The sequence below is a fragment of the Rhizobium sp. CNPSo 3670 genome, from assembly GCF_057784555.1.
In genome coordinates, this window is sequence record NZ_JBXSOL010000018.1 from 1 (window position 1) to 55669 (window position 55669).

General features: G+C 60.4%; 57 protein-coding genes, 3 tRNA genes and 1 pseudogene (1 of these 61 cut by a window edge). 17 read left to right on the plus strand and 44 right to left on the minus strand.

All coding sequences use genetic code 11. The features are described from left to right. Window positions 1–45 precede the first annotated feature (45 nt). The 5 genes from AC13QO_RS19085 to AC13QO_RS19105 form a co-directional block, all read right to left on the minus strand. Window positions 46–201: a hypothetical protein gene (locus AC13QO_RS19085; RefSeq protein ID WP_488541528.1), complete on the minus strand. Its 156-nt coding sequence runs from the start codon at window positions 199–201 to the stop codon at window positions 46–48. 99 nt (window positions 202–300) lie between these two features. Next, window positions 301–543, minus strand: a complete 243-nt coding sequence (locus AC13QO_RS19090; RefSeq protein WP_488541529.1) for a hypothetical protein — start codon at window positions 541–543, stop codon at window positions 301–303. Between the two features lie 20 nt (window positions 544–563). After that, the gene (gene gatA / locus AC13QO_RS19095; RefSeq protein ID WP_488541530.1) at window positions 564–2045 is read right to left on the minus strand and encodes an Asp-tRNA(Asn)/Glu-tRNA(Gln) amidotransferase subunit GatA; all 1482 of its coding nucleotides are present in this window, start codon (window positions 2043–2045) and stop codon (window positions 564–566) included. Between the two features lie 59 nt (window positions 2046–2104). Then, window positions 2105–2392: an Asp-tRNA(Asn)/Glu-tRNA(Gln) amidotransferase subunit GatC gene (gene gatC, locus AC13QO_RS19100; protein WP_011425142.1), complete on the minus strand. Its 288-nt coding sequence runs from the start codon at window positions 2390–2392 to the stop codon at window positions 2105–2107. 69 nt (window positions 2393–2461) lie between these two features. Continuing rightward, window positions 2462–3166, minus strand: coding sequence for a metal-dependent hydrolase (locus AC13QO_RS19105; RefSeq protein WP_488541531.1), 705 nt, complete (start codon window positions 3164–3166; stop codon window positions 2462–2464). 113 nt (window positions 3167–3279) lie between these two features. Between AC13QO_RS19105 and ruvX the strand changes: the two genes are divergently transcribed. Further along, window positions 3280–3774 carry a Holliday junction resolvase RuvX gene (gene ruvX, locus AC13QO_RS19110; protein ID WP_085777998.1) on the plus strand — a complete coding sequence of 165 codons (495 nt, stop codon included), beginning with the start codon at window positions 3280–3282 and terminating at the stop codon, window positions 3772–3774. On the opposite strand, the gene AC13QO_RS19115 is transcribed toward ruvX, so the two are convergent. The 3 genes from AC13QO_RS19115 to AC13QO_RS19125 form a co-directional block, all read right to left on the minus strand. After that, the gene (locus AC13QO_RS19115) at window positions 3711–4043 is read right to left on the minus strand and encodes a DUF6105 family protein (RefSeq protein WP_085777997.1); all 333 of its coding nucleotides are present in this window, start codon (window positions 4041–4043) and stop codon (window positions 3711–3713) included. The two genes, ruvX and AC13QO_RS19115, sit on opposite strands and share 64 nt — an antisense overlap. Further along, window positions 4040–4213, minus strand: a complete 174-nt coding sequence (locus AC13QO_RS19120; protein WP_176536264.1) for a hypothetical protein — start codon at window positions 4211–4213, stop codon at window positions 4040–4042. The genes AC13QO_RS19115 and AC13QO_RS19120 overlap by 4 nt, the downstream gene beginning before the upstream one ends. A 131-nt stretch (window positions 4214–4344) precedes the next feature. Then, entirely contained in the window at window positions 4345–5004 is a 660-nt protein-coding gene (locus tag AC13QO_RS19125; RefSeq protein ID WP_488541532.1) for a TetR/AcrR family transcriptional regulator, read from the minus strand. 237 nt (window positions 5005–5241) lie between these two features. Here AC13QO_RS19125 and map point away from each other — a divergent pair, with 237 nt between their 5' ends. The 7 genes and pseudogenes from map to AC13QO_RS19160 all read left to right on the plus strand — a co-directional run bounded on the left by map (window position 5242) and on the right by AC13QO_RS19160 (window position 12844). Then, on the plus strand, window positions 5242–6078 hold the full coding sequence (gene map, locus AC13QO_RS19130; protein ID WP_085777995.1) for a type I methionyl aminopeptidase: 837 nt from the start codon (window positions 5242–5244) through the stop codon (window positions 6076–6078). A gap of 7 nt (window positions 6079–6085) precedes the next feature. Further along, window positions 6086–6910: a RadC family protein gene (gene radC / locus AC13QO_RS19135; protein ID WP_430960537.1), complete on the plus strand. Its 825-nt coding sequence runs from the start codon at window positions 6086–6088 to the stop codon at window positions 6908–6910. 302 nt (window positions 6911–7212) lie between these two features. Then, window positions 7213–8400, plus strand: coding sequence for an alpha-hydroxy acid oxidase (locus tag AC13QO_RS19140; RefSeq protein ID WP_488541533.1), 1188 nt, complete (start codon window positions 7213–7215; stop codon window positions 8398–8400). 4 nt (window positions 8401–8404) lie between these two features. Next, window positions 8405–8536: pseudogene (locus tag AC13QO_RS19145) on the plus strand (JAB domain-containing protein); the annotation flags it as partial. A 117-nt stretch (window positions 8537–8653) separates the two neighbouring features. Further along, window positions 8654–10060: a Si-specific NAD(P)(+) transhydrogenase gene (sthA, locus tag AC13QO_RS19150; RefSeq protein ID WP_488541534.1), complete on the plus strand. Its 1407-nt coding sequence runs from the start codon at window positions 8654–8656 to the stop codon at window positions 10058–10060. Between the two features lie 53 nt (window positions 10061–10113). Next, on the plus strand, window positions 10114–10917 hold the full coding sequence (locus tag AC13QO_RS19155) for an endonuclease/exonuclease/phosphatase family protein (protein WP_488541535.1): 804 nt from the start codon (window positions 10114–10116) through the stop codon (window positions 10915–10917). 157 nt (window positions 10918–11074) lie between these two features. Next, the gene (locus tag AC13QO_RS19160; RefSeq protein ID WP_488541536.1) at window positions 11075–12844 is read left to right on the plus strand and encodes a B12-binding domain-containing radical SAM protein; all 1770 of its coding nucleotides are present in this window, start codon (window positions 11075–11077) and stop codon (window positions 12842–12844) included. A gap of 130 nt (window positions 12845–12974) precedes the next feature. Here AC13QO_RS19160 and AC13QO_RS19165 read toward each other — a convergent pair whose 3' ends face one another. The 5 genes from AC13QO_RS19165 to AC13QO_RS19185 form a co-directional block, all read right to left on the minus strand. After that, window positions 12975–13397: a nuclear transport factor 2 family protein gene (locus AC13QO_RS19165; protein WP_488541580.1), complete on the minus strand. Its 423-nt coding sequence runs from the start codon at window positions 13395–13397 to the stop codon at window positions 12975–12977. 225 nt (window positions 13398–13622) lie between these two features. After that, on the minus strand, window positions 13623–15107 hold the full coding sequence (tig, locus tag AC13QO_RS19170; RefSeq protein WP_285193558.1) for a trigger factor: 1485 nt from the start codon (window positions 15105–15107) through the stop codon (window positions 13623–13625). A 181-nt stretch (window positions 15108–15288) separates the two neighbouring features. Beyond that, a tRNA-Leu gene (locus AC13QO_RS19175) sits at window positions 15289–15373 on the minus strand. A gap of 153 nt (window positions 15374–15526) precedes the next feature. Next, window positions 15527–16117: a GDYXXLXY domain-containing protein gene (locus AC13QO_RS19180; RefSeq protein WP_285193560.1), complete on the minus strand. Its 591-nt coding sequence runs from the start codon at window positions 16115–16117 to the stop codon at window positions 15527–15529. After that, window positions 16114–17208: a DUF2157 domain-containing protein gene (locus tag AC13QO_RS19185; protein WP_488541537.1), complete on the minus strand. Its 1095-nt coding sequence runs from the start codon at window positions 17206–17208 to the stop codon at window positions 16114–16116. Before AC13QO_RS19185 ends, AC13QO_RS19180 begins: the two co-directional genes overlap by 4 nt. 887 nt (window positions 17209–18095) lie before the next feature. Between AC13QO_RS19185 and AC13QO_RS19190 the strand changes: the two genes are divergently transcribed. From AC13QO_RS19190 to trmFO, 3 genes are all read left to right on the plus strand, one after another. Then, window positions 18096–18242, plus strand: coding sequence for a DUF1127 domain-containing protein (locus AC13QO_RS19190; RefSeq protein WP_004678838.1), 147 nt, complete (start codon window positions 18096–18098; stop codon window positions 18240–18242). Between the two features lie 298 nt (window positions 18243–18540). Beyond that, window positions 18541–18684 carry a DUF1127 domain-containing protein gene (locus tag AC13QO_RS19195; protein WP_085777942.1) on the plus strand — a complete coding sequence of 48 codons (144 nt, stop codon included), beginning with the start codon at window positions 18541–18543 and terminating at the stop codon, window positions 18682–18684. Window positions 18685–18789: 105 nt separating this feature from the next. Continuing rightward, a complete protein-coding gene (gene trmFO / locus AC13QO_RS19200) occupies window positions 18790–20223 on the plus strand; it encodes a methylenetetrahydrofolate--tRNA-(uracil(54)-C(5))-methyltransferase (FADH(2)-oxidizing) TrmFO (RefSeq protein ID WP_285193565.1) in 1434 nt (477 codons plus the stop codon). 9 nt (window positions 20224–20232) lie between these two features. Here the strand turns inward: trmFO and AC13QO_RS19205 are convergent, their stop codons facing one another. The 5 genes from AC13QO_RS19205 to yajC form a co-directional block, all read right to left on the minus strand. Next, on the minus strand, window positions 20233–20700 hold the full coding sequence (locus AC13QO_RS19205) for a hypothetical protein (RefSeq protein WP_285193566.1): 468 nt from the start codon (window positions 20698–20700) through the stop codon (window positions 20233–20235). Window positions 20701–20771: 71 nt separating this feature from the next. Beyond that, complete coding sequence (locus tag AC13QO_RS19210) at window positions 20772–21629, minus strand: phytoene/squalene synthase family protein (protein WP_097598647.1); 858 nt, start codon at window positions 21627–21629, stop codon at window positions 20772–20774. A gap of 2 nt (window positions 21630–21631) precedes the next feature. After that, window positions 21632–22018, minus strand: a complete 387-nt coding sequence (locus tag AC13QO_RS19215) for an Mth938-like domain-containing protein (protein WP_285193568.1) — start codon at window positions 22016–22018, stop codon at window positions 21632–21634. A 4-nt stretch (window positions 22019–22022) separates the two neighbouring features. Then, a complete protein-coding gene (gene secDF / locus AC13QO_RS19220) occupies window positions 22023–24563 on the minus strand; it encodes a protein translocase subunit SecDF (RefSeq protein WP_488541538.1) in 2541 nt (846 codons plus the stop codon). 45 nt (window positions 24564–24608) lie between these two features. After that, on the minus strand, window positions 24609–24956 hold the full coding sequence (gene yajC / locus AC13QO_RS19225; RefSeq protein WP_064696006.1) for a preprotein translocase subunit YajC: 348 nt from the start codon (window positions 24954–24956) through the stop codon (window positions 24609–24611). Window positions 24957–25161: 205 nt separating this feature from the next. On the opposite strand from yajC, the gene AC13QO_RS19230 reads away from it, so the two are divergent. Next, the gene (locus tag AC13QO_RS19230; protein ID WP_488541539.1) at window positions 25162–26034 is read left to right on the plus strand and encodes an ATP-binding protein; all 873 of its coding nucleotides are present in this window, start codon (window positions 25162–25164) and stop codon (window positions 26032–26034) included. A 94-nt stretch (window positions 26035–26128) separates the two neighbouring features. Here the strand turns inward: AC13QO_RS19230 and AC13QO_RS19235 are convergent, their stop codons facing one another. The 13 genes from AC13QO_RS19235 to AC13QO_RS19295 form a co-directional block, all read right to left on the minus strand. Next, window positions 26129–27718, minus strand: a complete 1590-nt coding sequence (locus AC13QO_RS19235; RefSeq protein WP_488541540.1) for a peptidoglycan DD-metalloendopeptidase family protein — start codon at window positions 27716–27718, stop codon at window positions 26129–26131. A 184-nt stretch (window positions 27719–27902) separates the two neighbouring features. After that, window positions 27903–28556, minus strand: coding sequence for a protein-L-isoaspartate(D-aspartate) O-methyltransferase (locus tag AC13QO_RS19240; RefSeq protein ID WP_488541541.1), 654 nt, complete (start codon window positions 28554–28556; stop codon window positions 27903–27905). After that, window positions 28553–29326, minus strand: coding sequence for a 5'/3'-nucleotidase SurE (gene surE / locus AC13QO_RS19245; RefSeq protein WP_085777934.1), 774 nt, complete (start codon window positions 29324–29326; stop codon window positions 28553–28555). Before surE ends, AC13QO_RS19240 begins: the two co-directional genes overlap by 4 nt. Window positions 29327–29330: 4 nt before the next feature. Further along, complete coding sequence (serS, locus tag AC13QO_RS19250; protein WP_488541542.1) at window positions 29331–30614, minus strand: serine--tRNA ligase; 1284 nt, start codon at window positions 30612–30614, stop codon at window positions 29331–29333. A gap of 90 nt (window positions 30615–30704) precedes the next feature. Further along, a complete protein-coding gene (gene tatC, locus AC13QO_RS19255) occupies window positions 30705–31532 on the minus strand; it encodes a twin-arginine translocase subunit TatC (RefSeq protein ID WP_085777932.1) in 828 nt (275 codons plus the stop codon). Then, window positions 31529–32143 (minus strand): Sec-independent protein translocase protein TatB, encoded by a 615-nt coding sequence (tatB, locus tag AC13QO_RS19260; RefSeq protein WP_488541543.1) that lies wholly within the window; start codon window positions 32141–32143, stop codon window positions 31529–31531. Before tatB ends, tatC begins: the two co-directional genes overlap by 4 nt. 51 nt (window positions 32144–32194) lie before the next feature. Further along, the gene (locus AC13QO_RS19265; RefSeq protein WP_003558879.1) at window positions 32195–32386 is read right to left on the minus strand and encodes a twin-arginine translocase TatA/TatE family subunit; all 192 of its coding nucleotides are present in this window, start codon (window positions 32384–32386) and stop codon (window positions 32195–32197) included. A 181-nt stretch (window positions 32387–32567) separates the two neighbouring features. Continuing rightward, entirely contained in the window at window positions 32568–33272 is a 705-nt protein-coding gene (gene scpB / locus AC13QO_RS19270) for an SMC-Scp complex subunit ScpB (RefSeq protein WP_488541544.1), read from the minus strand. Continuing rightward, window positions 33269–34126: a segregation and condensation protein A gene (locus tag AC13QO_RS19275; RefSeq protein ID WP_488541581.1), complete on the minus strand. Its 858-nt coding sequence runs from the start codon at window positions 34124–34126 to the stop codon at window positions 33269–33271. The genes scpB and AC13QO_RS19275 overlap by 4 nt, the downstream gene beginning before the upstream one ends. Window positions 34127–34138: 12 nt before the next feature. Then, the gene (nagZ, locus tag AC13QO_RS19280; RefSeq protein WP_488541545.1) at window positions 34139–35152 is read right to left on the minus strand and encodes a beta-N-acetylhexosaminidase; all 1014 of its coding nucleotides are present in this window, start codon (window positions 35150–35152) and stop codon (window positions 34139–34141) included. Window positions 35153–35266: 114 nt separating this feature from the next. Continuing rightward, on the minus strand, window positions 35267–38452 hold the full coding sequence (locus AC13QO_RS19285) for an SPOR domain-containing protein (protein WP_488541546.1): 3186 nt from the start codon (window positions 38450–38452) through the stop codon (window positions 35267–35269). A 61-nt stretch (window positions 38453–38513) separates the two neighbouring features. Next, window positions 38514–40271: an arginine--tRNA ligase gene (argS, locus tag AC13QO_RS19290; protein ID WP_488541547.1), complete on the minus strand. Its 1758-nt coding sequence runs from the start codon at window positions 40269–40271 to the stop codon at window positions 38514–38516. A 63-nt stretch (window positions 40272–40334) separates the two neighbouring features. Continuing rightward, window positions 40335–41552 (minus strand): deoxyguanosinetriphosphate triphosphohydrolase, encoded by a 1218-nt coding sequence (locus tag AC13QO_RS19295; protein WP_488541548.1) that lies wholly within the window; start codon window positions 41550–41552, stop codon window positions 40335–40337. A 221-nt stretch (window positions 41553–41773) separates the two neighbouring features. Here AC13QO_RS19295 and erpA point away from each other — a divergent pair, with 221 nt between their 5' ends. Together erpA and xth are read left to right on the plus strand one after the other, a co-directional pair. After that, a complete protein-coding gene (erpA, locus tag AC13QO_RS19300) occupies window positions 41774–42106 on the plus strand; it encodes an iron-sulfur cluster insertion protein ErpA (protein WP_064709130.1) in 333 nt (110 codons plus the stop codon). 229 nt (window positions 42107–42335) lie between these two features. Then, on the plus strand, window positions 42336–43127 hold the full coding sequence (gene xth / locus AC13QO_RS19305; protein ID WP_488541549.1) for an exodeoxyribonuclease III: 792 nt from the start codon (window positions 42336–42338) through the stop codon (window positions 43125–43127). An 87-nt stretch (window positions 43128–43214) separates the two neighbouring features. Here the strand turns inward: xth and exoR are convergent, their stop codons facing one another. The 7 genes from exoR to AC13QO_RS19340 all read right to left on the minus strand — a co-directional run bounded on the left by exoR (window position 43215) and on the right by AC13QO_RS19340 (window position 51673). Then, window positions 43215–44009 (minus strand): exopolysaccharide production regulator ExoR, encoded by a 795-nt coding sequence (gene exoR, locus AC13QO_RS19310; RefSeq protein ID WP_085777015.1) that lies wholly within the window; start codon window positions 44007–44009, stop codon window positions 43215–43217. A gap of 19 nt (window positions 44010–44028) precedes the next feature. Continuing rightward, the gene (locus tag AC13QO_RS19315; RefSeq protein WP_488541550.1) at window positions 44029–44634 is read right to left on the minus strand and encodes a hypothetical protein; all 606 of its coding nucleotides are present in this window, start codon (window positions 44632–44634) and stop codon (window positions 44029–44031) included. An 89-nt stretch (window positions 44635–44723) separates the two neighbouring features. Then, window positions 44724–45971 carry an OmpP1/FadL family transporter gene (locus tag AC13QO_RS19320; protein WP_488541582.1) on the minus strand — a complete coding sequence of 416 codons (1248 nt, stop codon included), beginning with the start codon at window positions 45969–45971 and terminating at the stop codon, window positions 44724–44726. 397 nt (window positions 45972–46368) lie between these two features. Beyond that, window positions 46369–49212, minus strand: coding sequence for a valine--tRNA ligase (locus tag AC13QO_RS19325; RefSeq protein ID WP_183700903.1), 2844 nt, complete (start codon window positions 49210–49212; stop codon window positions 46369–46371). Between the two features lie 117 nt (window positions 49213–49329). Next, window positions 49330–50202: a DUF2497 domain-containing protein gene (locus AC13QO_RS19330; protein ID WP_285193580.1), complete on the minus strand. Its 873-nt coding sequence runs from the start codon at window positions 50200–50202 to the stop codon at window positions 49330–49332. Between the two features lie 265 nt (window positions 50203–50467). Beyond that, complete coding sequence (locus AC13QO_RS19335) at window positions 50468–51133, minus strand: protein-L-isoaspartate O-methyltransferase family protein (protein WP_488541551.1); 666 nt, start codon at window positions 51131–51133, stop codon at window positions 50468–50470. A 466-nt stretch (window positions 51134–51599) separates the two neighbouring features. Beyond that, a tRNA-Cys gene (locus AC13QO_RS19340) sits at window positions 51600–51673 on the minus strand. 269 nt (window positions 51674–51942) lie between these two features. On the opposite strand from AC13QO_RS19340, the gene AC13QO_RS19345 reads away from it, so the two are divergent. Continuing rightward, complete coding sequence (locus tag AC13QO_RS19345; RefSeq protein ID WP_285193582.1) at window positions 51943–52206, plus strand: hypothetical protein; 264 nt, start codon at window positions 51943–51945, stop codon at window positions 52204–52206. Window positions 52207–52318: 112 nt separating this feature from the next. Further along, complete coding sequence (locus AC13QO_RS19350; protein WP_285193583.1) at window positions 52319–52657, plus strand: KTSC domain-containing protein; 339 nt, start codon at window positions 52319–52321, stop codon at window positions 52655–52657. A gap of 53 nt (window positions 52658–52710) precedes the next feature. On the opposite strand, the gene AC13QO_RS19355 is transcribed toward AC13QO_RS19350, so the two are convergent. Both AC13QO_RS19355 and AC13QO_RS19360 read right to left on the minus strand, forming a co-directional pair. Next, window positions 52711–52998: a hypothetical protein gene (locus AC13QO_RS19355; protein ID WP_488541552.1), complete on the minus strand. Its 288-nt coding sequence runs from the start codon at window positions 52996–52998 to the stop codon at window positions 52711–52713. A 94-nt stretch (window positions 52999–53092) separates the two neighbouring features. Beyond that, window positions 53093–53410, minus strand: a complete 318-nt coding sequence (locus AC13QO_RS19360; RefSeq protein WP_285193585.1) for a hypothetical protein — start codon at window positions 53408–53410, stop codon at window positions 53093–53095. Window positions 53411–53527: 117 nt separating this feature from the next. Here AC13QO_RS19360 and AC13QO_RS19365 point away from each other — a divergent pair. Then, window positions 53528–53602 (plus strand) — tRNA-Asn (locus AC13QO_RS19365). Window positions 53603–54096: 494 nt separating this feature from the next. On the opposite strand, the gene AC13QO_RS19370 is transcribed toward AC13QO_RS19365, so the two are convergent. The 4 genes from AC13QO_RS19370 to AC13QO_RS19385 all read right to left on the minus strand — a co-directional run. Further along, complete coding sequence (locus tag AC13QO_RS19370; protein WP_285193586.1) at window positions 54097–54429, minus strand: hypothetical protein; 333 nt, start codon at window positions 54427–54429, stop codon at window positions 54097–54099. A gap of 297 nt (window positions 54430–54726) precedes the next feature. After that, window positions 54727–54930, minus strand: a complete 204-nt coding sequence (locus tag AC13QO_RS19375) for a CsbD family protein (protein ID WP_009986102.1) — start codon at window positions 54928–54930, stop codon at window positions 54727–54729. Window positions 54931–55164: 234 nt separating this feature from the next. Continuing rightward, window positions 55165–55344: a hypothetical protein gene (locus tag AC13QO_RS19380; RefSeq protein ID WP_085777915.1), complete on the minus strand. Its 180-nt coding sequence runs from the start codon at window positions 55342–55344 to the stop codon at window positions 55165–55167. 291 nt (window positions 55345–55635) lie between these two features. Next, window positions 55636–55669: the 3' end of an oxidoreductase gene (locus AC13QO_RS19385; RefSeq protein ID WP_221157469.1), read on the minus strand. Its footprint extends 308 nt past the window's final position; 34 of the gene's 342 nt are visible here — the last part of the coding sequence; its start codon lies beyond the right edge, outside the window; it ends in the stop codon at window positions 55636–55638.

The window sequence follows — 55669 nt, forward strand, 5'->3', positions numbered from 1 at the left end:
AGAACCGATTCCGATAAGCAAGGAATTGCTCTAGGCGCGCTCCCATCACTTCACAATCGCGTCGAGCAGTATCTTGCTCTCAGATAAGAGAGAACGAAGAACGGCGTTTGGCGCATGCCGATTTTCGAAGCGCCACCAAATTGCATTACAGAAATATTTTTCCCAACCTTGGCTGCGATCAAGCTTCACCGTATCAGACATTGATGTTTTCACCTCGAAACCGACAATCTTTCCGAACTAGTCGCCCCAAGGATGAAAGCTCTATGTCACGCCGAATCTGTTTCCGGTGTCCAACCAGATTCAATTCGCTCGACCAACAACGTATCGTTCCACACCCCACGAATCGGCAGCGCCCCACCCGACGATCTCACCACCTATTTCAGCAACGAAGATCTCGCCTTTCGTGTCTTTGGGAAAGACGGCGAACTCATGCTGCACTTTGGCAATCACATCAGGGTCGCGATAATTCTCGTCGAAGGCGTCGGCTGCGGCCCATGCGGCAAAGCCGACGGCGCCGACCGTTTCGTGGTCGGCGGACGTCATCTTTCGGATCGTGAGACCCGTTACCACCACTTGGCCGGCGTAAATTTGCCGGCGGCCTGTTCGATGACGTAGGCGGTCTTGAAGAGGGTCTCCTCGTCGAAGGCCTTGCTGATGAGCTGCAGGCCGAGCGGCAGGCCCTTATGGTCGAGGCCGGCGGGCACGGCGATGCCGGGCAGGCCCGCCATGTTGACCGTCACCGTGAAGATGTCGTTCAGGTACATCTTCACCGGATCGGCCGCGAGGTTTTCGTCAGCAACGCCGAAGGCGGAGGACGGCGTTGCCGGCGTGAGGATGGCGTCGACGCCGGCATCGAAGGCCAGTTCGAAATCGCGCTTAATCAGCGTGCGGACCTTCTGAGCGCGGATGTAATAGGCGTCGTAGTAGCCGGCCGACAGCACGTAGGTGCCGATCATGATGCGGCGCTTGACTTCCTGGCCGAAGCCGGCGGCGCGCGTCTTTTCGTACATATCGACAATATCCTTGCCGTCGACGCGCAGGCCGTAGCGCACGCCGTCGTATCGCGCGAGGTTCGAGGAGGCCTCGGCCGGGGCAACGATGTAATAGGCCGGAAGCGCGTATTTGGTGTGCGGCAGGGAGATATCGACGATCTCGGCGCCGGCATCCTTCAGCCAGGCGATGCCCTGGCGCCAGAGGGTCTCAATCTCCTCAGGCATGCCGTCGACGCGGTATTCATTCGGAATGCCGATCTTCATGCCCTTCAGCGACTGGCCGAGGACGGCCTCATAATCGGGCACCGGCAGATCAACAGACGTGGTGTCCTTGGCGTCGACGCTTGCCATCGACTTCAGCAGGATAGCGGCATCGCGCACATCACGGGCAATCGGGCCTGCCTGGTCGAGCGAGGAGGCAAAGGCGACGGTGCCCCAGCGCGAGCAGCGGCCATAGGTCGGCTTGATGCCGACGGTGCCGGTGAAGGCGGCCGGCTGGCGGATTGAGCCGCCGGTATCGGTCGCTGTGGCGCCGGCGCAAAGATGGGCGGCAACAGCAGCGGCCGAGCCGCCGGAGGAGCCGCCGGGAACGAGTTGCTGGTTGGAGCCCGACGCACGCCAGGGATTGATCACCGGGCCGTAATAGGACGTCTCGTTGGACGAGCCCATGGCGAACTCGTCCATGTTCAGCTTGCCGAGCATGACGGCGCCATCGTCCCAGAGGTTCTGAGTGACGGTCGATTCATAACGCGGCTCGAAACGATCGAGGATATGGCTACAGGCCTGGGTGTGGACGCCGACGGTTGCAAACAGATCCTTGATGCCGAGCGGAATGCCTTCGAGCTCGCCCGCCGTGCCGGCCGCAATCCGCTCGTCGGACTTCCTGGCCATGACGCGGGCGAGATCCGGCGTCACCTTGACATAGGCGTTCAGCCGGTCGTTGGCCGCGTCGATTGCCGCGATATAGGCTTCGGTCAGTTCGAGCGCGGTGATTTCCTTGGCGCGCAGCTTCTCGCGGGCTTCGGCAATGGTCAGGCTGGTGAGTTCGCTCATCGTGTTTTCGCTTCAGGTCTTGAAAATGGCAACAGGGTCGGAAAGAGGCTTTCGACGCCTTATTCGACGACTTTCGGCACCAGGAAAAAATTATGGTCGGTGACCGGCGCATTGGCGACGATATCGGCGGCCTTGTTGCCGTCGGTCACCTCGTCGGCCCGCTTTTTCATCGCCATCGGGGTCACCGACGTCATCGCCTCGACGCCATCGACATTGACTTCGGAGAGCTGCTCGACGAAGCCGAGGATGCCGTTCAACTCGCCAACCATGCGATTTGCCTCATCTTCGGAGACGGCAATACGGGCAAGTTTGGCGACGCGCTTCACGGTGGCAAGATCGACGGACATGGCATTCTCCGGATAGGATTTTTCCCACCCGCTATAAAGGCCATGTCCGCCCGGTGCAACGGGGTTTCGTCAGATCGACAGGCTCTCGGCAGGCTTCAGCGCTCTCGCCTCGGTCTTCGATCCCTCCATGCCGGCAACGAATTTATCGGCCGTCTGGTCGATGATCGGGAAGGTGCCGTAATGGCAGGGGATCGCGGTCTTGAAGCTGAAATAGCGCTGGCAGGCGAGTGCCGCCACCGCGCCGCCCATGGTGAAGCGGTCGCCGATCGGCACGAAGCCGATATCGGGCTGGTGCAGTTCGTTGATCAGCGCCATGTCGGAGAAGATGTCGGTGTCGCCCATGGCGAGGATCGAGGCTTCGTCGTCGAAGTGCAGCATCAGACCATTGGCGTTGCCGAGCGCATGCGAGACGCCGTCCTCGGTGATCTGGGCCGAGGAATGCAGCGCATTGGTGAAGGTCGCGGAGAATCCGCCGAATGTGACCGTGCCGCCGGTATTGCCCATCTCGATCCTGTCGACGCCCTTGGAGCCGAGCCAGGCGGCAAGATCGGCATTGGCGAGCACGACGGCACCCGTTTCGTTGGCAAGCGCCACGGTGTCGCCGACATGGTCGCCATGGCCATGGGTCAGCAGGATATGGGTGATGCCTGCGGACACATCCTTGATGTCCTGGCCGGAAAAGGAGGCGTTGTGGCTGAGGAAGGGATCGAGCAGGATCTTCGCCTTTGAGGTCTCGATGCGGAAGGCGGAATGGCCGAGCCAGGTGATCTTCATGAAATCTCTCCCTACGTGATGCAAAATCTGATTTCGATGGTAAGGACATATCTCATGCGCCGGCAAAGGAAAGCGGCGGCGGCTTCAATTTGTTTTGACGGGAAGAAACGGCAATGACGGTGCTGACGATCGAGGAAATGGCCGAAATCCTTGCTCCCGGGCAGGCGATCGCCGGTCTCGACCTCGGCACCAAAACGATCGGCCTTTCGATGTCCGATCTCGGCCGGCGTTTCGCCACGCCACGTCCGGTGATCCGCCGCGTCAAGTTCACGGTTGACGCGCAGGTGCTGCTGGACTTCGCGGCGGCGGAAAAGGTTGCCGGCTTTATCATCGGCCTGCCGATGAATATGGACGGATCGGCGGGGCCGCGCGTGCAGGCGACGCGCGCCTTCGTGCGTAATATGGAGCAGAAAACGGTGCTGCCCTTCGTCTATTGGGACGAACGGCTTTCGACCGTTGCGGCCGAACGGACGCTCATCGAAATGGACGTCTCACGCGCCAAGCGGGCCGAACGGATCGATTCGGCCGCGGCAAGCTTCATCCTTCAGGGGGCCCTCGACAGGCTGTCCTCGCTCGCAAGGTCTGCGGGAGACGAATCCAGCGCCTGACGCGCCTTCCACCAGGCGGCGATCAACTTCCGCTTTCTGAAGCCGAGGATGGCGAAGACGATGAGACTGTCCACCGCAATGGCGCGAGCAACGAGCGGCGGAATGGTTTCCGGCGGAATGCCGAGGGCTTCGCCATAAATCGCGAAAGTCAGGTCATGGACCTGCCGTGTCAGCATGAAGATGCCGAAATTCATGTCGTAATAGGAGAGCCAGTACCATGCGCCCAGAAAGACGATAGGACCGGCCCAGAAGACTAGAAACCACTTCATGCGGCTTCTCCTCCCTGCTTGCGGGCGATGGGCAGATCGAGGGAAACCAGCCAGGTCGACAACGCCATGATGCAAAGCACCAGCGTGGGAATTGCGATATCGAGCGCCAGGATTGCGAAGAACATCATTGCCGTCACCAGAATTGCGGCTTTCGCGATCTTGCTTCCCATGGGCGTCAACTCGCAGGTTCTCACTCGTATCATCTCTGCTCCCCGCCACACTGTCCGGTTAACCAGCCCCACGCAACGTAAACCATTCGTTAAGGTTAACGCCGCGCCGCCTCCCTGTGGATGAATGGGTGTCAACCATAGACGCCGCGCACGAGACGCTTCAGTGCCGTCGCGGCCTTCTCCCAGTCCTTCGACGTCTTCAGCGACAGGCCTGCACACTGGCCGCCGGCTGCGCCGGAAAGCACGAGGTACTGAATCGCCGCGATCACGACGGCATTGACGGCTGCCGCATCCACGCCCTTCGGCGGCGCCAGTGAACCGCGCATGCGATCCAGCCAAAGGGCGAGAGCCTTCGAACGGCCCTCGGACAGCCGCCTCACCTGCTCGGTATTTTCCGATACTTCCCAGGCGAGGATGCGGCGCATCAGCGGATCATTTCTCAAGGCGTCGAGCAGGAGAAGCGCCAGCCGCTCCATCAGATCGCCATAGGTGAGCATGAACATGCCGCCGGCATCTTCCGGAATGCGATCCCTCACCCACGTGCCGAGATCCGCGCCAATCGCCTCGACCAGACCGTCAAGTCCGCCATAGTAGCGGTAGATCAGCTGCTTGTCGCAGCCGGCGCGGCGGGCGACCGCATTGATGCCGAAATTCTGGAAGCCCTCCTCCGCCAGCAGGCCCTTGGCGGCGGCAAGGATGGCGCGCTCGGTGGCGCCGCGATCGCGCACGCGCCGTTCCGGCTCCGCGCCGACCCCGGGCGAATTAGTAAGATTTTCAGCTTCATTCAGCACGACCGACCCTTCCCCACTGTCACCAATCGGTGAGTAGCGGGGAGACCCTATTCGATCAATCCTATCCCCTTGGGAAGATTGTGGATATTTCCTGCGGCACTCAGAATTCGGCGCCGAATGGCTGCTGAAGGCGGATCGAAACCTTCCAGAAATCTCGTCCCGACGGTTGATCGCGATGGACGAACCCGGCATAGCTGCATTATGAACAAATCTAACAATCTCCGCTAAGGCCCTGCAATGGTGAATTATATCGAAGCCTCCTCCGCGCCGCCGAAGAATACGGGCGCCATCCGGCTTTACGATGCGCAGGCATTCGAAGGCATGCGCAGGGCGTGCCAGCTGACCGCGCGCTGCCTCGATGCACTCGCCGATATCGTCAGGCCCGGCCTGCTTACCGACGAGATCGACCGATTCGTATTCGATTTCGGCATGGATCACGGCGCCTTTCCTGCGACGCTGAATTATCGCGGCTACACCAAATCCACCTGCACCTCGATCAACCACGTCGTCTGCCACGGCATTCCTAACGACAAGCCGCTGCGCGAAGGCGATATCGTCAATATCGACGTTACCTTCGTGCTCGACGGCTGGCATGGCGATTCGAGCCGCATGTATCCGGTCGGCACGATCAAGCGGGCAGCCGAGCGGCTGCTCGAGGTCACCTATGAATCCCTGATGCGCGGCATATCGGCCGTCAGGCCCGGCGCCCGCACCGGCGCGATCGGCGAGGCGATCCAGACCTATGCAGAGGCCGAGCGCTGTTCGGTGGTGCGTGATTTCTGCGGCCACGGCGTCGGCCGGCTGTTCCACGATTCGCCGAATATCCTGCATTATGGCCGCGCCAATGAAGGACCGGAGCTGCGCGAAGGCATGATCTTCACCATCGAGCCGATGATCAATCTCGGCCGGCCGCATGTGAAGGTGCTTGCCGACGGCTGGACGGCCGTGACCCGCGACCGCTCGCTTTCGGCGCAGTATGAACACACGGTCGGCGTCACCGCCGAGGGCTGCGAAATCTTTACGTTGTCACCGGGTGGCCTCGACCGGCCCGGACTGCCGCCGCTTGCCAGGTGACGATCCGATGGCGAAGCGGCCTGTTGCGACATCTTCCGACGACAAGCTGCCTTTCGAGACTGAAGAGCCTGTTGTCGACGAACGCTCGTTCTTCGGCGGCCGGCTGCGAAAACCAGCCGCGCCGAACGCCCGGACCGCCCTACCCGCCTCGCTTTCCGGGCCGGAACATTATCACGGTCATCGCGAGCGGCTGCGTGACCGCTTCCGCGAACTGGGCGATACGGCGCTTGCCGATTACGAAATCCTTGAACTCTTGCTTTTCCGGCTGATCCCGCGACGCGACACCAAGCCGATCGCCAAGGCGCTCATCGAACGATTCGGCTCGCTTTCCGGCGTCTTTGGCGCGCCGGCGGCGCTACTGACGGAGGTGAAGGGCGTCGGCGAGAATGTCGCCCTCGACCTGAAACTGATCGCCACCGTCGCTCACCGGACCCTGAAGAGCGAGATCAGAAGCAAGCAGGTTCTCTCCTCCTGGTCCTCGGTCATTCAGTACTGCCATGCCGCCATGGCGCATGAAACACGAGAACAATTCCGCATTCTCTTCCTCGACAAGCGCAACGTGCTGATCGCTGATGAGGTGCAGGGCCGCGGTACGGTCGACCATACGCCGGTCTATCCGCGCGAGGTGGTCAAACGCGCGCTTGAGCTTTCGGCGACGGCGATCATCCTCGTGCACAACCACCCCTCCGGCGATCCGACGCCCTCGCGCGCCGATATCGACATGACGAAGGTGATCGTCGAGGCAGCCAAAGCGCTCGACATCACCGTCCACGACCACATCATCATCGGCAAGGACGGCCATGTCAGCCTGAAGGGGCTGAAGTTGATGTGATCCCGCCGCCTTGAGACGTGACTACATAACCGCCGCCCGAGCTTGCCACCCCGGGCCCGCGCGAATGCCCTCACCGTCATGGCGAGACCTGTCATGATTCCACCGGTGGTCCAATCAGCGCTCTGCTGCTGACGCCGATGCTCGTTCTGCCGTCGATCCGGAGAGGTCGCAGGCAAGCATCTGAGGCAAGCGAAGACTGCGGAAAGCTTCAGTTGACAGCGGTCGCCGGCGCGGATTCTATGCAATCCTGCGCCGCCACTCTGAATAATACCCGCCCGCAAATGCCGAGAAGATAAAGCTTCATGACGATCTCCAGCGGTAACACTGATCGATCGACCCGGCTCTGCCGCGATGCGCTCTGCCTCGATGACTTTGAAATGAGGGCACGGCGGCATCTGCCGAAGCCTCTGTTCGGTTATATCGCCGGCGCGACCGAGACCAATGCGTCGCTGCGGCATAACGCAGAGGCCTTCAAGGCCTATGCCTTTCGGCCTCGTGTACTTCGGGACGTCTCGGGGCGCGGCACTGAGACGAGCCTCTTCGGCAAAACCTATGCCGCACCGTTCGGCATTGCGCCGATGGGGATCAGCGCGCTGATGGCCTACCGGGGGGACATTGTGCTCGCGCAAGGAGCGGACCAATCGGGAATCCCGATGATTATAAGCGGTTCGTCACTCATCCCCCTGGAAGAGATCGCGGCGGTTTCGCCACGAGCATGGTTTCAGGCCTATCTCCCCGGCGAACCCGACCGCATCGACGCTCTCATCGATCGGGTCGCCGCGGCCGGCCTCACCACCCTTCTGCTGACCGTGGATACCGCCACGCTGCCCAATCGGGAAAATAATGTAAGGGCGGGCTTTTCGACACCTTTGCGTCCCGGGCTCCGCTTGGCATGGCAGGGCATCTCGCATCCCCGCTGGACAACCGGCACATTCCTGCGCACGATCGTCCGGCACGGCATTCCGCATTTTGAAAATTCCTACGCCACAAGAGGCGCGCCGATCATCTCTTCGAACGTCACGCGCGATTTCGGCAAGCGTGACCATCTCAGTTGGAGCCACTTGGAGCGGATACGCAAGCGGTGGTCCGGCAAGCTCGTGGTCAAGGGGATCATGCATCCTGAAGACGCGGCACGGGCTGCAGATACCGGAGCGGATGGCGTGATCGTCTCCAATCACGGCGGCCGCCAGCTCGACGGCACCGCATCTCCCCTTCAGGTCCTCCCGGAGGTTGCTGCACGTGTCGGAGACAGCATTGCCGTCATGATCGACGGTGGCATCCGGCGTGGAACGGATATCATAAAGGCCCTCGCGCTTGGCGCCTGTTTCGTGTTCGTGGGCAGGCCGTTCCTTTATGCTGCAGCCGTCGCGGGGCTACCGGGCGTGCTCAGGGCGGCGGATATCCTGAAGACGGAACTGTATAGCAACATGGCGCTGCTCGGGGTCACCGGGGTGAGCGATATTTCCACCGACTACATCACTCGCGTATGAACAACCGTCGCGCGCTGACATCGATATGACGAAGGTGATCATCGACGCGGCGAAGACACTTGATATCACTCTCGACGACCACATCATCATCGGCAAGGACGGCCATGTGAGCTTGAAAGGGCTGAAGCTGATCTGAAAAGCACAGGTCCGGCTGAATCGGCAGCCGTAAAACAATCTGTAACATTGACCGGCTACCGATAGAGGAGCGACATTTTTGTCGCAAATGATTCCATTTCCAATCCGAGGCTAGAGGATGTTTCAGTACGATCTCGTTGTGGTGGGTAGCGGTCCCGCAGGGCGCCGCGGCGCGATCCAGGCTGCGAAGCTCGGCAAGAAAGTGCTTGTCATCGAACAGGGCAAGCGCGTCGGCGGCGTGTCCGTCCATACCGGCACCATCCCTTCGAAGACGCTGCGCGAGACCGCGCTCAATCTCTCCGGCTGGCGCGAGCGCGGCTTCTACGGCCGATCCTACCGCGTCAAACAGGAGATCAGTGCGGAAGATCTGCGTCGCCGGCTGCTGATTACCCTCAACCATGAAGTGGAAGTGCTCGAGCATCAGTTCGCCCGCAACCGTGTCCACCATATGCGCGGCAAGGCAAGTTTTATCGATTCCACCACCTTGCAGGTCATCAAGGATGACGGCGAAGCGCTGACGGTGAGCGGCGCCAGCATTCTGCTTGCCGTTGGCACGAAGCCTTTCCGCCCGGATTACATGCCATTCGATGGCAAGACAGTGCTCGACAGCGACGAACTGCTTGATATCGAAGAGCTGCCGCGGACCATGGTCGTCATCGGCGCCGGCGTTATTGGCATCGAATATGCGACGATCTTCTCGGCGCTTGATACTGCCGTGACGGTGATCGATCCGAAGTCGACGATGCTAGACTTCATCGACAAGGAAATCGTCGAGGATTTCACCTATCAGCTGCGTGACCGCAATATGAAGCTGCTGCTTGGCTCGAAGGCCGAGAAGGTCGATCGGCTGGATAGCGGCAAGGTTCAGCTGATGCTCGACAACGGCCGTCATCTTGTGACCGACATGGTGCTCTTTGCCGCCGGACGCATGGGAGCGACCGACGCGCTGAACCTTCCGGCCATCGGACTGGAGGCTGACAGCCGTGGCCGCCTGAAGGTCAATCCCGAGACCTTCCAGACATCGGTTGCCAACGTCTACGCCGCCGGCGACGTGGTCGGCTTTCCGAGCCTTGCCTCGACCTCGATGGAACAAGGCCGCATCGCCGCGCGTGTGGCAATCGGCGCGGTCGCCAAGGAGCCGCAGAAATATTTCCCATACGGCATCTATGCGGTGCCGGAGATCTCGACCTGCGGTTTGACCGAAGAGGAAATGAAGGAGCGCGGCATCGCCTATGAATGCGGCATTGCCCGCTTCCGCGAAACCTCGCGCGGCCATATCATGGGCCTCGATACCGGGCTTCTGAAGCTGATCTTCTCGCTGAAGACCCGCCGACTGCTCGGCGTGCATATCGTCGGCGAGGGCGCCACCGAGCTGGTGCACATCGGTCAGGCGGTGCTCAATCTGAAAGGCACGGTCGAATATTTCGTCGAAAACACCTTCAACTATCCGACGCTCGCCGAAGCCTACAAGATCGCCGGCCTCGACGCCTGGAACCGGATGGGTGACATCAAGTCGGAACTCTGAAGGCCCGACGGCAGCGCCCATCTGATTCCGCCAGCTAAGATGGAGCCGAGAGCTTGCGCATCATTTCGCTGAATGCATGGGGCGGCCGACTGCACGAGGCCCTGATCGCCTATGTCAAACAGGCTGACCCTGATGTGCTGTGCCTGCAGGAGGTGCTGCGGGCGCCGAATGCGGATAGCGGATGGTCGATATACCGGGATGCGGGGCTGGAACTGCCGCAACGTGTCAATCTGTTTCAGGAAATCAGCGCCGCCCTGCCCGGCCACGACGCCTTCTTCTGCCCGACATCGCGAGGTGAGCTTTTCAATGGCGACGCCGCCGTTGTCGCGGAATTCGGGTTGGCGACCTTCGTCCGCAAATCACATTCCATCATCGCCCAGTCGCTGGACTTCGTGCATGGCAGTTTTTCCGCCGATGGCTGGGGTGAACATCCCAGACCGCGCAACGCCCATTGCATCCGCCTCTTCAGCCATGCGCACGGCCGCGCGGTGACCATCGCCCATATGCATGGCCTGCGCGATCCCGCCGGCAAGCGCGATACGGCGCAGCGCGAACAGCAGGCGCTGGCATTGGCCGACCTCATCGGGCGGATCTGGCCCGGCGACGAAGGGCTCGTGGTCTGCGGTGACTTCAATGTGCTGCCCGACAGCGCGACCTTTCGCATCCTTGCCCGGTCGGGCCTTTCCGATCTCGTCACCGGAAACGGCCTTGTCGACACGCGAACCTCCTACTATCTGAAGCAGGGCCGCTTCGCGGACTACATGCTGGTTACGCCTGACGTGGAGGTTGCCAGGTTCGAGGTGGTCGAATCGCCCGAGGTCTCCGACCACCGCGCATTGCTGCTCGATATCGCGTAGTATATTGAGGGATGCGCTGTGCGAAACTTCTGCGCGCAGTTTCCTGTTTTTGCGCCTTAGTTTGAACCCTGATCAATCGCATCGATACGCCGTGCCTGACTTGTCTTCAACTCTCTTTTGCCTCCGGGCAGACGTTTCTAGAGAAAGATAGATACTCTTGCCCCATGCTTCGGAAACCGCGCGCAGACGTTTTCAGCTCATCTTGATCAAGCCGTCGCATTATGACGATGACGGCTACGTCATCCGGTGGTGGCGGGCGATGATCCCTTCCAATTCGCTCGCGGCGCTATACGGCATCGCTGCCGAATGCGCCGAGCGCAAAGTGCTCGGGCCGGATACCGCGATCGACATTACCGTGATCGATGAAACCAATACACGGATCGATTTTGCCGGGCTGCTCGCCCAGTTCAAGCGCCACGGCAATTTCGGCATGGTGGCGCTGGTCGGCGTCCAGTCCAACCAATATCCGCGCGCCCTCGACATTGCCCGCCCCTTCCGCAATGCCGGCCTGCCCGTCTCAATGGGCGGCTTTCATGTGTCCGGCTGCCTGTCGATGCTCGACGGCACAGCGGTTGGGCTCGATGCCTGCCGCGATATGGGCATCTCGATGTTCGCCGGCGAGGCCGAGGGGCGGCTCGACATGGTGCTGCGCGATGCCGCCGCCGGCGAGCTGAAGCCCCTCTATAATTTCATGAACGACCTTCCAGGCATCGGCGGCACGCCGGTTCCTTTCCTGCCGAAGGACAATATCCAGCGCACGCTCGGCCTCAGCACCAGCTTCGATGCCGGACGCGGCTGTCCCTACCAGTGCTCGTTCTGCACCATCATCAACGTGCAGGGCCGAAAATCGCGTTTCCGCTCGGCCGACGACGTCGAAAAGCTCGTGCGGATGAACTGGGCGCAGGGCATCCACAAGTTCTTCATCACCGACGATAATTTCGCCCGAAACAAGGATTGGGAAGCGATCTTCGACCGGCTGATCGACCTCAAGGAGCGGGATGGCATTCCGCTCGGCCTGATGATCCAGGTCGATACGCTCTGCCACAAGATCCCCAATTTCATTGAAAAATCCAAGCGCGCCGGCGTCACCCGTGTCTTCATCGGCCTCGAAAATGTCAATCCGGATAATCTGACTGCCGCCAAGAAGAACCAGAACAAGATCACCGAATATCGCAAGATGCTGCTCGCCTGGAAGGCGCAGGGCATCATGACGCTCGCCGGCTATATCCTGGGCTTCCCCGCCGACACGCCGGAATCGATCCGCCGCGACATCGCCATCATCCAGGAAGAGCTGCCGCTCGATGTCATCGAGTTCTTCATCCTGACGCCGCTTCCCGGCTCCGAGGACCATCAAGTTCTCTGGAAGAAGGGCGTCGAGATGAATGATGATCTCAACATCTACGATGTCGAGCATGTCTGCACTTCCCATCCCAAGATGAGCAAGCAGGAATGGGAAGACATCTACCATGAGGCTTGGTCGCTCTATTATTCGCGCCATCATATGAAGACGCTGCTGCGCCGCGCCGTGGCGACCGGAGTGCCGCTGGCAAGGCTCGTCAAGGTTCTCGTCTCCTTTGCAACCACGGTGCCGCTGGAAAACGTGCATCCGTTGCAGAGCGGCCTCTTGCGCCTGAAGACGCCGTCGGAGCGGCGTCCTGAACTCCCGCGCGAACATCCGCTCGTCTTTTGGCCGCGCTTTGCGTGGGAAACCCTCCGCAAACATGCTTCGCTCGCCGGCACGATCATTGGCCTGACGATCTCGGCGTTCCTGATTTCGAGGGACGCGAAATCGAAGAGCTATATGGATCAGGCGCTGACGCCGGTCGCCGATGACGAAGAAGAAACGCTCCACCTCTTCACCCAGACATCAGGCGGCGCCGCAGCCGTCAGCCATGTCAGGAAAGTCGCGCAACTGACGGGGCATTGAGCGGAAGTTATTGCAATAGCGGCCGACTCCCCGCCGGCCGGAGATCACAGGCGACATCAAGGCGAAGCTTGGAGGCTGCGACTTTGATTCGGCTGAAGCGCGTCGCGACCTCCCAGAGACGCGCCACGCTCTATGCAATTTGGATCATCCGGCTCGTCTCGGCCACTTGTAGCGTGTCGACGAATTCGACGATCTTGACCGGTTTGCCATCCTGGAAATGGATCTTGTCGACGAATTCCGTAGAGAAGGTTACGCCCGACGGGATGTGTCTGACCTCGCCTTCACGATGGGCAAAGACCATCTGCTCGTCCTCATCCACATAGATGCCGGTCGTCCTGACCTTGGATAGATCCCATGCCGTGATAAGCTGCGTTATCGTTTGGCGAAAGTTGTGCCCGCTCGATTCGATCGTCAAAGGCGCCAGCCGTGCATTGCCGACCATGCGAAAGGTACAACCCTCGCCGAGCAGCGCAAGCGTACCCTCGATGTCGCCACGACCACGCACAGAATAGATTTCCTCTACCAGCGTCTTCATGTCATTCTTTGCGGTCATTTTCAGGTCCTCCATTACCCAACGCTCTTGGTTTTTATGCATGTTGATCCCGGGCAACATGCGCCAGTAAAATCTGCGCCGGCTTGCAGCTTGCTCAACTATTTGTTGTGCCCGCAAAGATAACACCATGCCGGAGAGGGCGTCGAGTACCCCGTCCGGATGACCCGAAAAGAAAAAGCCCCGCACGATGGCGGGGCCTTTCCAAGTTTCAGAACTGAAAGGCGATTATTCGGCGCTTTCGTCAGCCGCCTTCTTCTTCGGTGCAGCCTTCTTCTTCGGCGCGGCTTCTTCGCCTTCGCCGGCGTCGGCAGCTTCGGCCTTGGCGGCAGCCTTCTTCTTCGGCGCGGCCTTCTTGGTCTCGGCCTTCGTCTCGCCTTCTTCCTCGGCGAGCAGTTCTTCCTTCGTCACCTTCTTGTCGGTGACGTCGATTTCGGTCAGCAGGTGATCGATGACCTTCTCTTCGAAGATCGGGGCGCGGATCGAAGCGGCGGCGCCCGGCTGGCTGCGGAAGAATTCGAGGATCTGCTTTTCCTGACCGGGATATTGGCGCAGCTGATCGTAGATCGCGCGCTGCATCTCGTCTTCGGTGACTTCGACGCCGGCCTTTTCGCCGATTTCGGAAAGAACGAGACCGAGGCGAACGCGACGCTCGGCGAGCGTCTTGTATTCCTCACGCGCCTTCTCTTCGGTCGTGTCTTCGTCCTCGAAGGTCTTGCCCGATTGAGCAAGATCGTTGTTCACCTGGCTCCAGATGCCGTTGTACTCGGCATCGACGAGCGAAGCCGGGGTCTCGAACTTGTACATCTCGTCGAGCTGATCGAGGATCTGGCGCTTCAGCTTCTGGCGGGTCAGCGAGCCGTACTGCGATTCGATCTGGCCACGGACGATCTCCTTCAGGCGATCGGCAGATTCGATGCCGAGCTTGGAAGCGAGTTCGTCGTTGATTTCGACAGCGCCGGGGGCTGCGACGTCCTTGACCGTGATGTCGAAGGTCGCTTCCTTGCCGGCAAGGTTCTTGGCCGGATAGTCGGCCGGGAAGGTGACGGTGATGGTCTTCTCTTCACCGGCCTTGACGCCGACGAGCTGGTCTTCGAAGCCCGGGATGAAGCGGCCGGAGCCGATCACCAGTTCGGCGCCCTGGTCAGTGCCGCCCTCGAAGGCTTCGCCGTCGACCTTGCCGACATAATCCATGGTGACGCGGTCGCCGTTTGCGGCCTTGCCGGTCTTGCTCTCGTAGGAGCGGGCGCTTTCGGCGACCTTCAGGACCTGCTCGTTGACTTCCTCATCCGAGATATCGATGACTTCGCGCGTAACCTTGATGCCCCTGACGGACTTAAGCTCAATCGGCGGCAGCACTTCGTAGGACAGCGTGAATTCGAAATCCTGCTGGGCGGTGAGAATCTTGTCGGCCTCGTCCTTGTCCTCAGTCATGGCGATTTCCGGCTGCGTGGCCGACTTCTCGCCGCGGCTGGACAGGATAGCGGCGGGCTGCTCGCGGACGATCTCGTTGACGAGATCGGCCATGATCGACTTGCCGTAAACCTTCTTCAGGTGAGCAGCGGGGACCTTGCCCGGACGGAAGCCGTTGATGCGGACCTTGTCCTTCACATCGGCAAGACGCTCATTCATCTTGTCTTCCATGTCCTTGGCCGGGATAACGACCTTGATTTCGCGCTTCAGCCCTTCAGCGAGCGTTTCGATAACCTGCATGTCTTCCTACCTTCATGTCGTGGCGGCCGTGCCCAGACGCCGTTCGTTTCGATGAGCACGACGCCGGCAGCGTGCCGCGCGTGGCTTTTCCCAATTCCTGCATCATTCCACCCAAGGGGGAACGGCACTCGCTTCCGGGTATCGGGGATAACTAACTTCTTAGTCGCCCCTGCAAACAGCCTGGTGCGGGTAGAGAGACTTGAACTCCCACGCCTTGCGGCACCAGAACCTAAATCTGGCGTGTCTACCAATTTCACCATACCCGCGTTCACAGAACCGCATGCCTATGCCTGCGCATGAGGCCTTCCGGAGCGCGGCGTCTCTATATCACCCGATTTGGTCGAGGCAAAGGAAAAATGAACGTCCAATGACAGGCTATTCAGGGCCTAAAAGCCGCCCTGTCCCGAAGGCTCCGGAGATCAGTAAAGCGGTTCGTCGTAAACCGCCTTGCCGTCGACGAGCAGGCTGCGAATCTGCGCGCTTCCATCCGGCGAGACCCGCACCGCTATGGCGACGTTGCCATCGTTGCGGGCCTCCTCGATCGGTTTGCCCTGACCTTCCGGAACATAATAGCGCTCGATGCCGTATTCGACCCGGATGCTGTCGCCCGCGGCCATCCCGCCGCTATAGAAAGGCTTGCTGCGCAGGATCACCGTCTCCGGCTGCGGCGGCAGCGCCTGGAAAGACGATTCGCTCACCGTCCAGAAACCGTCCGCCTGCTTCTTCAACCGGACCCACAGCATGCGTTCGCCGGGTTCGGCGGGAATACCGCCGGAGACCGTCTGCACTGGCACGCTGGATATGTCGTAATTCAACACGACATAATCGCCGCGCAGGAAATCCCGTGGGTCGACCGGGGCGGTTTTCAGCAGGACCTCAGCGCCGCTGCTGAGGATCGATGCACGGCTCTGGATGATCGTGCCGAGGATCACGGTCTGCAAGCCGGCGACGATGATCGCCGAAACGAGATATCCCTTGCCGGACTGCAGCCTAGCCATCAACGAGCTCATGCGCGCGCCTCCCGTGAAAAGCGGCGTTCGAGACGGATGACAATCCAGGCGACAAGCGCCACCACGAGACCGGAGAACAGGAAGAGGCTCGACGTGCCGAGGATCGAGCCGACGGTGACGGAGGCGAGATAGAGCATCTCCGCGGCAAAGGTCGTATAGGCGAGATAACGCACCGCGCCGTTATCCCTGCCCTGCAGAGCGATCGCCAGCACGGCAGCGGCGAGCGTCGCCACCCCGAGCACCACCAGCCGCCAGCCTTGCTCGATCTCGATATGCAGCAGCAGCAAGCCAATGACGGCGATGAGGAAGCTGTATAAAGCCGGCGCTGCGCCGGCACTCCTGACGAGGGAAGCGATACGGGGGTGCGGCAAGGCTGTCAGCGCGAACACCGCCATGCCGCCGATCGCGAAGGCCAGCGCCACCGCGATCTCCTCATAAAGAGTATAGAGCCAGGCGAGCCAGCCGATCAACAGCAGATAGGCGAGATGACGGGCGCGCTCGGCACCGGTGTAACGCACTAGCGCGACTGTGATCACCGCCATGACCGGCGCCATCCAGGGATCAAATCCGATCCAATGCGTGTCGTTGTTCTCAAGATAGACGGCGAAGGACGCCCACGAGAGAAAGCCCGCGACGACGACGACCGCGCCCGAGCGGAACAGGATCGCCGAGATCGTCGCAATCGCGAACCAGAGATACATCACGGTTTGCTCGTCGCCGGAGAGATGATACATCTGCCCGACCAGCGAAATCGCGCCACCGAAGCTCACCGCGCCGATGACCAGCAGCCCGCTTGCTGCCGCTGTCGCACCTCGGGCAAACATGGAGGCGGCGGCAATGTGCACAGCCCAGATCAGCGCGAGAATTGCGCCGACCCGGACGAGCCGCGGAATGGCCTCCCAGTTGGACGCGACGACCAGCAGGACGGCAGCAGCAAGCAGCACCGCCGCCAGCGCCATCAGCATTCGACCCAGGCTGAAACTTGCCGGACGGTTGTCATATTCGGTGAGAAGCTTGGCCGCCGTTTCCTGTCCAATCAGGCCCTTGCCCACCCAGAGCGAGAGATCCCGCTCCAATCTGCCGCGATACATACCTCCACCCCTCATTTCCGTGTCGCTCGCTCCGGCGCTACGGCTTCCATCGTTATAGCCGCAGCAAGCGGCTTCGCAAACGCCCGTCGCGGCGACAAATATGCAAATTCCTCAGTGGTCTAATTTGGGTCAGATGTTAACCGGGCGCTAACGTCGCAACTGCTAATATGAACATATGAAAGACAGACATGCGGTTTACGCATACCCCTTATGTATTTATTGCACTGCAAAATATCAATTAGTCATACTATTTACCGCTCTATCGAAGCACGGGGATGGCGCCCCGGCCCGGTCTTCCGGATGCCCACGGACGCTTTGTTCGTGATGAGATTCGCAGCCGCGCACTCCTCCTCCCAAGCGCGCTGTGATAGACTGGCAACACTCCTCCTCCCAGTTGCCAGTCAATATAATGCGCCCGCCGGATCCTCCCCCGGCGGGCGTCCTCTTTGTACGACCGCATTGATATAATTCAAGAACTTAACGGCATCCGAGCTGCGGCGCTGCCACCAAAGCGAGATACTCGAAGTCCCCGTTGCGTGAAGCTGCGGGACCCCATCGCGATCCATCGCTTTGCCATTGGCATTGAGACGAATGAACAGCCGGTCGATTCAGCGCGAAACGCCAACGGACTGATCGTCAGCGGGGCGGCTTTGTTTCATCGAAAGGCGAGTGAGCGGGAGAAAAGGCGGAATTCTCCAGCAATTATTTTGCCTATTCGTTGACCAGAATGCGGTAAGATTATGTAAAGCATTGCACAGCTCGCATGGGTGACTTGAAAACTTGGCTGTTTTCGTTCTTCGCGACGCAACATATATTCCGGCCATCAAATAGAGGTCAGCGCCGGTCGGTGGCCGCTGGCAGATCAAACCCTAGGAAAGGGGCTTAACATGAACATCACTCGCTCTTTCAACAACTGGCGCAAGTATCGTCAGACCGTCACGGAACTCGGTCGCATGACCAACCGCGAATTGCATGACCTCGGCATTGACCGTTCGGACATCCATCGCGTCGCTCGCGAAGCTTCTTCTCGCTAATTCAAGGCGATCGCTACTTCCTCCAAGCAGATCGCAAATGATTGAAACGCCCGCTGCACCGCAGCGGGCGTTTTCTTTTGCAAACAATGCACTTCCGCTCCGGTTGCGACCTTCCCCGTTCTTTCGTCCGCTTAAAAAATATTCACCGCTCAAATTGCGAGCATCATCGTGCACAATTGCATGGCAGACGCCTCTTATTTGCACTGCACAATGCGACCGATATCGCCTATATAAACATCAACCGCAGAGAGACAGGCGATCCCGCCGTCCCGCGGATATTTGTTCGAGGAAGAAGACAATGAACCCGATCCGTATCGCAAAAAGCTGGCTCAGCTATCGTCGTACAATCAACGAACTCGGCAGCCTGTCGAACCAGACCCTGTCTGATATCGGTGTCAGCCGCTACGACATCCGCAACATCGCATCCCGCTCTTTCCGTTAATCGCGGGTCTCGTAACGGGCACGATGTTTCAAGACGGCGCCATTATGGGCGCCGTTTTTGATTCCGGGTGTTGGATCGCACCTGCCGACATGATATCAGCCCGGAATGAACACGATCTCCTCCTACTCCCCTATCCACGTCGTCGGCGGCGGGCTTGCCGGTTCGGAAGCCGCGTGGCAGATCGCCAGTGTGGGCGTACCCGTCATTCTGCATGAGATGCGCGGCGTGCGCGGCACGGATGCGCACAAGACCGACGGTCTTGCCGAACTCGTCTGCTCCAATTCCTTCCGTTCCGACGATGCGACCAGCAATGCCGTCGGCGTCATCCATGCGGAAATGCGCATGGCGGGGTCGCTGATCATGGCCGCGGCCGACCGCCACCAGGTACCGGCCGGCGGCGCGCTCGCCGTCGATCGCGACGGCTTCTCCGAGGCAGTCACCAAGGCAATCCACGACCATCCGCTCATCACCGTCGTGCGCGAAGAGATCACCGGCCTGCCGCCGCGTGAGTGGGATCTAGCCATCGTCGCCACCGGACCGCTGACGGCGCCGTCGCTCGCAGCCGCGATACAGGCGGAGACCGGTGAGGATTCGCTTGCTTTCTTCGACGCCATTGCGCCGATCGTCTACCGCGACAGCATCGACATGGATATCTGCTGGTATCAGTCGCGCTACGACAAGATCGGCCCCGGCGGCACCGGCAAGGACTACATCAACTGCCCGATGGACGAAGCGCAATACAATGCCTTCGTCGACGCGTTGATCGCAGGCGACACGGTCGGTTTCAAGGAATGGGAAGGCACCCCCTATTTCGACGGCTGCCTGCCGATCGAGGTCATGGCCGAACGCGGCCGCGAGACACTGCGCCACGGGCCGATGAAGCCGATGGGTTTGACGAACGCGCATAACCCGACCGTCAAGGCCTATGCCGTCGTGCAGCTGCGGCAGGACAATGCGCTCGGCACCCTCTACAACATGGTCGGCTTTCAGACGAAGCTGAAATACGGCGCACAGGCGGAAATCTTCCGGATGATTCCGGGTCTTCAAAATGCGGAATTTGCCCGGCTCGGCGGCCTGCACCGCAATACCTACATCAATTCCCCCACCCTGCTCGATCCGTCGCTGACGCTGAAATCACGGCCGGGCCTGCGTTTTGCCGGCCAGATCACCGGCTGCGAGGGGTATGTAGAAAGCGCCAGCGTCGGGCTGATGGCCGGGCGTTTCGCCGCCGCCGAACGCAAGGGTGAGGCAATCTCGCTGCCGCCGGCGACGACGGCACTTGGTTCGCTGCTCGGTCATATCACCGGCGGGCATATCGTCACCGACGAGGAGCCGGGCAAGCGATCGTTCCAGCCGATGAATATCAATTTCGGGCTGTTTCCCGAACTCGAGCCGGGCTCGATCGTCAAGCCCGAGGGCTTCAAGCGCTTTCGCGGCAAGGACAAAACGATCATGAAACGGCAGTTGATCGCACGTCGCGCGCTTGCCGACTGCGCTGCCTGGCTCGGCCAGACGCCGACCTTTGCCGAAAGTGCCTAAGCAGCTGTTTTACTGCTTGTTGGCCGCGGAAATACTGTCGGATGGCAGATCCTTATCCGGCTCGGCGATGTAATTGCCGAGCAGCCAGAGCGCCACTTCGGAAGCCTCCTTCGGCGAGGCAAACTCGAATTTGCCGTTGTGGCTGGGGGCATCGAAAAATTCGATCGCCAACCCCCTGCCCGTCTCCGTGCTCACGGCACGCACACGGCCGGGCTCGATCAGATGGCAGGAGAAATGGCGTGCCATGTTGCGCATGAGGCCGGCCTTGTTGTCGTGCAGGCGCACGAAGATCGCCTGCCCGTTTTCCGTCGCCTGCAGCTGGCGGATCGCCTCGTTGGGAAAGGCGCGGCCGAACTCGATGATGGCCAGACCCGTGTCGTGCAAACTGTCTTCCTTGTTTTGCGCGGCCATGCGTGTGGCTGCAAAAGCAAAGAAGATGACGATGGCGAAAAGGACGCACCAGACGATAATGCCCACGCCGAGTCTCCGTTCAAAGCATAGTGGTGAAGGCGTTATAGCGCGCGAGACTTGCGCGAATTTGAACGATATCAGATTTTCCGACGACCCGCTGACAGCGCCATTCTGAGCTGGCGGCGCCATTGCGGCGGCTGCAGCGGCCGGTCGAACAGGAGAGAACCCTGCCTCTGCGCCTTGAGGAGCACCGGTTCGGCCAAAGTCGCGGGAAGGAAAGCAGGGAAGACGGCTGACGCAATCGATCCTGCCCCTCTCGCCTTTGCCAGATGCTCAAGGCCCAGCCCGGCGAAGGCCTCGATGGCAGCGGAGATGCGCGATCGGTCTTCGCCGGCGAGGAAGGCGTCGCGGTCGAGCCCGGTGGCGGAAAGGATCTGCAGGGGAATATAGAGCTGGCCGCGGCGTCGATGCAGCGGCATCAGCAGCAACAGCCCGGCAATCGCCTGTGCGACGCCGGCATGGCCGGCGGCATCCGCCGATCGCGGTGCCTCCTCCGGCGAAAGCACGAGGCTTGCGAGCTGGATCAGCGCGGAGGCCGTTTCGCCGGCATAACCTTCGAGCGAGACCCGCGTCTCCATCGGATCGTCATAAAGGTCGAAAGTGCGGGCGTCGATCATGTCGACCAGCGTCTTGCGCGGCAGGCGATGGGTTTCGATCGCCGTCAGAAGTGCCGCGGCGACGGGATTGGCTGCCGTCGAGCCATGCGCGCTGCCTTCCAGCAGGTCGCGCCAATATTGCATGCGCACTTCGCCAGGCAGCGGCTCGTGCACCAGATCGCGGATGCGGGCAAGCTCCGCATTGAACGCGTAAAGGGCCGCCAGCGCGCCGCGCTTCTCCTGCGGCGACAGGAGACAGGCGAGATAACGGTCGCGATCGTTGTCGCGCAGCATCGCCAGGCAGATGTCCTGGTTCGTCGCTAGTTTCGCATCAGCCATCGTCAGACCGCAATCAATGCCGCTGCGACGGCGCGCTGCTCCGACAGCATGATGTTGAAGGTACGTACCGCGGCACCCGTGCTCATCGGATCGGAAGAAATGCCGCGCGCCTTCAGCACTTGTTTCAATTCATCGGGCAGACGGCGAAGCTCGGTTCCGGTGCCGACGAGCAGAACCTCGATATCGGCGGCCTCATCAAGCACACGGCGGAAGTTTTCAGGCGTCAGCGGCTTCGATACGTCCATGTCCCAGCCGTAAATACCGGAGGGCAGGCAAAGGATCGAGCCGCGATGCGACATGTCGGCAAAACGGAAACCGCCATTGCCGTAGGTGTCGATCGGAGCCCGGCCAGGAAAATGCGCCGCGCGGATTTCTATGCCTTTTGCCATGTTTTCACACCACCGTGCCGGATTTTACACCAGCATCCGTCTTGTTGCTCTCTTCGCCGTCGGGAACCTCCGGCCGCAGCCGGAAGACGATCAACACGGGAGCCGCGATATAGATCGAAGAGAAAGTGCCGAGCGCGACTCCGAAGAGCATCGCAAAGGAAAAGGAGCGAATGACGTCGCCGCCGAACAGATAGAGCGCGAGCAGCGCAAGCAGTGTCGTCGCCGCCGTCAGGACAGTGCGCGACAATGTCTGGTTGATCGAGGCATCGATCAGGATCGGCAGCGGCATCTTCCTGTATCGTACGAGATTCTCGCGCATCCGGTCATAGACGACGACCGTGTCGTTCAAGGAGTAGCCGACGATGGTCAGTACGGCGGCAATGCTCGTCAAGTTGAACTCGATGCCGGTCAGCACGAAAAGCCCGAGCATGATGATGACATCGTGCAGCGTGGCAATAATGGCGCCAATGGCGAACTGCCATTCAAAACGGATCCATATGTAGATCAGGATCGCCGCGAGTGCGGCTGCGACACCAAGCGTCGCCATCGTCGTCAATTCGCCCGAAATGGCGGGGCCGACGACCTCGACGCGGCGGAAATCATAGTCTGCCTCGAGTTCGCCGCGCACCAGCGTCGCCGCTGATTGCTCGGCGTTCTCGCCGCCCCCTTGGGAGGCGATGCGGATGCGCGCGTTCGACGGCCCGCCCGTACGCTCGACGCTGACCTCGCCAATATTGAGATCGTCAAGGCGTGATTTAAGATCAGCGATGTCGGCATTGCCCTGTTTGGCCGTCACCTCGATGAGAGAGCCGCCCGTGAAATCGATGCCGAGCTGCAGGCCAACGGTGGCAAAGGCCGCCATGGCGATCAGCGAGATCACTGCCGAGGCCGTGAAGACGTAACGGCGGATCCCCATGAAACGCACATTGGCGTGCTCGAAAAGCTGCGCGAGAACGCTCTTCGGCCGATGCCTGGGATGGCGCGCTTTCAGCCAGGCGGCAACGATCGAGCGTGTCACCGTGAAAGCCGTGATGACTGTCGTCAGAATGCCGACCGCGAGCGTCACCGCGAAACCTCGAATGGACTCGCTGCCGAGAAACAGAAGGATGATTGCGGCGATAAAGATCGTGACATTCGCGTCGACGATCGTTGCGAAGGCGCGCGAGAAGCCGCGGCCGACGGCCTGTGCAAAGGAGGAGCTGGTTCTTTCCTCTTCGCGGATGCGCTCATAGATCAGCACGTTGGAATCGACCGCCATGCCGACGATAAGCACGATGCCGGCAATACCAGGCAAAGTCAGCGTGGCGCCGGCAAGGCTGAGTGCCGCGACGATGAAGATCAGATTGAAGAAGAGCGAGACGACGGCGATGGCGCCGAGAATACGGTAGAGCGCGATCATCAGCGCTGCGACCAGTACGACGGCGACAAGACCGGCAACTAGGCCGGAGAAGATGGAATCGGCGCCGAAGCTTGGGCTGACGCTGCGCTCCTCGACGCTGGTCAACGTCGCCGGCATGGCGCCGGCGCGCAGCATCACCGCAAGGTCGCGAACGCCATTCTCGGAGAAATTCGCTGAAATCCGGCCCTCGCCGCCAGTGATCGCCGCATCGATGACCGGCGCTGCCATCACCTGATCGTCAAAGACGATGGCAAGGTGCTTGCCGATATTTTGCGCTGTCGCCTGCGCCAGCCGCTGCGTGCCCTCCGCATCGAGTCGATAGTCAATCGAGGTATCCTGCGTCTGCGGATCGACGACAGGCTCGATATCGACCATGTTGCTGCCGGTGACGAATGCCGTGCGGTCGACGAGATAGGGAACAGGTGGATCGTCGAGCGAATAGAGCACCTGCGAGCTGGCCGGCCAGCGGCCGTTCAGCGCCTCCTGTCCCGACATGCTTTCGTCGAGCAGATGAAAGGAAAGCTTTGCCGGCTGGTTCAGAATATTCTTCAGCCGCTCCGCATCGACGGATCCCAGCACCTGCACGACGATACGGTCGTCACCATCGGGGCGAACCTGAAAGTCTTTATAGCCGAAGCCAGCGATGCGGCGGCCGACGATATCGAGCGACCGGCTGCGGGCCGAGGCAATGTCGGCGGTGATGCCGGCATCGGATATCTGCAGTGAGAGCTGCCCTTCCTCGCCCTGCCGCAGCGCAAGGCCGGTGCCTGAATGTTCGTCACTTAATGTCAGAGGCTTCAGAAGATCGACCGCCTTTTTGGTCTCTGCCGGATCGGTAATCCGGACAGTGACAGTCTGGCCGTTGCCGGTCAGCCCGGTATAGCGGATGCCAGCAACTCTCAGCGCCTTGCGCACATTCGCGACCGTCTCTTCCAACCGATCTTTGACGATATCGGAACGCTCGACCTTCAGAACGATGTGCGAACCGCCCTGCAGGTCAAGACCGAGTGTCACGCGGTCGTTTTGCCACCATCCCGGCAGAGAAGAGCGCTGCGCCTCGCTCAGGAGATTGGGCGCAGCAACGACGACGGCCGCAAATGCAACCAGCCAAATCAGAAGTGTTTTCAAGCGGGAAAAATGCAACATTCTCTCGACGATCTTCCGATCCGGCGGTTCCGCCGTTATCGCTTTTTACGCCGCGTCGGCCTTGACAGGCTCACCCTTGACGCGAACGTCAGAAATGCCGCTGCGGACGATGCGCACGCGAACGCCTTCGGCAATCTCGACCTCGACTTCCTTATCGTCGACGACCTTCGTCACCTTGCCGACGAGACCACCGCCGGTCACGATCTGGTCGCCACGGCGGATCGCCTTCAGAGTTTCCTCACGCTTCTTGGCCTGCGCGCGCTGCGGCCGGATCAGCAGAAAATACCAGACGACCATCAGCGGCACGAACAGGATGATCATTTCGAAACCGGAACCGCCGAATCCTGTTGCGGTATCGGTCGCAGTCTGGGCGAATGCCGGGGTGATGAACATGCTAAACTCCTCAGGCTTCTATGGCGGAACTCCGCCTGCTTTTCAGGTTGCCGGACTATAGTTGCAGCTTGGATGAATGCAACAGAAACAGCCGGGAACAGTACCGATTCCGCTGCCTCATAACCTTTCCGCTGGCAAAACGCCATGGTAGGCGGCATCGAAAGATCAAAGCGGCTTGCCGCAGCGAGAAATCAGGAGGCCCATGATGACCGAGGAAATCAACACCGCCCTGCTTGCCGAACTGAAAAGGCTCGCTGACGCCGTGCAGCGCCTGGCCGGACCAGCACCTGCCGTCAACGATTGGAATGCGGCCGACTGTTTCGTCTGGGCACCGTCGCGTCAGTATCTGCAGCCGGTGAAGAAGCCGAACCGGGTGGCGCTGAAACTCATCCGCGGTGTCGACCACGTGCGCGACATCCTGCATGAGAATACAGTGCGGTTCGCCGAGGGTTATGCGGCCAACAACGTGCTTCTCTGGGGCGCGCGCGGCATGGGCAAATCCTCGCTTGTCAAGGCCGTGCATGAGGATGTCAGGCGCGAGAGCGGCGTGCCGCTGAAGCTGGTCGAGGTTCATCGCGAGGATATTGCGAGCCTGCCCAACCTGCTCGACCTGCTGAAGGACACGCCGTACCGTGTGATCGTCTTCTGCGACGACCTCTCCTTCGATCACGACGACACCGCCTACAAGTCACTGAAGGCGGCACTCGATGGCGGGGTCGAAGGGCGGCCCGACAATGTGCTCTTCTACGCAACGTCAAATCGGCGCCATCTTCTGCCGCGTCACATGATGGAAAACGAACAGTCGACGGCGATCAATCCATCGGAGGCCGTCGAGGAAAAGGTTTCGCTGTCCGACCGCTTCGGTCTTTGGCTCGGCTTTCACAAATGCAGCCAGGAAGACTATCTCGGCATGATTGACGGCTATGCCGATCACTTCAAGCTCGGTCTCGACCGTGACAAGATGCATGCCGAGGCGCTGGAATGGGCAACGACACGCGGTGCGCGCTCCGGCCGCGTGGCCTGGCAATATATCCAGGATCTGGCCGGACGCATGCGCGTTCATATCGACCGGACGTAGGCGCCTTGCTCAAAAACACCATCGACGCGAAGAGATCTAAAATGACAAAAGCCCGGCTGGCGGCCGGGCTTTTGCGCTCCCTGGTACGCTATACCTATTCCAGGAAAGTCATCGGATTGACCGGCGAGGCGTCCTTGCGGACCTCGAAATGGACCTGTGGCTGCTTGACATCGCCGCTCATGCCGGAGACGGCGACGGTCTGCCCGCGTTGAATCTTCTGACCACGGGTGACGCTCAGCGTGTCGGCGTTGCCGTAGACGGTGACGGTGCCGTCGTCATGACGGACGAGTACTGTATTGCCGAGCTCCTTCAAGCCGTTACCGGCATAAATAACGACGCCGTTTTCCGCGGCTTTGATCGGCGTGCCCTGCGGTACCGAGATATCGATGCCGTCATTGCGGTTGCCGTTGACGTTGGCGCCGTAGGCGGCAATCACCTGACCGCGGACCGGCCAGCGATATTTGCCGATGCCGGTCGATTCCGGTGCGTCGGAGCTGACGTCGGACTTCTTCTCGACATCGTCAACGGACTGGGTGGCGACCGGCGCCTTGTAAGGCGCGGGCTGAACGGAGGCGGTCTGTTGGGCGGGCGCCGGATCAGCCGGCTTCGACTCGACCTTCTCAGCCGGGATCGAGGCGGTCTTGACAGTATCGGCACTGCCATTCGGAAGCTTCAGGGCCTGCCCGACACGCAGCGAATTCGCCGAAAGATTGTTGGCGGCCTTGAGATCGTCGATGTTGGTGCCTGTCGCCTTTGCGATCTTCGCCAGCGAATCGCCCTGCTTGACGACATAGCTGCCGCCCGGCGTCTTCGGGTCCTTGCCGGCGCCAACCGGAACCTTGCCGGTGGGATCGGCGCTCGCCATGGTCTTGTCCCGGGCGGAATTGGCGCCGGGGACGACAGCGACCTTCTGTTCCGGCGCCTTGGCCGGGTCCGGCATATTGCCGGGCTTGGAAAGATCGGTCGCCTGCGAAGCCGCCTTGACGGCATTGCCGCCATTCAAAGTCGGGATCAGGATTGCCTGGCCAGGTTTAGCGGCAGAAGCCATCTTCAGATTATTGACGCGCAGGATTTCCTTTTCCGGAACGCCAAAGCGCCGCGATAACGTCGCAATGCTCTCACCCGGGCGCAGCGTGACGGAAGGTGCGTTGGTCGCGGACCAACCAGAAACCTTCGGCGTCGTGCCCGTCGTCAAAGAATCGGGCGTCGGCTTCGGGGCAGCGGGCGCTACGAGCCGCTGCTTATCAAGCTGCGCCGAAGCGGGGAACGGCTGGGCAAGCGCGACTTCCTTTTCCCGCTGGCGGGACGGCGCCGCGGCCGTCGGAGCGGCGAGATCGGAACGCTGTATCGAGACCGGCGAGGAAGCCATGCGTGCGCTCGACGTGCGCACCGGCTCGTAACTCTGACGCGCCGGATAGGGCTGATTCAGCGTATTATTGCCGCCGCCGTAACCGGACTGACTGGCAACGGCGGAACCGCCGAGATCGGCGCGCGGCACCGGATCGCCTTGCTGACCGCTGGGCGGAATGGAACTGGTGGTAATCTGATCCCGCCCCGAGGAGGAAAACAAGCCGCCGAACCGTGTCACATCGGAACTGCAGCCTGTTGCGGTACTCGCCAGCAGGCCAACAACCAGGAGATTACCGGCCGACTTACTGAACTTCGGCGAAAGACTGAAACGCATTGACTCGACCCACTGAGAACGCAACCATTTGTGAGTCTATTAAAACGCGTTAGTGTTACCACGCGGTTAAGAGGCTGGAATCAGTGCGATATTTTTGAGAAGTTGATAACCATAGCTTACGGGTGAAAAATCGCAGTGCCTGGAAGGTGATCCCGAAAAGTGCGCGGTCTTTTAGACGCTGCCTCTACAGCAGCGACGCAAGACGCGGAACAATCGGCAGATAAGGGGCTTCGAACAGTTCCTCGCGTTCGAAACGGCTGCCGGTTTTCGTCAGCCGCACCATGCGACACTCATTCTCGGAAATCATCAGCGGCGCAATCATCGAACCACCGGAAACGAGTTGGTCGGTATAAAAGCGCGGCATGGCATTGAATGCGGCGGTGACCAGAATGCGGTCGAAAGTGCCCTCTCCCTGCATGCCGGCGCTGCCGTCGGCGTGGCGGATGACAACATTGCGTAGACCGAGCGATTCCATGCGCCGCTGTGCAGCCGTCGTCAGCGTCTTATAGCGGTCGATCGACAGAACACGCTCGGCCAGACGGCCCATGACAGCGGCGGTGAAGCCGCTGCCGGTGCCGACTTCCAGGACGCGCTGCCCCGGTTTGAGCTTCAGGTGATGCAGGATGCGGACGACAAAATCGATGCCTTCAAGGAAAGAGCCGCATTCGATCGGTATCGTCCGGCTCGAATAGGCGTCGTCTGAAAATTGCGGCGGCACGAACAGCGTGCGCTGCGTCTGCTCGACCGCCGTCAGCAGATCGAGATCAGAGATGCCTTCGGCACGCAGTCTGAGGACGAGCGCCGCAAAGCCCTCCTTCTCCGCCAGTCTTGCCGTCAAACTTGTGCTCCGTATCCCAAGGCCCGCGCCACGCGGTCCGTCACGGAATAATCGGTCAGATCCAGTTTCAAAGGCGTTACCGAAATCTTGTTATGCTTCAGGGCGTGAATATCGGTGCCTTCGATGAAGGCGCCGGCGCGTTCGCCGAACTTCAGCCAGTAATAGGGGAAGCCCCGGCCGTCGGAGCGGGCGTCGACCTGCAGGTTGAAGGCAAGCTTGCCCTGCATGGTGACCTCGGCGCCGTCGACTTCGTCGGGGCGGCAGTTCGGGAAGTTGAGATTGAGGAACGTACCGTCCGGCAGGTCCAGCACCATCAGTTTTTCCAGAAGAGCCGGCGCATGTGCTTCGCAGACCTCCCAGGGCACGATGCGCGCGCCGTCCTCGTAAAGATATGCTTGGCTCAGCGCAAAGGAGCGCACGCCCTGCATCGTGCCTTCGATGGCGCCGGCGATCGTGCCGGAATAGGTCACGTCGTCTGCGACGTTTGAACCCGAATTGACACCGGAGAGGACAAGATCAGGTTTGATGTCCATCACTTGGCGGATGCCCATGATGACGCAATCCGTCGGCGTGCCGCGCAAGGCGAAATGCTTGTCGGAAATTTTGCGCAGCCGCAAAGGCTCGGACAGGCTCAGCGAATGGGCCAGGCCGCTCTGGTCGGTCTCGGGCGCCACGATCCAGACGTCGTCGGATAGTGTGCGGGCGATCCGCTCCAGCGCGGCAAGGCCTTCGGCATGGATGCCATCGTCATTCGTGAGCAGGATGCGCATCGCCTCAGGCCGCCCGTTCGATCTTCGTCATTCCGCCCATATAGGGCAGCAAAACGTCCGGAATCGTGACGGAACCATCTTCGTTCAGATAATTTTCGAGGATGGCGATCAGGCAGCGGCCGACAGCGGTGCCGGAACCGTTCAGCGTGTGCACGAACTTGTTGCTCTTATCGTCCTTGCCGCGGTAGCGCGCATTCATGCGCCGGGCCTGGAAATCGCCGCAGACCGAGCAGGAAGATATCTCGCGAAAGGCATTCTGCCCCGGCAGCCAGACTTCAAGATCGTAGGTCTTGCGCGAGCCGAAGCCCATGTCGCCGGTGCAAAGCGTCATCGTGCGGAAATGCAGGCCGAGGCGCTTCAGCACTTCCTCGGCGCAGGCGGTCATCCGCTCGTGCTCGGCGATCGAACTCTCGGCGTCGGTGATCGAGACGAGCTCGCATTTCCAGAACTGGTGCTGGCGCAGCATGCCGCGCGTGTCGCGGCCGGCCGAACCCGCCTCGGAACGGAAAGACGGCGTCAAGGCGGTGAAGCGGAGCGGCAGTTTCTCCTGGTCGAGGATTTCCTCACGCACCAGATTGGTGAGCGTCACCTCGGCCGTCGGAATGAGATAACGGCTGTCGGTCGTCTTGAAGAGATCCTCTTCGAACTTCGGCAGGTTGCCGGTGCCGAACAGCGCTTCAGCGCGCACCATCAGCGGCGAACTGACCTCGGTGTAGCCGTGCTCGCTGGTGTGGAGGTCGATCATGAACTGGCCGAGCGCCCGCTCGAGCCTGGCGAGCGGCCCGGTCAGGACCGTGAAGCGCGAACCGGAGAGCTTGGCGGCGCGCTCGAAATCCATATAGCCGAGCGCCTCGCCGATTTCGAAATGCTCCTTCGGCGTGTGGTTCCAACGCGGCTTTTCGCCGACGATGCGGCTGACGGCATTGTCGTGCTCGTCCTTGCCAACAGGAACGTCGTCCAAGGGCACGTTCGGAATGCGCGAGAGAGCGTCGTTGAGCTCGGCGGAAAGCAGACGCTCCTCCTCCTCGGCTGCCGGCAGCGTCACCTTGATCTCTGCAACCTCGGCCTTCAGCTTCTCGGCAAGCTCGGTATTCTTCTGCGCCATGGCTGCGCCGATCTCCTTCGAGGCGGCGTTGCGGCGGGACAGCAAATCCTGCGCCTTCTGCACGGCGGAGCGGCGCTTTTCATCGAGGGCGACCAGAGTTTGGGCCAGAGGCTCCGCGCCGCGCTTGGCAAGGGCGGCATCGAGCGCTTCGGGATTCTCACGGATCCATTTGATATCGAGCATCGTCGTTCCAACTCGTTGCAACAGAAGTGACCGGTCGGAGAAACCGACCGGACAGGAAACGGCAGACCTCGGGAAAATGTCGGAAATCGGTCAGACGTTGTCCGTCTTGGCGACGTCGGAGGAACCAGAAGCCTCTTCGAGTGCCTGTCGGGAACGCTGACGCTCCACGAGTCGTGCCGCGTAGATGGAAATCTCGTAGAGAAGGATCGTCGGCAGCGCAAGGCCGATCTGGGACATCGGATCCGGTGGAGTCAGCACGGCAGCGACGACGAAGGCGAGAACGATGGCGAACTTGCGCTTTTCGGCGAGCCATTGCGACGTCAGCAGACCGACGCGGGCAAGCAGCGTCGTGATGACGGGCAGTTGGAACACGAGGCCGAAAGAGAAGACCAGCGTCATGATGAGGCTGAGATATTCCGAGACCTTCGGCATCAGCGAGATCGCCACCTCGTCATGACCCGGCGCCTGCTGCATCGACAGAAAGAACCACATGACCATCGGCGTGAAGAAGAAATAAACGAGCGCAGCACCCATCAGGAACAGGACCGGCGACGCGATCAGGAACGGCAGGAAGGCCTGGCGCTCGTTCTTGTAGAGGCCGGGGGCTACGAACTTATAGACCTGGGCGGCAATGATGGGGAAAGCGACCACCAGGCCGCCGAACATCGCCACCTTGACCTGGGTAAAGAAGAACTCCTGGGGCGCGGTATAAATCAGCTGCGCCTTCTCGACGTCGAGATGCGCCCATTCCACGGCCGTCTTGTAGGGGATGACCAGATAGTTGAAGAGATGCTTGGCAAAAAAGAAGCATACAATGAAGGCGATGAAGAACGCCCCGATCGACCAGATCAGCCGCGTGCGCAGCTCCATCAGGTGCTCGATCAGCGGCTGCGGCTTGTCTTCGATATCACCGCTCATGCCTCGTCCTTCTTCTTCGTCTGCGTCGGCTTCTTCGGTGTTGCAGGCTTCCTGACTGCCGCGGCGCGCTTCGGCTTTTCCACGGGCACGGCAACGGCTGCGGCGGCATCGACCTTGTCGGCAGCCTTGACGCGTGGCCTGCGCACGGCCTTCGGCTTCTCGGCGACCGTATCGGCCTGGGCAATCGCTGCTGCGACCGGCTCAGCCTGCGCAGGCGCCGGCACTAGGGGCGGCGTTTCCAGCAGGCTCATCGACGGCGTCGGGGCCGAGACGGCAGCCGGCGGCACTTCGGTCTTATTTTCCGGAGCAGCAGTCGTCTTCTGCAAGTCGGCCTTGATCTCGTTGCCCATCTGGCGAAGCGGGTTCATCGCTTCACGCAGGCTGTTAACCGGGTTGAGCTTCTGGGCGTCGCTGACCGTTTGGCGGACATCGTCAAGCTCGGCTTCGCGCAACGCTTCGTCGAACTGCGCCCGAAATTCACCCGCGACCTTGCGGGCGCGCTGCGTCATCTTGCCGAAAGCGCGCAGCATCGGCGGCAAATCCTTGGGACCGACAACGACGATCAGCACGACCGCGATGACCAAAAGCTCGGTCCAGCCAATATCGAACATGCAAGGCTCCTGGACGGGAAGCGCGGGGGCTGCGCTTTTTCCCGGACTTGTTTACTTCGTTTCGTCGGCCTTGTGATCGACGGTCTTCGCCGTTTCCGGCGCGTCTTCGTCCGTCATGCCCTTCTTGAAGCTCTTGATGCCCTTGGCGACATCGCCCATCAGTTCCGGAATCTTGCCGCGACCAAACAACAACAGCACGACCGCCAGAACGATCAGCCAGTGGTAGATGCCAAAAGAACCCATTACGCTTACTCCCTGTTGTGATGTTCCCTGATGTAAGAATTTTCTACACCGTTTCCAACATCAAGCCCTTTGAACTGCGCTTAATGTCACGGTATCGCCCTTTGTGACAAGCCACAGATCCGTCGAAAAATGGTGGGCACCATTGTTTTCGTCATGCGTGGCAAAAGCAAGACGAAGTCCTTCAATCTTCGGAGGTAGAACGTGGAGCGAGCAACCCAAGTTCTTCGAGATCCATCTGGGTGATCGGATCTTCGTCCTCGGTCAATTCGTCGTTCATCGATGGCGAGGGAATATTGAAATTCGCCGGGATACGGCCCGATAGCAGACCCGCTCCCTTCAACTCTTCGAGACCCGGCAGATCGCGCAATTCCTCGAGGCCAAAATGGTCGAGAAAATCGCGGGTCGTGCCCAATGTCACCGGCCGGCCAGGTGTGCGCCGGCGGCCGCGAAACCGCACCCAACCGGCTTCCATCAGCACGTCGAGCGTGCCGCGCGAGGTCTGAACGCCGCGAATATCCTCGATCTCGGCGCGCGTCACCGGCTGGTGATAGGCGATGATCGCCAGCACTTCCAGGGCAGCGCGCGAAAGCTTTTTCACTTCATTGTCGTCGCGGCGGATGACGAAGGACAGATCGGCGGCAGTGCGGAAGGCCCAGGCACCTTCGACCTGCACGAGATTGACGCCGCGCGGCGCATATTGCTCCTTCAGGCGCAGCATGATCGCATGCACATTAGCGTTTCTGGGAAGCCGCTCGGCGATAAAACCTTCGGACACGGGCTGTGAGGACGCGAAGACCAGCGCCTCGGCGATCCGCTCGGCCTCGATCTCGGCCTGCAGGTCGCGGCCCTCCTCCCCAAAATCCTCGTCCTCCGTCAGATCGATCAAACCGGCCGCTCCTGTTCCACCACCTGCAGCGTCGCATGTTTCGGACCGCGGCGCATGTAGATCGGCTGAAAGGCGCCGTCCTGACGGATTTCGAGCTTGCCCTCGCGCACCAGTTCCAGCGAAGCGGCGAAGGCGCTGGCGATCGCCGTCACGCGTTCCTCGGGCGCTGCGAGATAACGCAGCAGATAATGCTCCATCGCCGTCCAGTCGCCGACCTCGCCGATCATCTGGGTCAGCAGCTCACGGGCATCGGTCAGCGACCAGACATTACGCCTCTCGATCGTCACCTGGGTGATGGCATGGCGCTGGCGCAGCGCCGCATAGGCGGTCAGGAGATCGTAGAGGCTTGCGGCGTAAGCCGATTGTTGCCGATCGGGAATGTGCTCGGGTGCACCGCGGGCGAAGATATCGCGGCCGAGGCGGTTGCGGTTGACGAGGCCCTCCGCCGCTTGCCGCATGGCCTCGAGGCGCTTTAGGCGGAAGGCGAGCGTTGCCGCCATCTCCTCGCCCGAAGGGCCGTCATCCTTGACTTGCTGGGGTATGAGCAGCCGCGACTTGAGATAGGCAAGCCAGGCCGCCATGACGAGATAATCGGCGGCAAGCTCGATGCGGATGCGCCGGGCGCTTTCGACGAACTGCAAATATTGTTCGGCGAGCGCCAAGACCGATATGCGCGACAGGTCGACCTTCTGGTTGCGGGCGAGATAGAGCAGCAGGTCGAGCGGGCCTTCGAAGCCGGCGACATCGATCACCAGCGCCGGCTCGTGGCTGGCGCGCTCGGCGCCGTTATCCTGCCACAGCTTGTCCATCGGCGTTGCCGCTTGCGGACGTTCCGTGCCCTTGACCGTGTTCACCACCCTGCTCTCCTACACCGACACAAACATTGCCTCGAATTCCGCCCTCAATTCCGCCTCGTCGGCAGTATCCGGAGCCGCAAAGCCTGCTTCTACCGCTTTTGCGCGGGCAAGCGAAAGACCGGCGAGCGGCGGAACATTTGCCACGACATCTAGCATCTCGTCCATCTTGCCATTGCAATGCAGCACGATATCGCATCCCCCTGCAATGATATTCGCCGCCCGTTCACCGATCGTGCCGGAAAGCGCGTTCATCGAACTGTCGTCGGAAAGCAGCAGACCGCCAAAACCGATGTGCTCGCGGATAATGCCGTCGATTACCTTGCGCGAGGTCGTCGCCGGATTGTCAGGGTCGATCGATGTGAAGACGAGATGGCAGGTCATTGCCATCAGTTCGTCTTTCATCGCGATGAAGGGCGGGAAATCATGGGCCTCCAGCTCATCGCGGGATACGGTAACGACAGGCAGCTCCAGATGTGAATCGGCAAAGCCGCGACCATGGCCGGGCATATGCTTCATGACGGGCAGCAGGCCCCCGGCCTTCAGCCCCTCGCCAGCCGCCCGTCCCATTGCGATAACTGTCTCCGGATCGCCGCCATAGGCGCGGTCGCCGATGACGTTGCTGCTGCCTTCGACCGGCACGTCGAGAACCGGCAGGCAATCGACATTGATGCCAAGGTTCGACAGGTCGAAGGCATGCAGGCGCGACATCACCCAAGCGGCGCGCAGCCCGAGCTCCGGGTCGCGGCGATAGAGATCGCCCAGCGCCTGGCCTGAGGGATAACGCGGCAAAACCGGCGGACGGATGCGCTGGACGCGACCACCCTCCTGGTCGATCAGCACCGGTGCGTGCCAGCCCACGCTGTCGCGCAACTCGGCAACGAGATCGGTGATCTGCGCTGCTTCGGAGATATTGCGCCCGAAGAGAATGAAGCCCCAGGGCCGTTCGTCCCGGTAAAAGGCCTTTTCTTCGGATGTGAGGGCAAGGCCGCTGCAGCCAAGGATCATCGCTTTTGATTCGGTCATGGAGGAATCATAGACGGCGGCGGGCCCCAAATGCGAGCAAACGCGAGCGCGATGCACAAAAAAGAGCGGCGGGCCGATCCGGCTCGCCGCTCTCATAATTCAAATGGCTCAATCTTACTTGGAAATCAGGCAGCTTCCCCCGGCGGCGCGATATTTTTCGCAAAGCGCTGCGGCTTCATCTTTGGTGCCGACCGGGATGCGGACACGGTAGAAAGTGCCCTTACCGGCGATATCTGCCCTGCGGATTTCATGGGCGCGGCCACCAAGCACGCCGGCGAATTTCTTCGACAGGTTTGCATAAGATTTATTGGCCTCATCCTCCGACGGCAGCGAAGCTATCTGGAGGCCGTAGCCGCCTGCAGATGCGGCTTGCTGCGGCTGGGCGGCGGCCGGCGTTGCGGCGGCGACCTGTGTCGGCTTCGGCTGCTGCACGGGCGTGCGGACGTTACCCTTGTCGGTAACCGTGCCGACGACGTTGACGGGCTGCTCGGCCGGGCGGGCGATCGGAACCGGGGCCGTATCGGCGATCGTTGCCGTCTTGACCGGTCGTACCGGCGCATCGACCGGTGCGGGATTTGCCGCCTGCTCATCAGCACTTGCGGCAGGCGACGGCTGCGCCGGCGCAGCTTGAACTGGTGCTGCAGAACGCGCATCGGCGGAAGCAATCTCGGCGCTTGCCGGGAAGCTTGCAGCCGTTCCGGCGACCGGCGGCGCGATCGGGGCCGACGGCGCAGACGGGGCGGACTGCGCCGTCACTGGCGTCTGGGCAGACGGCATCGGCTGAGCAGGCGGCGTCGGCTGGTCGACCGGCGCGGACTCCTCGCGGGCGACCAGCGTGCCGTCAGGCTTGACGATCATCGTGCGGACCTTGCGCGGCGAAACGGATGGCGCCTTGTCAGCGTCGCTTGCGGAATTGTCGTCCGCGTTGGCGTGGTTCGGCAGCAAACGGGGATCCTCCGTCTCGCCAACCGCCGTCGGCGTGACACGATCGTCAGCGCCGGCGTTCTCGTCATCCTCTGGCAATGCCTCCGGCGTCAAGGTTCGCTGGACGACATCGACCGGCGCCTCGTCCGAAGAGACGAGCGCCTTCTGCTTCGGCTCCTCGGCGGAACCCGCAACGCGGTCGTAGACGGCCTTATCCTGGTTCGGAACCGTCTTACCACCGGGATTTTCCGGAACGACCTTGACCGGCTCCTTGTCCGCGGTGATCACACGCGGCTCGCCGGATGCGACAATACCAAGCCCTACGCCGTTCGAGACGGAAGAATAAACGCCATAACAGACCCCGGCGAAGACCACCAATACCACGGCCCCGGCCAGCAGCCGGCGCATCGACCGGGCGCGGCTGAAATCAGCAGCCTGGCTTGCCGACTCGATGTGGACCTCGGAGGTTTCCCGGCGCTCGACCGGCTCGCGCACGCTGCGGCGGAAATCCTCCTCCAGGGCTCGTTCGAAATCATCGAGACCGTCGGCTATCGTTGGCTTGACCGGCGTTGCCGCAGCAGCAGCCATATTACGGGCGGACGCCGCCGTTTCCCGCGGCTTGGCCGGCTCGAAGAAGCTCGCGATCTCCGCATCGAGATCGAAATCGAAATCCGCAGTTTTCGCGACCGGAGCGGGCTGCTCGACCGGCGGCAGCGCCGGCACATGCATGTCCTCAACCGTCTCGGGACGATCCTCCGGATCGGAGATCATCGCCGGATCGAAGGGCAGATCTTCGGTCGATTCAGCGGCGGACGCCTCTGCAGCGGGTGCCCAGTTGAAAGCCGGAGCCGGATCTGGGGCCAGCTGCTCGGAAACCAGGGCCGGCGCCGGCTGCGCCGGGACAGCGGCCTGCGGGTACTCACGCGTTGCCTGCTGGGGCGCGGCGGGCGCCGGCTGCGCCTTTGGCTGCGGCGCAGGCTCGGCTGCTTCGGAAAAATCAAGATCGGCAAGTTCCAGCTCGATACCGGCGAGGTCCAGTTCGAAATCGTGGCCCGCGAAGGGATCATCGGCTTCCTGCGCTGGCTGCGGCGCCCGTGAATAGGCCGTTGCGACAGGCTGGGGCGGCATGACTGCGGCAGGCTGCGGCGCGACCGGCCTTGCGGCTTCGGCAGCATGGGCAGGCGCCATTTCGATCGGAGCGGACAGGACCGGTGCCGGAGCGATCTCCTCTGACTGAACCGGTGCGGCAGTGATCGGGGCGACTTCGACGGGAGCGGGCTCCGGCGCAGCCGGCGCCAGATTGGCGCGCTGCAATACCGGGCGGGGCACGGGATAGCGCGAGACGTCGGCCAGCAGGTCGTCCACATCGAAGGTGCCGGCGGTATGCGGAACTTCAGGTCCGACCTCGGTCAGCGCCGCATCGGCCTGGATCTCGCCCTCGACGGCGGCCGCGAGATCGAAACCGGCGTCGGAGCCGATCTCTTCCAGATCATCCTCGACTTCAATGAATTCCCGGGCTTCAGCAGTTTCTTGCGGTGCAATTGCCTCGTCGTGGCGATCGAGCTCGGCGGGAAAGCCGAACGACGGCGCTGCGGACTCGAACTCCTCGGGAGGTTCGACGGCCGCAACGGGCGCCGGCTGCTCGATAACGGGCTCCGGCTCGGCGGAGGCGAGATCGGCAACCGCTGCTTCAGCCTCCGGTTCAGCGACTGCTTCAGTTGCGGGCGCAGCGACTACTTCGGCGACCGGTTCGACCACTGCCACCGGCTCCTCACGTTTCGGGGCGTGGAAATTGGCGAGCGGCAGCCTGATGCTGGCGGCCGACCATTGCGGGGCTTTGGCGGGCTGCGACAGTGAAGAGACCGGCGCCGCACCGATCGACAGCTCAAGTTCCTCGATCAGATCGCGGGCGCCGCCGAAAGCGGCTTGGGTCGGCACCTCGGAAACAGGATCGATGGACAGCTGGTGGGGACCGGCCGCTCGGTCGGCGGCGGCTACCTCCCAGTTCCTAGCCGGAGGTTGCGCAGCTTCTTCCGCGGCGACGGGACCAACGGAGACGGGCTCCGGAACATCCGCGTTTACGGGAGAAGCATCGAGAACGGGCTCGACATAGTCTTCGGAAGCGAAGCCGTCGGAGATCGGCTCGGCCGGCCGATCGAGCTCGGCCAGCGGACGCGGTGAATCGTAGCGATCGAACTCCCGCCCGAGCTCGTCTTCCAGATCGAAGGCGGGTTCGCGCCGGGCGGCGTCGCTTATGGTATTCGCTGCAACACGCGGCTCGAAACCGACGATCCGGGCAAGTTCCGCCAACGGATCGTCGTCGGCAAACAGATCTTCTTTTCCGCGCGTATCATACGCAAGTTGTTTCTCAGCCATGCCTATCCCACTCGCAAACGCCAACGCTCAAATGCCAGCGCATTGTGGGTAAATGGTGACGTTATCGCATTTCGTCAGGTGCGGCAGTGCCTGTAATGGCAAGTCCCGACTTCAAAACCGACGCGACGGCGTACACCAGCCCAAGTCTGGCAATACTTGATTCTCGGTTTTTATCATTAACAAATCGTAATTCCGGCTGATCTTTACCTTTGTTCCAGTGTGCGTGGAAGGAACTGGCGAGGTCATAGAGGTAAAAAGCGATGCGATGCGGCTCCTGCGCCTGGGCCGCCGCCTCGACCACACGCGGGAATTCGGCAAGCTTGGCGACGAGCTGTAATTCGGCCGGATCTTCAATGCCAGCAACGGCTTTCGCAAGATCCTCTGGCGGAACATCGAGGCCGGGAAAAGCCTCCCTCGCCTGCCGGAAGACCGACATGCAGCGGGCATGCGCATATTGAACGTAGAAGACGGGATTATCCTTCGACTGTTCCGTCACTTTGGCGAAATCGAAGTCGAGCGGTTCGGAATTCTTGCGATAGAGCATCATGAACCGGACCGAATCACGGCCGACTTCCTCGACGACATCCCGCAGCGTGACGAAATCGCCGGAGCGTTTCGACATCTTCACCGGCTCACCGTTGCGATAGAGTTTGACGAGCTGGCAGAGCAGCACGGTCAGCTTCGCATTACCTTCCGAGACCGCGCGCGCAACCGCTTCCAGGCGTTTGACGTAGCCGCCATGGTCGGCGCCGAGCACATAGATCATCTCCTCGAAGCCGCGGTCGAACTTGTTCTTGAAGTAGGCGAGGTCGGCGGCAAAGTAGGTGTAGGAGCCGTCCGACTTGATCAGCGGCCGGTCCATGTCGTCGCCCACTTCGGTCGACCGGAACAGCGTCTGCTCGCGATCTTCCCAGTCCTCGGCAACCTGCCCCTTCGGCGGCGGCAGCGTGCCCTTGTAGACATACCCCTTGAAGGTCAGGTCGTTGATCGCCGTGCGGATCGCCGCTGCGCCATTGGCATGCAAGGCGCGCTCGGAGAAGAAGATATCGTGATGGACGTTCAGCGCCGCCAGATCTTCGCGGATCATCGCCATCATCGCATCGATCGTGCGATCCTTGACGATCGGCATCCATTCCTCTTCCGGCATATTGTGCAGTCGGACACCGTAATCGGCGGCAAGCGACTGGCCGACGGGCACGAGATAGTCGCCCGGATAGAGACCCGACGGGATTTCGCCGATCCGTTCACCCAGCGCTTCGCGATAACGCAGGAAGACCGACCGGGCGAGCACGTCGATCTGCGAACCGGCGTCGTTGATGTAATATTCCTTCTCGACGCCGTAACCGGCAAAGGCGAGCAGGTTGGCGAGCGCATCGCCGACGACGGCGCCGCGGCAATGGCCGACATGCATCGGGCCGGTCGGATTGGCCGAGACATATTCGACGTTGACCTTGCGACCTTGGCCTAGGGTCGAGCGGCCGTAGTCGGTGCCGGCGCCGATGACGGAAGCCAGCAGCCGCTGCCAATAGCCGACGGCGAGACGGATGTTGATGAAACCGGGACCGGCCACCGAAACATCGGCGACGTCGGCGTCCTCCTTAAGCTTGGCGATGAGGACATCCGTAAGGGCGCGAGGATTGGTGCCGAGCGGCTTTGCCAGCACCATCGCGGCATTGGTCGCAACGTCGCCATGACTCACATCGCGCGGCGGTTCGACCGTGATGCGGCCGAAATCGAGCTCAGATCGCTTTTCCCTGACCAGATCGATCTGTTCAAGGGCGGTTTTGATCCGGGCTTCGAAGTCGGTAAAAAGGTTCATCGCACTCTTCCATGCATAGGCTGTGCCAAAGGGGCAAATCGGCCTTCGGCGGGCGACCGCTGCCTATCGCAAATCCGGAGTGTGGTCAAACAATCGCCTGTGGGCACTGATCGCATAGGTGTCGGTCATGCCAGCGAGGTAATCGCCGACATGGCGAGCCTTGGGCGCGTCGGCGAGCCCGGCGATATGATCGACCCAGTAATGGCTCTGCATCTCCTTGGGACTGGCCATGTAGGCGGCAAAGAGATCCGTGACGATCTGGGCAGCACCGGCGCGGATGCGCATAATATCGGGATTGCGGTAGATGCGCTTGAAGAGCATTGCCTTGATCTGCCTGTCGGTTTCGGCCATCCCTTCGGAAAAGGTGGCGATAACCCGGTTGGCGCCGCGAATGTCGGCTGCGCTCTCGGGACGAAGGAGTGAAAGGCGCTCCTGCGCAACGCCGATGACGTCCTCGACCATGCGGGTGATCTGGCGGCGCATGATCTCGTGGGTGAAGCGGCTCGGTTCCAGATGCGGATAGCGCCCCCTCACCTCGGCCATCAATCCCGCAAGAAAGGGGATTTCCTCCAGCATGTCGAAACTCAGATAGCCGGATCGCAGGCCGTCGTCGATATCGTGTGTGTTGTAGGCGATGTCGTCGGCAATCGCCGCGACCTGGGCTTCCAGGCTGGCATAGGTTGCGAGTTCGAGATCGTGCAGTTCGCAATAATCAAGGATCGGCTGCGGAACCGGACCGCGCGTGCCGGCCCCTTCCGGCGTCAGCAGCGGACCATTGTGCTTGACCAGGCCTTCGAGGCTTTCCCATGTCAGATTGATGCCGTCGAATTCGGCATATCGCCTCTCGAGCTTGGTCACGATGCGCAGCGATTGGGCATTGTGGTCGAAGCCGCCATAGGGCAGCAGCACCTCGTGCAGCGCGTCCTCGCCGGTATGGCCGAACGGCGTGTGGCCGAAATCGTGCACCAGCGCCACGCCCTCGGCCAAATCCTCGTCAAGTTTCAGGGCGCGGGCAAGCGCGCGGGCAATTTGCGCCACCTCGATCGTATGCGTCAGCCGGGTGCGGTAGTGATCGCCGTCCTGGGCGATGAAGACCTGGGTCTTGTGCTTCAGCCGGCGGAAGGCGGTTGTATGGACAATTCGGTCGCGGTCGCGTTGGAAATCGGAGCGAGTCGGACTGCTGTCTTCCGGATAGAGGCGCCCACGCGTCGTCCACGGGTCGGCCGCATAGACCGCCCTCTCGCTGCCGCCGAAACCTAAAGCCCGCCTGTCAATCGTCATTCTTCACCGTCATTCTGCCTGTTGCCGCATCTGCCCATTGACGCCGCTTTGCCCTCTTCATACCTATAGCCCGACGAAACGGCAAAGCGGCATTCGCCGACCGCTTCGGCGCATCATGGCCTTTTCGCGAAGATCATGGTAAGTTCCTTTGATATCAGGCATTTGAACATTCGAGTGCCAAAACCCATTCTCTCCGGATCTTGACCCCGGCAGGAGGAAATATGACGGATACGAGTGTAACTCTTTCGGATGCCGCGGCAAAGCGTATCGCCGCCATCATCAGTGCGGAGGCCGGCAAGAGCGCGCTACGCGTTTCTGTCGAAGGCGGCGGCTGTTCGGGCTTTTCCTACAAGTTCGATCTTGCCGACAGCGCTGGGGATGACGACATCGTCGTCGAAAAGAACGACGCGAAGGTGCTGATCGACAGCCTGTCGCTCGTCTATATGGCAGGATCCGAGATCGACTTCGTCGACAATCTGCTTGGCCAATCCTTCCAGATCAAGAACCCGAATGCGGTGGCAAGCTGCGGCTGCGGCACCAGCTTCTCGATCTGAATATCCGAACGCAGAACGTTGTCCCCAACGACCGGCGGAAGAATTCCTTCCAGCCGGTTTATCGGCTTGTCCAGCGGCGAAAGACCGCGATAAAAGGAGCGCACTGAAGCGCGTCGCGATCTTTCAGATTCGCTTGGCCCACGCTTTAGCTCTTTGGTTTTCCGCATGTCGTCAATCGCAAAACCGCCGCACGTTTTTGCGTGACATGCCCTAGCGAACGGGACAGAGCATGAAGATCGCGACCTGGAACATCAACGGCGTCAAGGCGCGCATCGACAATCTCTCACAATGGCTCAAGGATTCCGATCCCGATATCGTCTGCCTGCAGGAGATCAAGACGGTCGACCAAGGCTTTCCCCGGCTGGAGATCGAAGCGCTCGGCTATCATGTCGAGACGCACGGCCAGAAGGGATTCAACGGCGTCGCGATCCTCTCCAAGACTTCACCTTTTGAAGTCAACCGCGGTCTGCCCGGCGACCCGCTAGACGAACAGGCGCGTTTCCTGGAAGCGGTGTTCACACTGCCCGACAGCCGCATCCTGCGCGTCTGCTGCATCTATCTCCCGAACGGCAATCCCGTTGACACCGAGAAATACCCCTACAAGCTCGCCTGGATGGAGCGTCTGAGGAGCTTTGCGGCCGAACGGCTGGCCTATGAAGAGATGCTGGTGCTTGCCGGCGATTACAACGTCATCCCCGAACCGCACGACTGCTTCGATCCCAGGGTCTGGGAAAGCGATGCGCTGTTTCTGCCGCAGACGCGGCAGGCCTTCCGCAGGCTCGAAAATCTCGGCTTGATCGATGCAGTGCGCGCGACGACGGACGCGACGCGTCTCTATTCCTTCTGGGATTATCAGGCGGGTGCATGGCCGAAGAACAACGGCATCCGCATCGACCACCTGCTGCTGTCACCGGAAGCAGCCGACCGGATGACGTCGGCTTCTATCGAAAAACATGTGCGGGCCTGGGAAAAGCCGTCCGATCATGTGCCGGTGATCGCCTATTTCGATTTCGCGGCCTGACACTCCGAGCCCATGGCAGCGCATCATTTCAGGGCGCGCGATGGAGACGCGTGGGTTTGAATGCAGCGTGGCGCTGAACGGAAAGCGTCAGTCGGAACCGCTCGCAATGGCGTGCGACAGCGAAACTGCCGTGCGACGGTCGGCCTCATTGGCAACCGAGAAGGCCTGCTCCTGCAGCGCTTCCATCCAGCTGCAATCCTTCGGCTTGCAGCGATCGAGAGCGGCGGTCATCAGCGCCAGACCGCGAGCCGTCTGGCCTTCGTCGAAAAGGATGTTTCCGAAAACGGCCATGGCACCGGGATGGCCACTCTTGCGGGCCTGGTTCAACCACTTTTTCGCCTGCTGCGGGCTGGAACTACCGCCCTCGCCGGCCAGCATCATCTGCGCCAGCTGGAACTGTGCTTCGGGAACGCCAAAGGTGGAGGCCACCTGGAAATAAAGCTGGCGCGCCTGAGTGAGATCGATCTTGACAGGGCTGCCGGCAATACCGTGCTTGTAGTAATTGGCGAGCGAGAGAAGAGCGTTGACGAAGAAGCCTGTGTCTTCCGAGCCGGGTTCGACACCCTGCTGGGCGATCTCACTATAGATCTTGAAGGCTTCGAAATCGTCCTGGGTGACGCCGTCACCATCGGCATACATGTTGGCGAGCGCCCAGCGCGAACCGGTATGACCCTTTTCGGCGGCGTATTTGTAGGCTTCTACCGCCTCCTCCTTCTGTCCGTTTTTATAGGCCTTGAAGCCGAACTTGAACAGATCGAAAGGACCGGACTCCTTGCTGACGTCGCTCTTGATGTCGAAAGCATGAACCGGACCGGACAGCGATATTGCCACCCACATGCTCACCAGCATGAATTTGAACAGTTTGAACTCGGACGTTACCATTTCAACCGATTTCTTTCGTTCATCGCGCGCAGCCGGCGCTAACGCCGGACATACCGCGGATGTATACTTTCGAGGCGAGCGATCCCGCGGCGGGCTCCATGGCCCCTTTGCCCGCGTCGCATCCAGCCCATAGGCCTTTTCCCAAAGGCCGAATTTTCAGCACATCATTCACGACCACCCGGCTCCCGGCATGGCCCGACTGCAATCTTCCTGGCGCTCTTTCGGCGGGCGCGGCATCCGCCTTCCCGCCTTTATCGCATTCGTAAATAGCAAATGTGACCAAACCGGTATCGACATCTGCCGCGAAGCCCGCCTGCCTGTGCGAACGGGCAGACAACGACGATGATGGATGGATCGACGGCGTGATCTTGAGGTCGAACTTGTGGCCGGAACAGCCTTGTCCGGAAAGAAAAACGGCCGCAATCATGCGGCTGTCGCCACTTGCGCCGTACGATCTGCTGTTACCGGAAAAAAATCGACTCATGCTACTGATTACACGCACCGTAAGTCTGCCATCACCTCGCCCGCAAATACCGCTGCGCTCTCTTTGTGGCGGGAAATGGACAAATTCACCCCATCGCCACCATACGCCATTCATCGTAAAAAACTGTTGCTGAATCGTCACAAAACGAGACCAGAAAATAACATGATTAATGGGCGCACATAAAGAAGAGCCCGGCAGTGCCGGGCTCCTCTATTCTTCAAAACGTGGAATTAGAACTTGATCTTTATGCTTGTCGACAGTGCAGCGACCAGATCATCGTCAAAGGAATAGGAGACATCATCTCCGTATGTGACGCCATTCCGGGTCACAGCACCAGACGAACCGCTCGTCAACACGCCCACGGCACCTGCAAAGCGCCATTCGATATGTTCGGTCGGCGTATAGGCCGCACCGAGACCGAGCGTCCAGCTGTCTGTCTGCGCGCCATAGCCCTGGCTGGTGCCGCGGTCCCATGTCAGGCTGACTGCACCCGCCCACTGCTCATTGAACTTGTGGCCGACACCGCCGGAGATCGTCCAACCATCACGATAAAGAAGGTCGAGCGAAGTTAGACCACCCGCGGGGCAAGGCAAACCGTTGGTCGGGCAGAATGCTACCGACTGCAGGACGCTCCAATTCGTCCATTTAACCGATCCGAATGCAAGCCAATCCGGAGCGATACCACTTTGCAGCTTCAACTCCAGCGAATCCGGCGCTTCGGCGGAACCGGAAACAGGTGTGACAAGGCCTCCATATAGCGGCAAAACTGGAACCTGACGGAGATCAACAGTCCCGCTCAGGTTATCGTACTTGACGCGGCTGTTATAGACCAGGCTCGCACGCATCGCATATTCCGGAATCTCGTAAGCAATACCGGCGCGCCAGCCCCAGCCGCTATCGTCTATATCCAGGCGGCCGACGCCGGTTCCAGTCCCAAGCAGAAGCGGAAGCGTTGAAACCAGACGTTCCTTGAAGCCTTCGACTTCCTGATAGAAAGCGCCTCCAATGAAGCGAAGCTGCCCAGGGCCGACGTCAAAACGATAGGAGCAGGTGCCGCCATAGTTGCGGGTCTTGATCTCCGTCTCAATGTTGTCGTTGGCGCCGGCCCAGTTCAGGCCGGGGTCGGTGTGCGCGCCGAAGGGCTCCGAATAGTCAACGAGGCAGTCGACTGCATCGCCAAAACCAGCCTTAAAACCAATATAGGGAATGGTGTAATTTGAGGTGTCGTCAGCCGTGTCTGGACGGCTGTTCAGATTGCCGCCCCCTGTAAGTATCGACGTGTTCGTGTCTCGGACATCCTTCAGCTTACGCTGCGGCGTGACGTAAGTCACGCCCGACTGAAATGAGAAAGGCGACGTATCGAACAGCTGATCGATGTTATAGCCGCCGCGCTCCAGGCCACCGGCGAAGGATGGCGAAGCAAGCGACGAAAGAAAAACGAGCGACGTTACGCCCTTGGAAAACATACGCGATGCCATTGTGTCTCCCCCACTCCAGCAATTGATGTACGCCACTTTAGTAAGCGTTCGCTCGACATGGCAACGCGCCCCACGGCGTCGCTCCCAGGCATTGCAGCGGCTAACTTACGTAAAGAAATTGACGGACACGTCAAAAAATCTGGTTAATAGAATACTATTCTAGAGTTATCAATTTTGAGTTTGGCTTTTGGGTTTTCATTCCAAACATCGCAAATGCTGTATCAATCCAACAACAGTGACAGTTTTCACCAAATGGATAACCGCAGAGCCAAAATCCACGGGCTCAGCCCCTGAAATCAGCAGCGTTCAAGACCGAATCAGAAGCGCCCCAAAAACCAAAAGACGCGCCCGATGGGGGCGCGTCCTTGATATAAATTACCAAAATCGGCGACAAAACTTATCCGGCTTCGGTCACCCTCAAAAGGGCGGTTTTCAAGCTGGCGATCTGCCCCTTCAACTCATCGAGACGCTCGCGCTCGGCCTCGACCACCTCGGGGTTGGCATTCGCGACGAACTTCTCGTTGGAAAGCTTGCCATTGATGCGAGCGATTTCGCCATCCATCTTAGCAATCGCCTTTTCCAGACGGGCCTTTTCGGCGGAAAGATCGATCAGATTGCCGAGCGGAAGGCAGACAGTGGCTTCGGCGACGACGATCTGAGCCGCGCCCTTCGGCGCATCGTCGGAAAGCGATATCGCTTCCACGCGGGCAAGCCGCTTGATGGCGGCGTCGTGGCGGAATAGCCTTTCGCGCGTGAGATTGTTGGCCTTGACGACGACCAGCGGGGCGGTCGCCGACGGTGGCACATTCATTTCGGCGCGCACGGAGCGGATGCCTGAGACGAGGTCGATCAGCCAATTGATCTCGTCAGCGGCTGCGTTATCCGCATAGGACGGCGCCGGCCATTCGGCATGGCACACCAGCGTGTCGCGCTCCTTGCCTTCGCCTGCGGTATGCGCCCAAAGCTCTTCGGTCATGAAGGGCATGAAGGGATGCAAGAGCTTATAGATCTCTTCGAGAATATAGGCGCTGCAGGCCTGGGCTTCGGCCTTGGCGCCCCCGTCATCGCCATTGAAGACCGGCTTCAGAAGCTCGAGATACCAGTCGCAGACTTCGTTCCAGACGAAACGGTAGAGCGCGCCGGCGGCATCGTTGAAGCGGAAGGCTTCAAGCGCTTCCGTTACGTCACGTTCCGTACGGGCAAGCTCCGTCAGGATCCAGCGGTTGATGGTGAGCTCGGCGGCCTCCGGAACGAAGTGCGGATCGCTCTTAGCACCGTTCATCTCGGCAAAACGCGTGGCGTTCCAGAGCTTGGTGCCGAAATTGCGGTAGCCGGCGATGCGGGCCGGATCGAGCTTCACGTCACGGCCCTGTGCGGCCATGATCGCCAGGGTGAAGCGCAACGCGTCGGCGCCGTATTCGTCGATCAGTTCCAGCGGGTCGATGACGTTGCCCTTCGACTTCGACATCTTCTGCCCGTTCTTATCGCGCACCAGTGCGTGGATATAGATCGTATGGAAGGGTTCGACGGAATCGCCATTCTCGTCCTTCATGAAATGCAGGCCCATCTGCATCATGCGAACGACCCAAAACGGGATGATATCGAAACCGGTGACGAGGACATTCGTCGGGTAGTAACGCGCAAGCTCCGGCGTCTCGTCGGGCCAGCCGAGCGTCGAGAAAGGCCAGAGCGCAGAAGAGAACCATGTGTCGAGCACGTCCTCATCCCGCGTCAGGATTTCGCCAGGCTTGAAGTTTTCGAGCAGGTCCTCGACATAGGCCTTCATCGGCCCCTCATGCGAGAGGTAATGCTGGATCGCCGCCTGCAGCGCCTCCTCCTCGGTTTTTTCGACGAAGACTTGGCCGTCGGGACCGTACCAAGCGGGAATCTGATGGCCCCACCAGAGCTGGCGGGAGATACACCACGGTTCGATGTTCTCCAGCCAATTGAAGTAGGTGTTTTCCCAGTTCCTGGGAATAAATCTGGTCCTTCCCTCGCGAACGGACTCCAGGGCAGGCTGACCCAATGTCTTGTTGTCGACAAACCATTGTTCCGTCAGCCGCGGCTCGATCGGCACGCCGCCACGGTCGCCATGCGGGACCATATGCTTGTGCGGTTCGATCTTGTCGAGAAGGCCGGCCTCTTCGAAGATCTCGACGATGACCTTGCGTGCATAGAAGCGGTCCTGCCCTTCCAGACGGTCCCAGGCGCCATGCAGCGCCGCCGGATTGTCGAGACCTTCAAGGAAATCCTCATTGTCCTTGATGGCAATGGTGCCATCGACGTTCATGACGTTGATCGCCCGCAGCTTCGCGCGCTTGCCGACTTCAAAGTCGTTGAAATCATGGGCAGGCGTGATCTTCACCGCACCTGTGCCGGCCGTCGGATCAGCATAGGAATCGGCGACGATCGGTATCCTGCGGCCGACGATCGGCAGGATCACATGCTTGCCGATGATCGGCTTGTAACGCTCGTCTTCGGGATTCACGGCAACGCCGGTATCGCCGAGCATCGTCTCCGGCCGCGTCGTGGCGACAACGATATAGTCACGCGTCTCGAACTCAGTCGGCTTGCCTTCCTCGTCGAAGGCGATCGGATATTGATAGGTGACGCCGGGCTCGAGCGGATAGCGCAGATGCCAGAGATGACCCTTCACCTCGTGTTGTTCGACCTCCATGTCGGAAATCGCCGTCAGGAGTTTTGGGTCCCAATTGACGAGGCGCTTGTCCTTGTAAATCAGGCCTTCCTTATAGAGCGTGACGAAAACCTCGAGAACGGCTTGCGACAGGCCTTCGTCCATAGTGAAGCGCTCGCGTGACCAGTCGCAGGACGCGCCGAGGCGCTTCAACTGGTTGAAGATCAGACCGCCCGATTCCGCCTTCCATTCCCAGATCTTGTCGATGAAGGCTTCGCGGCCCATCTCGCGGCGGCCCGGCAGCTGCTGCTCCATCAGCTTGCGCTCGACGACCATCTGGGTGGCGATGCCGGCGTGATCCATGCCCGGCTGCCAGAGCACGTCCTTGCCGCGCATGCGCTCGAAGCGCACCATGATGTCCTGCAGCGTATTGTTCAGCGCGTGCCCCATATGGAGCGAACCGGTGACGTTTGGCGGCGGGATCACGATGGTGAAGGTCTCGGCCCCCGGTTTGGCGTTCGCGCCGGCGCGGAAGGCGTCCGCCTCATCCCATTTCGCGGCGATTTTGGGTTCGACTGCGGCGGAATCATAGGTCTTGTCGAGCATTTTCTGACCAATTTCGAGGTTCGAGGATGGGGGGTTGTAAATAGGATGGCCACGGCCAAGTCAATAAAAAAGCCGCCCCGGAGACCGGAGCGGCTTTTCCAGGAAAAATCAATCCGATCAGCGGCGCGGGCCGCGCGCCACGCGCTCGATTTCCTCGCGCACCAGCCGTTCGACCAGCGTCGGCAGATTGTCATCAAGCCATTCGCGCAGCATCGGGCGCAGCATGTCCTCGGCAATCTCGTCCAGCGACCGACGCTCGGCACCGTCGATCGCCGCGGCAAGCTCCTCGAAGGAGCGGCTGATCTGCAGACCGGCATCTTCCGAAAGCAGGGCCGGCTGGACCTCCTCGACAACGCTCGGCAGGAAACGCTCGGTCGACGAAGGAGCGGGTTCCAAAGCCCGTGGCGCAGTTTCGGCGGCAGCCGCGGCTTGATCGGCGACGGCGACCCGCGGTGTTTCGGCAAGCGCCGGCTCAAGCGGCTGCCGGACGGGACCAGAGGAAACGGGTGCTGCGGCAGCAGTAAAAACAGGCTGTGCCGGCTGCGGCTGCGGACTTGCAGCGCGCGGCGGCTCCGGCAGGACGGCCGGCTGCGGCTCCGGCTGGCGGAAGCCGCTCGGAATTTCGCGCAAGGCTTGACCGGCCTGCACGGCGCTGCGCTCGGAGGCGGCGCGCACGCGGGCCGCGACATCGGCAAGCGACAACGCGCGGGCCGGAGCTTCGGTCTCAGGGGCGGTGCCGGCCGAATTGGCGGCGACGAAACGCGGATCGGACGAGCGCATGGCCGGTTCGGGAAACTCGACGCCGGCATAGGTGTCATCCACCGTCAGATGGATTTCGGAGCCGTTGTCGTCGTCGTCAGCGCCGTAAACCGGCGGCACGGAAGCTGAAATCGCCTTGCCGGCGCCGGGTTCATTGCTTTCGATGATCTGGCGGATGGAGGCCAGAATTTCTTCCATGGACGGTTCACGCGCTACACTTGGCTGAGCCATATCTATCCCCGTTATCCCAACACAACGATCGGACGGTGTGGAGCGTTCATCCGAATCACCACGACCTTAGAATACCCCAGACGCGAAAAAAATCATCGAGAATCAAATGAATGCGGCCATGCACAGTTTTGTTACCCAATGTTTGCCGCCCGCCATCCGGGACGACAACGCCAGGATAAATTATGTTTGTGAAGGCTTTCCGGCAGCACTGACGGAAACGGGCGCCAATGGCGCCCGTCGCTCGAATTCACCAGGGAGAACGACGTCAGAAAACGAATTCGCGCGCCTTGGCAAAACCCGGCAGTGGCTTGACTGAAGCGTTGAAGAAGACGTTTTCCGAGATGGCGCCGCGCTCGGCGACGAAGACCTTGGCGCGAGCGGCATTGCCATAGCCTTCGACCGTGACCAGACGGCCGCCATCGCGCAACTGCCCGAGAAGAGCGGCCGGAACCTCCTCGACCGCGCCGTTGACGAAGATCAGATCATAGGGAGCGCCGGCGGCATAGCCTTCTTCGAGGGGACCGGTCACGACCTCGATCTTGCCATAGCCGGCAAGGTTTGCCTTCGCTTCGGCAGCCAGCGCCTCGTCGCATTCAAGAGCAATGACCGAGCCGGCGATGATCGACAGCAGCGCCGATGTATATCCCGTGCCGCACCCGACCTCGAGCACGAAATCGTCTTTGCCGATGGTGGCCAGTTGCAGCAGCTTGGCGAGCGGTGAGGCCTCCATCAGGAAGCGGGCCGGCTTGCCCGGCGCGGCGGGTGATATTTCGACGTCGTTGTCGATATAGGCCAGCAGCTTTGATTTCTCCGGCACGAAAGCCTCGCGCGGCACGGTGAGAAAAGCCGTCAGCACGGAATGCGAGGTAACATCCGTGGTGCGGATTTGGGTGTCGACCATCTTTGCGCGCGCTGCTTCGAAATCCATCATGTCCTCTCGCTCTTGAAAAGCGGTTCCTGTCCCTCGTCTCTTAATCTCCGCCACGGATGCTTTCAAGGCTTGGCAACGGTCGGCGAAAAGAATCCGCCAGGCGGCTCCTTCTCGCCACAGGAGGCAGGGCGCTGCAACGCAAGCGTGATATGCCCCGCCCCCTCATGTTATAATTTGCAGCGGAGTGAATAGGAGGAGCAGGCCAATGTCTGCGATTTTCGAGTATTTCACGCTGTTCGATTTTCTTATCGTCGCAGCGCTCGTCGGCATCTTTTGCTGCGGGCTGCTGGACGGTGAGACGACCTGAGGAGATCGAGCGCCGAAGCGCACTCCGGCGCAGCTTGCATGGAGTCCGCTGACCATCCGAGGCGGGGACGCGGGTTGGGTGCGCTTGACCGTAAAATAGCCGAGCGATCGCCTCGAAATCCGCGAGGTTTCGCAACCCTTTACAGCGATGAGGAGAAATTGGAGGCCTCGCCCGGAATTGAACCGGGGTACAAGGATTTGCAGTCCTCTGCGTCACCACTCCGCCACGAGGCCTCACCTGTGACCGACATCGAAAAATATCGTGTGGTGGCCGCGATTTAGACCAGCTCTAGAATGAGCGCAAGACCTTTCATTCTGAATGTGATCCTTTTTTCATTCCGAACAGGCGTTAGCGGAAAATCCTGCGTGACCCGCTCCACGCTTGGATGATGATAGCGGGTTAACTACATACCAATAAAAGTCCAGCCCTTCGGCATCACCCCAAATAGTTACGATTGCAATGCGAACCGATTTGGTTGATCCCCATTTTCTGGGGAGAAATCATGCACGACGCGACATTCGGCGGGACTGCCAAAGACATCTTTTTTTCAATCCTTGCCACGCTCAAGCGCCTCTCGAGGATCTATGTGAACGGAGGCAAGGAAGACGAGTGGGGCTACGCCCTCGTTACCGAAACTGTCATCGACATCAACACGAAGATGCCGATCACCGGCCACGTGATGCGCAAGGTCGTCGACGGCAAGTTTGTTCACCGCCAGATGACAGAGGAAGAGTGCGAAGATTTCGACGCCGGCCGATCCTGGTGAATTGCCTGCCACTCGGGACATGAAAAACCACCGGCGGCATTTGGACAAATTCCCAACTTGACTTAGAGCGCCTGCCCGCCATCTTATCGCCGTGGGAGGGATAGGAGCTGCGATGGAATGGGCTGCCCTCAAAGAAAGGCAGGGACGTGCGGCATATGATGCCGAGACCCGGGATCTCCACGTAAAGTTCGCCGGTTCCGCGCCAGTGAAACATGCGAACATTCCGCCACATGTCTACCAGAACCTTCTGGAAACGAACGATCCGCACTTCTATTACCGGTATTATATCGCGCCATCGCGCGTCTCACCGGCCCGTCGACAACCGGTCTCGATGGTCGTCCACGGACTGAAGCTCGTTCTGCTTCTTGCCGCCTGCAGTGTGTTGATGGCAACCGAGCTGGATTCGGGCCATGGCGGGATTTTCGAGGAAAGCGAACTGAGATCGAATTAGAATCGCAATCATCCGGATCCATGCAGCTCGAACTCGACGGCGGGCCCGTGTGATCAGCCGACGATGATGCCGACGCTTTCAAGCGAGGTCCTGTTCAGGGCGCGGTAGCGGCGATCGTCCCGACCGCGGTCGTTCCTGCCGTCGCGCTCATTACGGCCGTTAAAATTGCGATAGTTGCGAGGCCCGTTATACCAGCCTTCGCCTTGATCGATGACGCACCCTTCGGGGCGGCGGCAGATACCGCCCGCGTCAAAACCCCGGCTGTCGACGGCCTGGGCCTCGGCTGATGTGGCTGAGACCATCGCCGCTACTGAGAAAACTGCAATAAAAAATGGCTTCATATCCTCACCCGGATCATCGTGGTGCGTTTCAGCTCCATAAACCACCAATGCCGAAAACGATCCACGTTCCGCAGGGCGTCTCCCGCGACCGCCGTTAGCCGGCCGGCGTTCGCCGCCTGTGCCACCAGACTGCCAGCCGGCGCCGAAGCCGGCGGGCGATGGAAAGATCATGCGAAAGCACTAGGAGGCCGAGCGGCAGCATCCAGAAACCGAGGACCGGCAGGAAGCCCAGCAATCCACAGAAAACCAGGGCCGCACCGATTGCCATCCGTCCGATGCGTGAGTGCGGCATGCCAATGCTGAAGGAGCCGAGCATAAGCCTGTGGTTTACGTGGTCGATACCGAAGCGCCCTGCCCGCCTTCTGCGCTTTTCGCTGCTCGTTGTCTCTTGGCGATCATTCCTATTTGTCATTTCCCAAAGATGGGCGCAGACTGTCCAAATACAAGTTCATTTCATTTTTTTGAAAAAACCGCTTGGCAAATCGGACAAGCATTTGTATTAGCCCACTCACACCGCGCCAAGCAGTGATCCCTGGTAGCTCAGCGGTAGAGCATTCGACTGTTAATCGACAGGTCGCCGGTTCGAATCCGGCCCGGGGAGCCAATTCTAGAAATAAGTGCCTGTTTTGTTGAGCAATCCGAAGGCAGGCACTTACTTCTCCGCTTTCCCCCAATTTTGAAGTCATATGTTGCCGTCGCCTAGGCTATAATTTTTCTGTCACTGATTTATCCCAACATTAAATCCGCCATTGGCGGCACACCGACCGTAGGCGGCAAGGCACTGCTCTAGCCTAGTCCTAAATCCGCACCCGCCTAAACCTTGCGAAAGTTCCCAAGGCGCGTGGATTCGGTCTATCTGAAGCTTTTGCTGGTAACCACGGATGTACTGGGCCGTGCTAATGCAAAAGAAGGGTCGGCGCTGGCATTCGCCCGATCCTTCTCTTTTGCGACAGTTCAGTGGCTACTGCTGATAGCTCCCTTCCCTGTCCGAGACCTTCACTCCCTCGCACCGCAGCTGGGCAGATCCAGACAGGTATCGGCGCAGGTCACCCTACTGCATGTTTTCATGCCGAGCGCAGTTGCCGTTAGTGCTGCCGACTAAAAGTCAAAATAAACGGTCACACCTGACCGACGGGGATAGGGGTAATCGTCGCGATAGCCATAATAGTCGCGATAGCCGTGATAGTCGCGGTAGCCGTAATAACGCGGACGATAGCACGAGCCGTAATACCGGCAGTCGCGGTAAGCGTACCGGTGTTTCTTCCAGTGGCCATACGCATGACCATTACCGTGGCGACGGTGTTCGACCTGCTCGACGTCGGCGGTGTGTATAGCTACCGCTTTCGGCACGACGATCGGCGCGGCGTTAAGCGGCAGGGCGAAAGATGCAGACAAGACAATGGCTGCAAGCGAGGAAAAAAGCATCTTCATCGGCGCATCCTTTCAAGCTGCGATTCTGGGTTAACAAGCATTAACCTCCGATGAACGACGGCCCGCTCACAAAAACACCAGACGACGCACCGCTGGTTTGGCCGCGGGTGGTGCTCGAGCCGGCCATCGGTGTTCAGAGCAAGCGCACACGGGCAGTCAGCCGGCGGCGACCGGTTATCGAGGGAGCGCGCCCGGCGCTGCTGCCTGACCGCCGGCATAAGGTCGATAAGATGTGAAAATGGCACGCCCATTAAGTTGGGCGTGCCGAGTTACCGATCCGTGCTCCGATAATGCGACTTACCAGGTCTGGCGATTATACCAGTCGTCAATGTCTCGCCGGGTACGGTCTTTCTCGTAGCCGTAGCGCTCCTGGATCTTGCCTTCGAGCTGATCGCGCTTACCGTTGATGACGTCAAGATCGTCGTCGGTCAGCTTGCCCCACTGCTCCTTGACCTTGCCTTTCATCTGCTTCCAATTGCCTTCGACGCGGTTCCAATCCATGGCTTATTCCTCCTGTCGTTAGGAAAGAGGAACGGAGATGAGCGATAAGGGTTCCGCTTCGGCAGGCGGCCAGCCAGTACAGAATCAACATTCTTCGTACGGGCAGCGAGTGGCAAGACTCCGCCTCGAGCGGCTGGAGGCTCCGATTGGGTGTTCAGCATGTCGGATCGAGCGCTTTGTTCTCGCAATTTTGGTCGTCCGACCCCAGACATCGGATTTGAAGCGGCTCCCTCTCTAATAGCTGCACGAACGGCCGTCGCCGGGCCGGAAGCCGTCGGCGCAGGCCGGGTTCATGGAATCGCCAGGCTGGTATCCCGATGCCGAGCCATATGAATTTGGCGGCGTCGAGCAAGCTGAGGCAATGACCGACAGGCCAATTGCTCCGGCCGCTAAGAATGCTCGAAATCTGTTCATGAATACTTCTCCCATTTCCGCTGCGCTCGGTAAGCGAGAGTCCCTTCTTCCAGAACCACGGGAGCATTTCCCGAACTCCTCCGAAATCACTCTGCGGCTGAAGATATAGGCGCAACTCTCAACGGACGTCAGCTTCAGCCGCGAAAATTCGTGCGGGTCGTTAAAAATTATGCGTGCAATACGTTCATATCGTCCGCCATCCTCGCGGTATTGAAAGACAGCACAACGCATATGGCGCGCCCCGGAAGCGATACTGACTTCCGGGGCAAGTTGACGAAGCGGCTCGAGCTTTCAGCGGCATGCATTTGCCGCATCAGGTTGTGTC

What these genes read in the sequence shown, in the direction of transcription:
- AC13QO_RS19085 (WP_488541528.1), bottom strand. Translation starts at nt 201, where the DNA reads ATGTCTGATACGGTGAAGCTTGATCGCAGCCAAGGTTGGGAAAAATAT.
- AC13QO_RS19090 (WP_488541529.1), bottom strand. Translation starts at nt 543, where the DNA reads ATGACGTCCGCCGACCACGAAACGGTCGGCGCCGTCGGCTTTGCCGCA.
- gatA (WP_488541530.1), bottom strand. Translation starts at nt 2,045, where the DNA reads ATGAGCGAACTCACCAGCCTGACCATTGCCGAAGCCCGCGAGAAGCTG.
- gatC (WP_011425142.1), bottom strand. Translation starts at nt 2,392, where the DNA reads ATGTCCGTCGATCTTGCCACCGTGAAGCGCGTCGCCAAACTTGCCCGT.
- AC13QO_RS19105 (WP_488541531.1), bottom strand. Translation starts at nt 3,166, where the DNA reads ATGAAGATCACCTGGCTCGGCCATTCCGCCTTCCGCATCGAGACCTCA.
- ruvX (WP_085777998.1), top strand. Translation starts at nt 3,280, where the DNA reads ATGACGGTGCTGACGATCGAGGAAATGGCCGAAATCCTTGCTCCCGGG.
- AC13QO_RS19115 (WP_085777997.1), bottom strand. Translation starts at nt 4,043, where the DNA reads ATGAAGTGGTTTCTAGTCTTCTGGGCCGGTCCTATCGTCTTTCTGGGC.
- AC13QO_RS19120 (WP_176536264.1), bottom strand. Translation starts at nt 4,213, where the DNA reads ATGGGAAGCAAGATCGCGAAAGCCGCAATTCTGGTGACGGCAATGATG.
- map (WP_085777995.1), top strand. Translation starts at nt 5,242, where the DNA reads ATGGTGAATTATATCGAAGCCTCCTCCGCGCCGCCGAAGAATACGGGC.
- radC (WP_430960537.1), top strand. Translation starts at nt 6,086, where the DNA reads ATGGCGAAGCGGCCTGTTGCGACATCTTCCGACGACAAGCTGCCTTTC.
- AC13QO_RS19140 (WP_488541533.1), top strand. Translation starts at nt 7,213, where the DNA reads ATGACGATCTCCAGCGGTAACACTGATCGATCGACCCGGCTCTGCCGC.
- sthA (WP_488541534.1), top strand. Translation starts at nt 8,654, where the DNA reads ATGTTTCAGTACGATCTCGTTGTGGTGGGTAGCGGTCCCGCAGGGCGC.
- AC13QO_RS19165 (WP_488541580.1), bottom strand. Translation starts at nt 13,397, where the DNA reads ATGACCGCAAAGAATGACATGAAGACGCTGGTAGAGGAAATCTATTCT.
- tig (WP_285193558.1), bottom strand. Translation starts at nt 15,107, where the DNA reads ATGCAGGTTATCGAAACGCTCGCTGAAGGGCTGAAGCGCGAAATCAAG.
- AC13QO_RS19180 (WP_285193560.1), bottom strand. Translation starts at nt 16,117, where the DNA reads ATGAGCTCGTTGATGGCTAGGCTGCAGTCCGGCAAGGGATATCTCGTT.
- AC13QO_RS19185 (WP_488541537.1), bottom strand. Translation starts at nt 17,208, where the DNA reads ATGTATCGCGGCAGATTGGAGCGGGATCTCTCGCTCTGGGTGGGCAAG.
- AC13QO_RS19190 (WP_004678838.1), top strand. Translation starts at nt 18,096, where the DNA reads ATGAACATCACTCGCTCTTTCAACAACTGGCGCAAGTATCGTCAGACC.
- AC13QO_RS19195 (WP_085777942.1), top strand. Translation starts at nt 18,541, where the DNA reads ATGAACCCGATCCGTATCGCAAAAAGCTGGCTCAGCTATCGTCGTACA.
- trmFO (WP_285193565.1), top strand. Translation starts at nt 18,790, where the DNA reads ATGAACACGATCTCCTCCTACTCCCCTATCCACGTCGTCGGCGGCGGG.
- AC13QO_RS19210 (WP_097598647.1), bottom strand. Translation starts at nt 21,629, where the DNA reads ATGGCTGATGCGAAACTAGCGACGAACCAGGACATCTGCCTGGCGATG.
- AC13QO_RS19215 (WP_285193568.1), bottom strand. Translation starts at nt 22,018, where the DNA reads ATGGCAAAAGGCATAGAAATCCGCGCGGCGCATTTTCCTGGCCGGGCT.
- secDF (WP_488541538.1), bottom strand. Translation starts at nt 24,563, where the DNA reads ATGTTGCATTTTTCCCGCTTGAAAACACTTCTGATTTGGCTGGTTGCA.
- yajC (WP_064696006.1), bottom strand. Translation starts at nt 24,956, where the DNA reads ATGTTCATCACCCCGGCATTCGCCCAGACTGCGACCGATACCGCAACA.
- AC13QO_RS19230 (WP_488541539.1), top strand. Translation starts at nt 25,162, where the DNA reads ATGACCGAGGAAATCAACACCGCCCTGCTTGCCGAACTGAAAAGGCTC.
- AC13QO_RS19235 (WP_488541540.1), bottom strand. Translation starts at nt 27,718, where the DNA reads ATGCGTTTCAGTCTTTCGCCGAAGTTCAGTAAGTCGGCCGGTAATCTC.
- surE (WP_085777934.1), bottom strand. Translation starts at nt 29,326, where the DNA reads ATGCGCATCCTGCTCACGAATGACGATGGCATCCATGCCGAAGGCCTT.
- serS (WP_488541542.1), bottom strand. Translation starts at nt 30,614, where the DNA reads ATGCTCGATATCAAATGGATCCGTGAGAATCCCGAAGCGCTCGATGCC.
- tatC (WP_085777932.1), bottom strand. Translation starts at nt 31,532, where the DNA reads ATGAGCGGTGATATCGAAGACAAGCCGCAGCCGCTGATCGAGCACCTG.
- tatB (WP_488541543.1), bottom strand. Translation starts at nt 32,143, where the DNA reads ATGTTCGATATTGGCTGGACCGAGCTTTTGGTCATCGCGGTCGTGCTG.
- AC13QO_RS19265 (WP_003558879.1), bottom strand. Translation starts at nt 32,386, where the DNA reads ATGGGTTCTTTTGGCATCTACCACTGGCTGATCGTTCTGGCGGTCGTG.
- nagZ (WP_488541545.1), bottom strand. Translation starts at nt 35,152, where the DNA reads ATGACCGAATCAAAAGCGATGATCCTTGGCTGCAGCGGCCTTGCCCTC.
- AC13QO_RS19285 (WP_488541546.1), bottom strand. Translation starts at nt 38,452, where the DNA reads ATGGCTGAGAAACAACTTGCGTATGATACGCGCGGAAAAGAAGATCTG.
- argS (WP_488541547.1), bottom strand. Translation starts at nt 40,271, where the DNA reads ATGAACCTTTTTACCGACTTCGAAGCCCGGATCAAAACCGCCCTTGAA.
- AC13QO_RS19295 (WP_488541548.1), bottom strand. Translation starts at nt 41,552, where the DNA reads ATGACGATTGACAGGCGGGCTTTAGGTTTCGGCGGCAGCGAGAGGGCG.
- erpA (WP_064709130.1), top strand. Translation starts at nt 41,774, where the DNA reads ATGACGGATACGAGTGTAACTCTTTCGGATGCCGCGGCAAAGCGTATC.
- xth (WP_488541549.1), top strand. Translation starts at nt 42,336, where the DNA reads ATGAAGATCGCGACCTGGAACATCAACGGCGTCAAGGCGCGCATCGAC.
- exoR (WP_085777015.1), bottom strand. Translation starts at nt 44,009, where the DNA reads ATGGTAACGTCCGAGTTCAAACTGTTCAAATTCATGCTGGTGAGCATG.
- AC13QO_RS19320 (WP_488541582.1), bottom strand. Translation starts at nt 45,971, where the DNA reads ATGGCATCGCGTATGTTTTCCAAGGGCGTAACGTCGCTCGTTTTTCTT.
- AC13QO_RS19325 (WP_183700903.1), bottom strand. Translation starts at nt 49,212, where the DNA reads ATGCTCGACAAGACCTATGATTCCGCCGCAGTCGAACCCAAAATCGCC.
- AC13QO_RS19330 (WP_285193580.1), bottom strand. Translation starts at nt 50,202, where the DNA reads ATGGCTCAGCCAAGTGTAGCGCGTGAACCGTCCATGGAAGAAATTCTG.
- AC13QO_RS19335 (WP_488541551.1), bottom strand. Translation starts at nt 51,133, where the DNA reads ATGATGGATTTCGAAGCAGCGCGCGCAAAGATGGTCGACACCCAAATC.
- AC13QO_RS19345 (WP_285193582.1), top strand. Translation starts at nt 51,943, where the DNA reads ATGCACGACGCGACATTCGGCGGGACTGCCAAAGACATCTTTTTTTCA.
- AC13QO_RS19350 (WP_285193583.1), top strand. Translation starts at nt 52,319, where the DNA reads ATGGAATGGGCTGCCCTCAAAGAAAGGCAGGGACGTGCGGCATATGAT.
- AC13QO_RS19355 (WP_488541552.1), bottom strand. Translation starts at nt 52,998, where the DNA reads ATGAAGCCATTTTTTATTGCAGTTTTCTCAGTAGCGGCGATGGTCTCA.
- AC13QO_RS19360 (WP_285193585.1), bottom strand. Translation starts at nt 53,410, where the DNA reads ATGACAAATAGGAATGATCGCCAAGAGACAACGAGCAGCGAAAAGCGC.
- AC13QO_RS19370 (WP_285193586.1), bottom strand. Translation starts at nt 54,429, where the DNA reads ATGAAGATGCTTTTTTCCTCGCTTGCAGCCATTGTCTTGTCTGCATCT.
- AC13QO_RS19375 (WP_009986102.1), bottom strand. Translation starts at nt 54,930, where the DNA reads ATGGATTGGAACCGCGTCGAAGGCAATTGGAAGCAGATGAAAGGCAAG.
- AC13QO_RS19380 (WP_085777915.1), bottom strand. Translation starts at nt 55,344, where the DNA reads ATGAACAGATTTCGAGCATTCTTAGCGGCCGGAGCAATTGGCCTGTCG.